The 40,753-nt window shown below is 47.4% G+C and carries 37 protein-coding genes and 2 pseudogenes; 20 read left to right on the top strand and 19 right to left on the bottom strand.

Going from position 1 to position 40,753, the window contains the following annotated elements; genetic code table 11:
* From FTE26_RS02310 to gadW, 3 genes are all read left to right on the top strand, one after another.
* Nucleotides 1-91 (top strand): hypothetical protein (locus FTE26_RS02310; protein WP_029697111.1); only part of this gene is annotated, 91 nt, incomplete at its 5' end.
* Between the two features lie 369 nt (nt 92-460).
* A complete protein-coding gene (gadX, locus tag FTE26_RS02305) occupies nt 461-1,285 on the top strand; it encodes an acid resistance transcriptional activator GadX (RefSeq protein ID WP_001191068.1) in 825 nt (274 codons plus the stop codon).
* Nucleotides 1,286-1,652: 367 nt separating this feature from the next.
* A complete protein-coding gene (gene gadW, locus FTE26_RS02300; protein WP_000149991.1) occupies nt 1,653-2,381 on the top strand; it encodes an acid resistance transcriptional activator GadW in 729 nt (242 codons plus the stop codon).
* A gap of 362 nt (nt 2,382-2,743) precedes the next feature.
* On the opposite strand, the gene mdtF is transcribed toward gadW, so the two are convergent.
* A complete protein-coding gene (gene mdtF, locus FTE26_RS02295) occupies nt 2,744-5,857 on the bottom strand; it encodes a multidrug efflux pump RND permease MdtF (protein ID WP_000024895.1) in 3,114 nt (1,037 codons plus the stop codon).
* Nucleotides 5,858-5,881: 24 nt separating this feature from the next.
* The gene (gene mdtE, locus FTE26_RS02290) at nt 5,882-6,991 is read right to left on the bottom strand and encodes a multidrug transporter subunit MdtE (protein WP_001340474.1); all 1,110 of its coding nucleotides are present in this window, start codon (nt 6,989-6,991) and stop codon (nt 5,882-5,884) included.
* A gap of 107 nt (nt 6,992-7,098) precedes the next feature.
* Here mdtE and FTE26_RS02285 point away from each other — a divergent pair, with 107 nt between their 5' ends.
* Nucleotides 7,099-7,377 (top strand): hypothetical protein, encoded by a 279-nt coding sequence (locus FTE26_RS02285; RefSeq protein ID WP_001205333.1) that lies wholly within the window; start codon nt 7,099-7,101, stop codon nt 7,375-7,377.
* Here the strand turns inward: FTE26_RS02285 and gadE are convergent, their stop codons facing one another.
* Both gadE and hdeD read right to left on the bottom strand, forming a co-directional pair.
* A complete protein-coding gene (gene gadE, locus FTE26_RS02280; RefSeq protein ID WP_000576690.1) occupies nt 7,378-7,905 on the bottom strand; it encodes an acid resistance transcriptional activator GadE in 528 nt (175 codons plus the stop codon).
* A 798-nt stretch (nt 7,906-8,703) separates the two neighbouring features.
* The gene (hdeD, locus tag FTE26_RS02275) at nt 8,704-9,276 is read right to left on the bottom strand and encodes an acid-resistance protein HdeD (RefSeq protein ID WP_000965672.1); all 573 of its coding nucleotides are present in this window, start codon (nt 9,274-9,276) and stop codon (nt 8,704-8,706) included.
* A 254-nt stretch (nt 9,277-9,530) separates the two neighbouring features.
* Here hdeD and hdeA point away from each other — a divergent pair, with 254 nt between their 5' ends.
* The 3 genes from hdeA (at nt 9,531) to FTE26_RS02260 (ending at nt 11,016) form a co-directional block, all read left to right on the top strand.
* Complete coding sequence (hdeA, locus tag FTE26_RS02270) at nt 9,531-9,863, top strand: acid-activated periplasmic chaperone HdeA (protein WP_000756550.1); 333 nt, start codon at nt 9,531-9,533, stop codon at nt 9,861-9,863.
* Between the two features lie 115 nt (nt 9,864-9,978).
* Entirely contained in the window at nt 9,979-10,305 is a 327-nt protein-coding gene (hdeB, locus tag FTE26_RS02265; RefSeq protein ID WP_001298717.1) for an acid-activated periplasmic chaperone HdeB, read from the top strand.
* Nucleotides 10,306-10,368: 63 nt separating this feature from the next.
* Nucleotides 10,369-11,016 carry an MgtC/SapB family protein gene (locus FTE26_RS02260; protein ID WP_001296814.1) on the top strand — a complete coding sequence of 216 codons (648 nt, stop codon included), beginning with the start codon at nt 10,369-10,371 and terminating at the stop codon, nt 11,014-11,016.
* Nucleotides 11,017-11,057: 41 nt separating this feature from the next.
* On the opposite strand, the gene FTE26_RS02255 is transcribed toward FTE26_RS02260, so the two are convergent.
* The 4 genes from FTE26_RS02255 to FTE26_RS02240 form a co-directional block, all read right to left on the bottom strand.
* Complete coding sequence (locus FTE26_RS02255) at nt 11,058-11,588, bottom strand: helix-turn-helix transcriptional regulator (RefSeq protein ID WP_000478621.1); 531 nt, start codon at nt 11,586-11,588, stop codon at nt 11,058-11,060.
* Between the two features lie 155 nt (nt 11,589-11,743).
* Nucleotides 11,744-12,310 (bottom strand): outer membrane lipoprotein Slp, encoded by a 567-nt coding sequence (gene slp / locus FTE26_RS02250; protein WP_001057453.1) that lies wholly within the window; start codon nt 12,308-12,310, stop codon nt 11,744-11,746.
* Between the two features lie 247 nt (nt 12,311-12,557).
* Nucleotides 12,558-13,781 carry a hypothetical protein gene (locus FTE26_RS02245; protein WP_000020622.1) on the bottom strand — a complete coding sequence of 408 codons (1,224 nt, stop codon included), beginning with the start codon at nt 13,779-13,781 and terminating at the stop codon, nt 12,558-12,560.
* 579 nt (nt 13,782-14,360) lie between these two features.
* Nucleotides 14,361-15,362: a permease gene (locus FTE26_RS02240; protein ID WP_000100270.1), complete on the bottom strand. Its 1,002-nt coding sequence runs from the start codon at nt 15,360-15,362 to the stop codon at nt 14,361-14,363.
* Between the two features lie 107 nt (nt 15,363-15,469).
* On the opposite strand from FTE26_RS02240, the gene FTE26_RS02235 reads away from it, so the two are divergent.
* Nucleotides 15,470-15,766, top strand: coding sequence for an ArsR/SmtB family transcription factor (locus FTE26_RS02235; protein WP_001175589.1), 297 nt, complete (start codon nt 15,470-15,472; stop codon nt 15,764-15,766).
* Between the two features lie 122 nt (nt 15,767-15,888).
* Here FTE26_RS02235 and arsC read toward each other — a convergent pair whose 3' ends face one another.
* From arsC to FTE26_RS02215, 4 genes are all read right to left on the bottom strand, one after another.
* A complete protein-coding gene (gene arsC, locus FTE26_RS02230) occupies nt 15,889-16,314 on the bottom strand; it encodes a glutaredoxin-dependent arsenate reductase (protein ID WP_000065756.1) in 426 nt (141 codons plus the stop codon).
* A gap of 12 nt (nt 16,315-16,326) precedes the next feature.
* Nucleotides 16,327-17,616 (bottom strand): arsenite/antimonite:H(+) antiporter ArsB, encoded by a 1,290-nt coding sequence (gene arsB, locus FTE26_RS02225; protein ID WP_000922639.1) that lies wholly within the window; start codon nt 17,614-17,616, stop codon nt 16,327-16,329.
* Nucleotides 17,617-17,669: 53 nt separating this feature from the next.
* Nucleotides 17,670-18,023, bottom strand: coding sequence for an As(III)-sensing metalloregulatory transcriptional repressor ArsR (arsR, locus tag FTE26_RS02220; protein ID WP_000008957.1), 354 nt, complete (start codon nt 18,021-18,023; stop codon nt 17,670-17,672).
* A gap of 307 nt (nt 18,024-18,330) precedes the next feature.
* Entirely contained in the window at nt 18,331-18,504 is a 174-nt protein-coding gene (locus FTE26_RS02215) for a hypothetical protein (RefSeq protein ID WP_001296816.1), read from the bottom strand.
* A gap of 27 nt (nt 18,505-18,531) precedes the next feature.
* Between FTE26_RS02215 and dinQ the strand changes: the two genes are divergently transcribed.
* Nucleotides 18,532-18,615 (top strand): damage-inducible type I toxin DinQ, encoded by an 84-nt coding sequence (gene dinQ / locus FTE26_RS02210; RefSeq protein ID WP_001295215.1) that lies wholly within the window; start codon nt 18,532-18,534, stop codon nt 18,613-18,615.
* 53 nt (nt 18,616-18,668) lie between these two features.
* On the opposite strand, the gene gorA is transcribed toward dinQ, so the two are convergent.
* Together gorA and rlmJ are read right to left on the bottom strand one after the other, a co-directional pair.
* Nucleotides 18,669-20,021, bottom strand: a complete 1,353-nt coding sequence (gene gorA / locus FTE26_RS02205) for a glutathione-disulfide reductase (RefSeq protein WP_000160808.1) — start codon at nt 20,019-20,021, stop codon at nt 18,669-18,671.
* 71 nt (nt 20,022-20,092) lie between these two features.
* The gene (gene rlmJ, locus FTE26_RS02200; protein ID WP_000954225.1) at nt 20,093-20,935 is read right to left on the bottom strand and encodes a 23S rRNA (adenine(2030)-N(6))-methyltransferase; all 843 of its coding nucleotides are present in this window, start codon (nt 20,933-20,935) and stop codon (nt 20,093-20,095) included.
* Between the two features lie 202 nt (nt 20,936-21,137).
* Here rlmJ and prlC point away from each other — a divergent pair, with 202 nt between their 5' ends.
* Nucleotides 21,138-23,180 (top strand): oligopeptidase A, encoded by a 2,043-nt coding sequence (prlC, locus tag FTE26_RS02195; protein ID WP_001295214.1) that lies wholly within the window; start codon nt 21,138-21,140, stop codon nt 23,178-23,180.
* 7 nt (nt 23,181-23,187) lie between these two features.
* Nucleotides 23,188-23,940, top strand: a complete 753-nt coding sequence (rsmJ, locus tag FTE26_RS02190) for a 16S rRNA (guanine(1516)-N(2))-methyltransferase RsmJ (RefSeq protein ID WP_000686627.1) — start codon at nt 23,188-23,190, stop codon at nt 23,938-23,940.
* 48 nt (nt 23,941-23,988) lie between these two features.
* Here rsmJ and dtpB read toward each other — a convergent pair whose 3' ends face one another.
* Nucleotides 23,989-25,458 carry a dipeptide/tripeptide permease DtpB gene (gene dtpB, locus FTE26_RS02185; protein WP_001098647.1) on the bottom strand — a complete coding sequence of 490 codons (1,470 nt, stop codon included), beginning with the start codon at nt 25,456-25,458 and terminating at the stop codon, nt 23,989-23,991.
* Nucleotides 25,459-25,623: 165 nt separating this feature from the next.
* Here dtpB and FTE26_RS02180 point away from each other — a divergent pair, with 165 nt between their 5' ends.
* Nucleotides 25,624-25,677: a hypothetical protein gene (locus tag FTE26_RS02180; protein WP_212591402.1), complete on the top strand. Its 54-nt coding sequence runs from the start codon at nt 25,624-25,626 to the stop codon at nt 25,675-25,677.
* Nucleotides 25,678-25,775: 98 nt separating this feature from the next.
* Here the strand turns inward: FTE26_RS02180 and uspA are convergent, their stop codons facing one another.
* Nucleotides 25,776-26,210, bottom strand: coding sequence for a universal stress protein UspA (gene uspA / locus FTE26_RS02175; protein ID WP_000323571.1), 435 nt, complete (start codon nt 26,208-26,210; stop codon nt 25,776-25,778).
* Nucleotides 26,211-26,600: 390 nt separating this feature from the next.
* Here uspA and uspB point away from each other — a divergent pair, with 390 nt between their 5' ends.
* Nucleotides 26,601-26,936, top strand: a complete 336-nt coding sequence (gene uspB, locus FTE26_RS02170; protein WP_000626187.1) for a universal stress protein UspB — start codon at nt 26,601-26,603, stop codon at nt 26,934-26,936.
* A 70-nt stretch (nt 26,937-27,006) separates the two neighbouring features.
* On the opposite strand, the gene pitA is transcribed toward uspB, so the two are convergent.
* A complete protein-coding gene (pitA, locus tag FTE26_RS02165; protein WP_000902780.1) occupies nt 27,007-28,506 on the bottom strand; it encodes an inorganic phosphate transporter PitA in 1,500 nt (499 codons plus the stop codon).
* A 231-nt stretch (nt 28,507-28,737) separates the two neighbouring features.
* On the opposite strand from pitA, the gene FTE26_RS02160 reads away from it, so the two are divergent.
* Nucleotides 28,738-29,940 carry an NAD(P)/FAD-dependent oxidoreductase gene (locus FTE26_RS02160; protein WP_000439142.1) on the top strand — a complete coding sequence of 401 codons (1,203 nt, stop codon included), beginning with the start codon at nt 28,738-28,740 and terminating at the stop codon, nt 29,938-29,940.
* A 315-nt stretch (nt 29,941-30,255) separates the two neighbouring features.
* Here the strand turns inward: FTE26_RS02160 and FTE26_RS02155 are convergent, their stop codons facing one another.
* Nucleotides 30,256-31,308, bottom strand: a complete 1,053-nt coding sequence (locus FTE26_RS02155) for a DUF2776 domain-containing protein (RefSeq protein ID WP_001028905.1) — start codon at nt 31,306-31,308, stop codon at nt 30,256-30,258.
* A 383-nt stretch (nt 31,309-31,691) separates the two neighbouring features.
* Between FTE26_RS02155 and FTE26_RS02150 the strand changes: the two are divergent.
* The 6 genes and pseudogenes from FTE26_RS02150 to FTE26_RS02125 all read left to right on the top strand — a co-directional run bounded on the left by FTE26_RS02150 (nt 31,692) and on the right by FTE26_RS02125 (nt 40,471).
* Nucleotides 31,692-33,298: pseudogene (locus FTE26_RS02150) on the top strand (DUF4049 domain-containing protein).
* 261 nt (nt 33,299-33,559) lie between these two features.
* On the top strand, nt 33,560-35,182 hold the full coding sequence (locus tag FTE26_RS02145) for a DUF4049 domain-containing protein (protein WP_001296801.1): 1,623 nt from the start codon (nt 33,560-33,562) through the stop codon (nt 35,180-35,182).
* Nucleotides 35,183-35,371: 189 nt separating this feature from the next.
* Nucleotides 35,372-35,485 (top strand): protein YhiY, encoded by a 114-nt coding sequence (yhiY, locus tag FTE26_RS02140; protein WP_001296785.1) that lies wholly within the window; start codon nt 35,372-35,374, stop codon nt 35,483-35,485.
* Nucleotides 35,486-35,547: 62 nt separating this feature from the next.
* The gene (locus tag FTE26_RS02135; protein WP_000361491.1) at nt 35,548-36,615 is read left to right on the top strand and encodes an HlyD family secretion protein; all 1,068 of its coding nucleotides are present in this window, start codon (nt 35,548-35,550) and stop codon (nt 36,613-36,615) included.
* On the top strand, nt 36,612-39,347 hold the full coding sequence (gene rbbA, locus FTE26_RS02130) for a ribosome-associated ATPase/putative transporter RbbA (RefSeq protein WP_046464147.1): 2,736 nt from the start codon (nt 36,612-36,614) through the stop codon (nt 39,345-39,347). Before FTE26_RS02135 ends, rbbA begins: the two co-directional genes overlap by 4 nt.
* A complete protein-coding gene (locus tag FTE26_RS02125) occupies nt 39,347-40,471 on the top strand; it encodes an ABC transporter permease (RefSeq protein WP_001216257.1) in 1,125 nt (374 codons plus the stop codon). Before rbbA ends, FTE26_RS02125 begins: the two co-directional genes overlap by 1 nt.
* A gap of 164 nt (nt 40,472-40,635) precedes the next feature.
* Here FTE26_RS02125 and FTE26_RS02120 read toward each other — a convergent pair.
* Nucleotides 40,636-40,753, bottom strand: a pseudogene (locus tag FTE26_RS02120) (ISAs1 family transposase); the annotation flags it as partial.

Here is a 40,753-nt window from a genome sequence, read left to right as displayed (position 1 = left end):
GCTGGAAGACTACAAAGCCTCCCTGAAATATCTCAGCGATCACCCGAAACTGCAGGGTATTGCCCAGCAGAACAGCTTTAAACACACCTGATAACATAACGTTGTAAAAACCGAATGCCCAGCCTTTAAAAAAACAGCTGGGCATTCGGTTGCTTATTAATCGCAATAATATATTGGCTGTCTATTCATCGTGTTGATAAGATATATGTTATATGAATGTTTATTAAATGTAGCGATTGCCTTTAATGTCACGAAAAGGGATTATTTGCTTGCTATTAATTTCACTGCGTTCTTAAACACGTTTTTGTATTATAAATCCAGTCATCCTGCCCGTAGAACATCACACATTATCATCCTGTTCTCCCGCTTCGTTTAAATTTATTTATCAATCAATTTGACTTAAGAGGGCGGCGTGCTACATTAATTAACAGTAATATGTTTATGTAATATTAAGTCAACTATGCAATCATTACATGGGAATTGTCTAATTGCGTACGCAAGACATAAATATATTCTCACCATGGTTAATGGTGAATATCGCTATTTTAATGGCGGTGACCTGGTTTTTGCGGATGCAAGCCAAATTCGAGTAGATAAGTGTGTTGAAAATTTTGTATTAGTATCAAGGGATACGCTTTCATTATTTCTGCCGATGCTCAAGGAGGAGGCATTAAATCTTCATGCACATAAAAAAATTTCTTCATTACTCGTTCATCACTGTAGCAGAGATATTCCTGTTTTTCAGGAAGTTGCGCAACTATCGCAGAATAAGAATCTTCGCTATGCAGAAATGCTACGTAAAAGAGCATTAATCTTTGCGTTGTTATCTGTTTTTCTTGAGGATGAGCACTTTATACCGCTGCTTTTGAACGTTTTGCAACCGAACATGCGAACACGAGTTTGTACGGTTATCAATAATAATATCGCCCATGAGTGGACACTAGCCCGAATCGCCAGCGAGCTGTTGATGAGTCCAAGCCTGTTAAAGAAAAAATTGCGCGAAGAAGAGACATCATATTCACAGTTGCTTACTGAGTGTAGAATGCAACGTGCTTTGCAACTTATTGTTATACATGGCTTTTCAATTAAGCGAGTCGCAGTGTCCTGTGGATATCACAGCGTGTCGTATTTCATTTACGTCTTTCGAAATTATTATGGGATGACGCCCACAGAGTATCAGGAGCGATCGGCGCAGGGATTGCCGAACCGTGACTCGGCGGCAAGTATTGTTGCGCAAGGAAATTTTTACGGCACTGACCGTTCTGCGGAAGGAATAAGATTATAGAATTTTACTCAGACATAAAAAAAACCCGGCATAGGGGACCGGGAAGAGGATAGTCTGCCGTCTCCAGACTAATAAACCGTTATAACACTCCCTGTTGGCACGGGAAACTTTGTGCTCTCAGTAAGTTAAATATAACTTTTACTGGAAATAAGATCAGCCATTTTTTTATAAACATAAGCTATACGCTGTGCGAAAATATATTCGTGCTGCATTTACTTATTATCAATTAACTGTTATGCAAAACTACTTTGTGGATAAATTTTGGTCCTACCAAATCTGGCAGTTTTTGCGCTAAGAAACAGTCTGGCAACATTTCATTAGTATACTGAAATTGAAATAATCGCAGTATGAAATATAAGGGATAATCATGACTCATGTCTGCTCGGTGATCCTCATTCGTCGTTCATTCGATATTTATCATGAACAGCATAAAATATCGCTGCATAACGAGAGTATCGTGCTGCTGGAGAAAAATTTGGCAGACGATTTTGCGTTTTGTTCACCGGATACGCGACGACTGGATATCGATGAGCTGACAGTTTGCCATTACTTACAAAATATTCGTCAGCTACCACGCAATTTAGGGTTACATAGCAAAGACCGTCTATTAATTAACCAGTCACCCCCCATGCCGCTGGTGACGGCGATTTTTGATAGCTTCAATGAATCCGGGGTAAATTCACCGATACTGAGCAATATGCTCTACCTTTCCTGTTTATCGATGTTTTCTCATAAGAAAGAACTGATCCCCTTACTTTTCAATAGCATCAGCACTGTTTCAGGAAAAGTTGAACGCCTTATTAGCTTTGATATCGCCAAACGTTGGTATCTGCGCGATATCGCGGAAAGAATGTATACCAGCGAGAGTCTCATCAAAAAAAAGTTGCAGGATGAAAATACCTGTTTCAGTAAAATATTACTCGCTTCCAGGATGTCGATGGCCAGACGATTACTCGAGTTACGTCAAATTCCTCTGCATACTATTGCAGAAAAATGTGGCTATAGCAGTACGTCGTACTTTATAAACACATTTCGACAATATTATGGTGTAACGCCACATCAGTTTGCGCAACATTCGCCAGGTACCTTTTCCTGACATATTTTGCATTTGAATATTGGTCAGGATCTCACACCTGCTTCATGTGAAACTCTTCCCTGATGATTTCTGCCGGGCTACCGGCTAGTTCTCTTTCGCAGTTTGCCAGGCGGTATAGGTATTTTCAGGAGGAAAAGACTCGGCATGTTTGGGATTATTAAGCTGACAATTCATACGATTACGGGAATGTGGGTCAGTATTGTGCTGTTCAAATTGATGACGAATGGCTGGAGTGGTTTCTACTTTCAGTGCTGTGTACTAAGCCTGGTATTCCTGACGGTTAGCTGGTTGTTGAGTGGTGAATGGTTAGCAGGAAAGAGTAAGGCTGAACCTTCACGTTCAACCTTACTCTCATTTACACGTTACGCTTTTTTAAAGCGGGCAAAGAGATGTTCCACTACAACGAAAAAGACCGGAACGAAGTAAATTGCCAGCACTGTTGCGGCAAACATCCCGCCCATCACGCCGGTACCTACCGCGTTTTGCGCGCCAGAACCGGCACCATGACTGATAACCAGCGGCAGCACGCCGAGAATAAAGGCCAGAGAGGTCATCAGGATTGGGCGTAAACGCATCCGCGCCGCTTCGATGATTGCCTCTATCGGCGTTTTCCCTTCTTTCTGCATCATCTTAACGGCAAATTCGACAATCAGGATGGCGTTCTTGGCGGAAAGCCCGATGGTGGTCAGCAAACCAACCTGGAAGTAGACGTCATTACTTAAGCCGCGCAGATCGGTGGCCAGTAATGCGCCAACGACGCCTAACGGAACAACCAACATCACCGAGAACGGAATTGACCAGCTCTCATAGAGTGCGGCGAGGGCGAGGAACACCACGACCAGTGAAATGGCATACAGTGCAGGAGCCTGGTTTGAGGATAACGCTTCCTGATACGACAGTCCGGTCCATGAGTAGCCGACGCCTGCCGGAAGTTTAGCGACCAGGTCTGCCATAAATTTCATAGCGTCACCGGTACTTTTCCCGGCCGCCGCTTCACCTAAAATCTCCATTGACGGGATGCCGTTGTAGCGTTCCAATCGCGGTGAACCATAGGTCCATTCGGTAGACGAGTAGGCAGAAAGCGGTGCCATCGTGCCAGAGGCGTTGCGTACATACCATTGGTTGATGTTATCCGGCAACATACGGAACGGCGTGCCTGCCTGGACATACACTTTTTTCACCCGCCCCTGGTTGAGGAAGTCGTTCACGTAGCTGCTGCCGAAGGCGGTGGAAATTGTCTGGTTGATATCAGACAGCGCCACACCCATTGCCTCAGCTTTCGCGGCGTTGACGTTCACTTTGAACATCGGCGTATCTTCCAGGCCGTTCGGGCGTACCCCGGTGACCTGGTCAGGCGATTGCGCTGCCAGTGATAACAGCTCGTTTCGTGCCTGGGTTAGTTTTTCGTGCCCCAGGTTACCGTTGTCCAGCAGTTCCATATCAAAACCTGACGCGGTACCCAGTTCAGCCACCGCGGGTAAGTTGAACGGGAAGACGACGGCTTTATTGATACTGCTTAACGCAATCATTGCCCGCTGAATGATCGCGGTAACCGAGTTTTCCTCACCGACACGTTCAGACCACGGCTTGAGACTGATAAACGCCAGGCCGTTGTTTTGCCCCTGGCCGCTGAAGCCAAAGCCGCCAACGGTAAACACCGACTGAACATTATCTTTCTCTTTTGTAAGATAATAATCCGTCACCTGTTGCAGCACTTTCGTGGTGTTAACCATGGTGGCACCGGAAGGTAACTGCGCGGTGGTCATAAATACCCCCTGATCCTCTTCTGGTAAGAAAGAGGTCGGTGTACGCAGGAACAGCACCGCCATCCCGGCGCAAATCAGCAGGTAGACCACCATGTAGCGACCGGTACAACGCAACAGCGAGCGGGTGCTATCGGTATAGTGCTGAGTTGATTTTTCAAACAGCGTGTTGAAGCGTGCGAACAGGGCGTTAGGTTTGTGACCGCCTTCCGGCGCGGCTTTCAGAATGGTGGCGCACAGGGCAGGGGTCAGGCTCATTGCCACAAATACTGAAAGCAGCATGGAGGAGATCAGCGTGATGGAGAACTGGCGGTAGATCTCCCCGGTTGCGCCGCTCATAAAGGCCATCGGCATAAACACTGCGGAAAGAACAACAGCAATACCGACCAGCGCACGTTGGATCTGCCCCATCGATTTATGCGTCGCTTCCTTCGGTGGTAGCTTATCTTCCGCAATGACACGCTCGACGTTCTCCACCACCACGATGGCGTCATCCACCAGTAACCCTATCGCCAGCACCATCCCGAACATAGTTAACGTGTTGATGGTGAAACCGACCGCCGACAAGATCGCAAACGTCCCGAGAATAACCACCGGTACGGCAATCGTCGGGATGATTGTGGCACGGAAATTCTGCAAAAACAGATACATGACCAGGAAGACGAGGATGATAGCCTCAACCAGTGTTTTAAAAACTTCCTGAATAGAAATTTCGATAAACGGCGTGGTGTCGTAAGGATAAACCGTCTTCAGACTTGCGGGGAAATAGGCTGATAAGCGGTTCAGCTCCTCTTTGACTGCCCGCGAGGTATCCAGGGCGTTTGCTCCGGTAGCCAGTTTGATGGCGATCCCGGCAGCAGGTTTGCCGTTATAGCGCGCCACGGTGGAATAATCTTCCGCTCCAAGTTCGACGCGGGCGACATCACGCAGCAGCACTTGCGAACCATCTTGCTGAACTTTCAACAGGATTTTGCCAAATTCTTCCGGCGTTTGCAGACGCGTCTGCACAATGATCGAGGCGTTTAGTTGCTGGTCTGCCGCCTGTGGCATGCCACCCAGTTGACCACCGGAAATCTGGTTGTTTTGCACCTTAATCTGGGAAATAACATCGGAAGGTACCAGATTGTATTTATTGAGTTTTTGCGGGTCCAGCCAGATACGCATGGCGTACTCGGAACCAAAGAGCTGTACGCTACCAACGCCCGCGGTACGGCTTAGCGGGTCTTTGATATTAGACGCTACATAGTCCGCGATATCGTACTGGTTGAGGCTGCCGTTATCAGAAATAAACGCCGCTACCATCAGAATATTACTGCTCGACTTATCAACGCTAATCCCCTGCTGCTGCACCGCTTCAGGTAATGAAGGCATAGCGAGTTGCAGTTTATTTTGCACCTGAACCTGTGCGATATCAGGAGATGTCCCAGTCTCGAAGGTCAGAGTGATAGAGGCATTACCCGCCGCATCACTGGTTGAAGACATGTACATCAGGCCATCAAGCCCATTCATATTTTGCTCAATCACCTGAGTGACCGAGTCTTCTACCGTTTGCGCATCGGCACCTGGATAGGTAGCGCTGACGGTAATGGTCGGTGGCGCAATCTGCGGATACTGCGCAACCGGTAAGTTCATGATCGCCAGACCACCTGCAAGCATCATAATAATGGCAAGTACCCAGGCAAAAACCGGGCGATCAATAAAATAGTTAGCCATGAAAGTCCCCTTAAGCCTGCAACGTTATTGTTTCGATTCGGTGCTGGCGTTTTCCTGGCTGGAGGAAATTGCTCGTGCTTTGATACCCGGACGAATGCGTTGCAAACCGGAAACGATCACCCGATCGCCAGCCTGCAAGCCAGAGGTGACAACCCACTGGTCGCCGATGGCTTTGCTGGCTTCAATTTCGCGTAGCTGCACAACATCGTCTTTATCCAGAATGAGCGCCGTTGCTTTACCCTGGGCGTTGTGGGTGACGCCTTCCTGCGGCACCAGTAATACATTCTGGCGGCTACCTTCATCCACTAATGCCGTGACGTACATGCCAGGCAGCAAGTCACCATTTGGGTTGGGGAAAATCGCCCGTAACGTCACGGAGCCCGTGGTTTCATCCACCGTCGGGTCGGAGAATTTCAGCGTGCCGGTCTGGCTGTAGCGTTTACCATTTTCCAGATTGAGCTGTACTGGCGTACTGCCCTGAACCTGTTTGATTTGCCCACTGGCGACCTCTTCTTTCATGCGTAAGAAATCTTGCACCGACTGCGTGAGATCGACATAAATCGGGTCCAGACGTTGTACGGTAACCAGCGAATCTGCCTGATTAGCGGTAACGAGTGCGCCGACGGTCACCGACGATTTCCCGCTGACGCCCGTAATCGGCGAGGTGACATTCGCGTATTGCAGATTGATCGTCGCCTGTTCAACAGCCGCTTTGGCGACGGTGACATTGGCTTCTGCTTCATTCAACTGGGTGCGCGCGGTGTCGTAATCCTGACGGCTAACGTAGTTGGTCTTCAGCAACGATGCCTGGCGGTTAAAGGTGATGCGGGCATTGCTGGCGGTAGAGAGCGCTTTCGCCAGCGAGCCTTTGGCGGAGTTTAGCTCGGCCTGTAAAGGTGCAGGATCAATCTGATACAGCGAATCGCCCTGGTTCACTTTATCGCCTTCGATAAAGTTGCGTTTAATGATAATACCGCCCACCTGGGGACGTATCTCGGCAACTTCATAAGGAACGGTTCTACCGGGCAATTCGCTCAACACATTGACCGAACCGGGGGAGAGTGTGACGACACCGACCTCAGGCGTCATGGCGGCGGCGTTTTCCGCCGATTTGTCATCGCAGGCGGTGAGCATCGCGCCGCAGAATAACAACGGTATTAACAGCTTTCTTCTTCTGTTCATTTTAGTCCCTGAAAATTCTTGAGAAATAACGGTTCTTTAAATTGCGCGCGAGGAGAGATATGAGGGATTTACAGACCAGCGGCATAGTGGGGTTGTCAGCCAGTAAGGTGGGATACAGGTATAGTGATCGACATGGTGAGGTCAACGACAAAAAAAATGTTGCCGTTCTGCCAACAGTTCCTGCCAGCATTCGGGCAACGAAGGGTTCTACTGGTGGATACACATACCAGGGGAATAAAGTCGTTTTAGCCTCTCCTTTAGTAATCACCGGGGGTAATGAAATCAGCATCTGCATCCCTCGTCATGCCAGCCATCAATTTCAGTTGCTTATGTCCTGACTAAAAATAAGATGTGATACCCAGGGTGACGATGTCGCTCATACGTCTTAGTTTCAGCTTGTACATAATGTTGAATTTCTGAATCTTTAATGTTTGTTGCGAAATATTGAGCGTCGACGTGATATTGCTTTCATTTTTATTTTTCAGAATCAGTTGCATAATTTTGAACTGATTATGTGAAAAACATAATTGTGAATTCTTATGGGGCAAGTGTTTACCATAAGTAATCTCAAGAAGATTTTTGATACTTTCTTTGCGGCTAACAAAATAAATAGGCGCTTTAGCTTTTAGTTTACTGATGTGATAAGGTGCCAAAACAATAATTCTCTCGGCATCTAATTTCTCCAGAAATTTAATCGCTTCTTCATCAAGGATATGATTGTGATAGGTATCAATGATAACCTTGAAGGGTTTATTGCCTACTTTTTTGATCTCTGACAGGGAATTGATTTTTATCATTTCGTGATTATCTTTCAACTGCCAAAAGCCCTGTAAAAGAAAAGAATCTTTCGTCATGAGAAAAATCATAACTTGCTCCTTAGCCGTTATCGTTTCGAACATGTCATCCTTTTCATTATTTACATCCTTGTCCGAATCGTTGTTCAATATAGTAAACGCCTATAAGAAATTTGCCCTTCGTGAACTAATACGTCTATTAACACTAATCAATACTTCAGATTTATCCATCACGCACTCCATATATTGATCCTAAGTAAGATTCCTGGTTGTTATCAGTTTGTAAACAGTAAACAAAAAGTTAACGTTTGCGGATTACTGCCCAAGAATAAGTTATCAATAACCAGTTTGTGATCTCTGAAGAATATTACTAAAGTTAAAATGTAATCCGATTTAAATATCGAGTCTCCTTGTTTCGACTTAAGCTGGCAATTGGATTGCCAGCTTTCTTTTAACGCATTGAAATTACCTGAGTAAATAACGCATTCATGTCTTCAGGTTTTTATATAGCGTCTGGAGACACGGATATTTATGCAATGTAATCAATGCCAGTTGCAAAAAAATGAACCCGGATTACTTATTTAACCGCCCATAGCATCAACGCTTACGGAACTCTTTGTTCACTTTCCCACTGCACTTTTAAAACATTAAACCTGACTACGGAAAATATCAGCCATGATAATGTTTGAAATGGCTAATTTGCCATGGAGTGAAAAAAATTAGATGAAATTCAGTAGGTTGAAATAATCACTAGCAGGTAATTATTTCAATGATAGTGCGCAATTGATCTACAACGCTGCGTAGCGGAGAGAGTATTAATCGGATCATAGTCACATCAAGTGACTATGATCCGGGTGACAACCGGGATAATTATTGCTGCTTAACGAACAAACTGGCGAAGCTGAACAGGCTGGCGGCGCTAAATATCAGTTCAATTCCCACCAGTGTGGAAACCAGCGTTACAGACACCATCGGCGTTGCACCAAGGAATATCCAGGCAATGACGATATCCAGCACACCAATAACGAGCTGTAGCCAGCTGCCTTTCATTGAACGCTGACGATACCAACTCATCAGGCGAATAACCCCTGCAACACAGAACAAACCGGCAATAAATGCCGCAATGGCAAAAATGCCCAGCTCCGGTGCGCGGATGAAGAAATAGCCGATCAATAAATAGGCGACTGCGACGAGGAAACCGGATAATACCGGCCAGAAATTATGACTGCGGTTGCTGAATAACCCGACAATAAGCGCAATGCCCGAGCAGATTAATAATGCACCCACTACTGTGCTTAAAATATCGCCAGAGACGAACGGGAAACTGATACACAGCAACCCGACGATAAACAACAGCACGGCAATAAACTGGATTGCTCTGCGATGTTTTTTAAGCATCTCCAGATCAAACTTCAAAATTGTTGCCTTATCTATATATAACATAGAACCACCCTATAAAATTAAGAAGAAAATCCCCTGCTATCAATCTATGCCAAAAACGCGTCTAAGAATGCAGTCGATTTAATAAAAATTTCCTAATTACAGTATCTGATGCATCTGTAACTCATTGTATTGAAATAAAAATATCTGATTTTGATATTTTCTATCAACATGACATATACAGAAAACCAGGTTATAACCTCAGTGTCGAAATTGATTCGTGACGGCTCTTTCACTTTATAGTTGAGGATATTACGATGAAAAAAGTATTAGGCGTTATTCTTGGTGGTCTGCTTCTTCTGCCAGTTGTAAGCAATGCAGCGGATGCGCAAAAAGCAGCTGATAACAAAAAACCGGTCAACTCCTGGACCTGTGAAGATTTCCTGGCTGTGGACGAATCCTTCCAGCCAACTGCAGTTGGTTTTGCTGAAGCGCTGAACAACAAAGATAAACCAGAAGATGCGGTTTTAGATGTTCAGGGTATTGCAACCGTAACCCCAGCTATCGTTCAGGCTTGTACTCAGGATAAACAAGCCAACTTTAAAGATAAAGTTAAAGGCGAATGGGACAAAATTAAGAAAGATATGTAATTCCGGGAATGCGTTACATCGTACTTCCTTGCATATTGAACAGGCCGGAATATCTTCTTTAAAAGCAGCTATTCCTCCTGTTCATATATAATCTCTATATTGAATGGGTTACAAAATGAATATTTCATCTCTCCGTAAAGCGTTTATTTTTATGGGCGCTGTAGCGGCTTTGTCACTGGTGAACGCACAATCTGCGCTGGCAGCCAATGAATCCGCTAAAGATATGACCTGCCAGGAATTTATTGATCTGAATCCAAAAGCAATGACCCCGGTTGCATGGTGGATGCTGCATGAAGAAACAGTATATAAAGGTGGCGATACCGTTACTTTAAATGAAACCGATCTCACTCAAATTCCTAAAGTGATCGAATACTGTAAGAAAAACCCGCAGAAAAATTTGTATACCTTCAAAAATCAAGCATCTAATGACTTGCCGAATTAATGAGGTACAAGTAAAAAGGAGTAGCAAGTTGAGCCATCTTGCTGCTCCTTTTTGCATTTTTATATGACAGCAGAATTTATTATACGTCTTATACTCGCGGCAATTGCCTGTGGCGCTATTGGCATGGAAAGGCAAATGCGCGGCAAAGGAGCAGGGTTACGCACACATGTATTAATTGGCATGGGAAGCGCCCTGTTTATGATTGTTTCGAAATATGGTTTTGCTGACGTGCTGTCTTTAGATCACGTCGGGCTCGACCCCAGCCGTATTGCTGCTCAGGTGGTGACGGGCGTCGGGTTTATCGGTGCAGGTAACATTCTCGTTCGTAACCAAAATATTGTAGGTCTGACGACGGCAGCGGATATCTGGGTGACCGCCGCCATAGGTATGGTTATTGGCAGCGGTATGTACGAACTGGGTATTTATGGTTCAGTGATGACCTTGTTGGTGCTGGAAGTCTTCCATCAATTAACCTTCCGCCTGATGAACAAAAATTACCATTTACAGCTGACATTAGTGAACGGTAATACGGTATCAATGCTCGACTGGTTTAAGCAGCAAAAAATAAAAACGGATTTAGTTTCGTTGCAGGAAAATGAAGATCATGAAGTGGTCGCCATTGATATCCAGCTTCATGCCACAACGTCGATAGAAGACCTGTTGCGATTATTAAAAGGTATGGCAGGGGTGAAAGGCGTTTCAATTAGCTAATCTGTGTGGCAGCGTAGCCAGACTCACCGTAAGCCTGAAATTCACACCAGATAATCAATATGCTGATGGCGTACCAGCTCATTGATCCGCTTAAGATTGAGGATCATCATGATATTGTGTTTATGGCAGTAGAACGTTTTTAGCGATATTTTCAGTTTCTCCAGAATATCTTCCGTTGTCATTTGATTCGCAATGCAGCTCAGAACCTGATGTTGCTTGCGCGAAAGTGACACATTCGCTTCAGGCACAGAGCAGTAACTGCCATTGATGAGTGCGACAAAATCAATGATAGTGATAGTCCGCGGAACAAAGGTCACCGGTACTTTCCCCAGACAGCGTTTAATATTAAAGGGGGAGAAAATAATCACATGGACAGGTTTTAATCGTTCAATTTGAGTGAGAAAATTAGAATGAAATACATTATTCATTAATGTATCAATAATGACGAAGGCATTCTGATGCAACATTACGTCGATCTCTTCTTCGTTCTGTATATGAACGACATTACCTTTACTCAGAATGTTTTTCATCGCGGTGAAGAACATCGTATCCCTGGTAATTATAAGAAACATAACCGACTCCTGGTGCGGACATTAACTTTATAATCAGTTTGCCAAAGGTAATTAACAGGACAGGGCTTATAATAATAATAGTTAGCTTACTGTATATTAATTTTATGTAATACATGATGCAGATGCTGAGAAAGCATCTGCATCTTTCGGTGGTGTTATTTGACCAGCTCAGGTGTTACCTGACTCACCGCATTGGTGTAGTAAGGCGCACCCCAGCCCGGTTCCGGCCAGAATGCACCATAGCCGTAATCCCACAGGTTATAGGTGGTATTAACCACTTCTCTCAAATGCCACACCTGGATGCCCTGCATATTCACTTCCAGGAAGTTATACGGGACTTTATTGATAAAGCCTGGTTGTTCACCCTGAATGGTACCGAGGATGGTAACAAAGTGATTACGATAGTTCACTGGATCAAGGAAGCCGCTTTGTCTGGCGAGCAGTCGGCCCTGATAGTTGGCTTCAATATCAGGCTTCGCATAGCTATCCAACGGTAATACAGCGATTTCTAACAACGTATCCGTTTTGCCATTGATAACGTTGATAACCTTCCCACCAAAGCGCGCTTGTTGACCAACATATAACCCCGGCTGGTTATGAACAGCAACAAAACTTTTTTGAATATCAGGTTGGTTATTGCCTTTGATATTTTGCGGAATTGAACTACATGCGGCAAGCAAAAATGAAAGGCTGAGGATGAGTGCACCTTTTGTCATGTTCATGTTACTATCCTTATCAACAAATATTAAAGCCATAATAGATATTTCTTTATAGTTTTCATCTGATTCTGAGGTGATATGCCTGATAGTAACGTAAACCTGTCTGATGTTTATATCCCTTTTGTTTAGTTCAATTCCATTGATTTTGGGGCGTGGCATGAGTATCCATCGCCCCATAATATAATCCTTTGTTTTAAAATTACATAAAATCTATTTTTATTCAATGATTATAAAGTGCTAATAATCAATATTATGGTATTATATTCTGATAATGATTTGATAAGCGAATTCTTTTGCCAGATGGTATTTCTATTTCCACCCCATAATTTATATCTTTTTCATTAGGCAGATCTCTCTTTAAATAAAAGGGGTATGAAATCTTTTCGGGTTGAAGTGTCTCGTAATGAAATGCTATGAATTCATTTTTAGACATTGTTGCCCATTTTTGAATTTTATTGTATAGAGAGGGTGTTGTAAACTCTTGAAGTTGTTTATAACATATTTTTTTGAACTCTTGCTTATATTTTAATATGTCATCAAATGAAAGATTCACTACCTTTGCCTCTAAGAAATCAATTATTCTCGAAGCAATTTCCGCTTTCGCGCGTAAAGAGTTGTCATTAATAGTTAACAATGTAGAAAACAAGCCATTGATTTGTTTGTCAAGATGTTGTTCATATTTATGTAGTTTGGGGATGGGATTTTCCTTGTGTGAAAAAATAGTGTTAAATAAATTTGCGTCAGTGAAATTTATATTAAGTAGATCTTCAAAATAAAAATTTGATAAGGTTAGGACTAGCCTAGACATATCTTGCCCTGTCATGTTGAAATCAATAAAGTCGCATCCAGCAAGGGCTTCCATCCTATTTTCATTTTCACTGTGCTCAATATACAGCTTCGCCATTTTTAAGTACAAGCTTTGAATGTCTCTTATATCAGTTGGTAAGTCAGCTCGTTGCCCAGCAAAATTTTTATTATCGGAAGAAACGGTTTGGACACTGAATATTTCGGGTATTCCTTCTTCTACGAGAATTTTAGTTATGATTGGATTGTTGGGTTCTGGATTAACGACAACAATGATTTGACATACAGAATCCTTATCCTTTTCGTATCTAATGTTATGAATCTGATTAAGTATTGATTGTGTCTGTTGCGTAAGTGGTGTCGAACTTATCGTTTCAATGTTATTAATAAGACTTACAAGTTGAACCACAACTTTTGAGTAGTCTGCATTTGTATATGTGGTGTTCGTGTGGCATGCATTAATTTGTTGGAGTTGTTGTTGCGCTAAATCAAATTGTTCAGGGTTGTATCCTTCTCCAGAGAATGTGGAATTAATGGGTTGTTGTTCTTCCCAATTATCACAAGGCCACTTCGATGTGTCTGGCGTTTTAACATTATCGGTATTTGTTGTGCAGTTATAAATATCGCCGTGATATGTATTTATTATACCTGGGGTAAAGTCAATTGACATAACATTCCTTATTCATCATCTGTTTTATGCTAAGGTTTTTAAATTGGATAATTAGAACAGGAATGGATTTTCTTCTACACACAATAAATATAATGCGTTATATCTTCCTGATATAATTACCTTTAAATTCCCTTTCATTTCCACCCGGTAATATTTGTGTATAAAAAAAGGCAGTGATAGTATCGTAAAGGAAAACGTTAACAACTATCAAAAAGCGCTCATTTTAAAAAGTTATTTTGTTCTCCGATAGTGTGTGAAGTAATATTTTTGTGATGTTTTAGATGTGTAATAATGAACCAGGTTAAAGTGTATTTAAAAATGTGTTGTATTAGCGACTGAAATCTGCCTTTTAAAAAGGAGGAGGGTACTGAGACAAAGAGTCATTGCTTCTCCGATAAAATGTCAGAGAAGCATGATTACGTGGTTATTGTCTGTTGATGACTTGTTGACCGAGCCGTCATCATTCTCAATGCATTAGTTAAATCATTTGTGATTTTTAAGGATTATCCTGTCTATGATTTTCTATTTAGAAGGATATGGCACTAACTATGCATCTTATAGTTTACTGCTGGCATCTATTTAAAATAGCAATTGAGTCAAATAGCCCATCAAGATAGCCATACCTAATATAACCGTCAGGAATGCAGCTATCATCGGCATTCTGAACATTGATTTAAGTAATATCACTTCCGTCAGGCTTGCGCCGGCACTGCCGATGATTAATGCCATTAATGCTCCCAGACCCATTCCTTTTGTCATCAGAACAGATGCCAGAGGGATAACTGCCTCAGCCCGGATATACAGCGGAATACCGACAACGGCGCTTAATGGGATGGCGAAGGGATTATCTGCTCCTGCATGAGCGGCAATCCACGCTGAGGGAATAAAGCCATAAATAAAAGATCCTATTAATACTCCTAACAAAAGATATGGCAGTACATCTTTAAACTGTTGCAACGCATCTTTGGTGGCTAGTTTTATGGGATTAATACTTACTACAGCTTTGGTACTGCAACAGGTAACTACGGGGTTCTCAATGGCTTTAGCCGCTGGACTACAACAACTCACTTTTATGGGCGTATATGTCGTTCCCGGCGAAGTTTTTGCTAGAGCACAACAATTTGCTGATGAGCTTTTACTGGCAATGATATGACGTTCAAACCCCAGAGAATCCAGGATAATACTGGCAAGAACGGAGACGCCGGCGGCGATAATCGCGTACAACAAGGTGACTTTCCAACCAAAGGTCATCCACATTAGTCCGACGATAATGGGATTAAGTAATGGTGAAACAAATAAAAAAGTGAGAGTCGGACCAAACCCGGCTTTCGCTGACAACAATCCACGTAACATGGGTATTGTCGAGCAACTACAGAACGGGGTAACGGCTCCCAACAGAGCAGCCAGGAGATAGCCTCTCCCTTTTCTGGCCCCCATCATCTGCTGGATTTTATGGTCTGGCACCTTTTGTCTTATCAGGCTGACACCGGCACTAATCACTATAAACAGCAACGAAAGCTCGACGGCGAGAAACACAAACATCTCTGCGGCATCTTGCAGCATCGCAAGCCAACTACTCATACGTAACCTCATTGGATAAATCTATATTTCCAGAATAATCGAAATGAAATTCAGATCAAGATATTTCTGGTATTATCGAAATATCAACCAGACAAAGGGGGTGTCATATGCAGTTGGAAGAAGTTGCTAAAGCGCTGAAAGAGCTAGGTCACCCGACCCGTTTGTTCATATTCAAACACCTGGTCAAAGCGGGGGAGCAAGGTTTGCCGGTCGGTGAGTTGCAAAAGCAGCTTGGGATACCCGGCTCTACACTCAGTCACCATATTTCAGCACTGGTATCGGTAGGGCTGGTTAAACAAAACCGTGAGAGTCGGACGCTGATGTGTGTTTCGCAATACGCAATGCTGGAAGCGATAATTGAATTCTTACGCGAGGAGTGCTGCGTAAATAGCAAAATTGCCTGATGCGCTACGCGCTACAGATTTCATGCCATGCACGGTTTTGTAGGTCGGATAAGACGCGTTAGCGTCGCATCCGACATAAACAAAGCGCACTTTACCAACTATGGGCAGTGGATATCGCCGCTTTATTTCAACCGCTTACCCGCTTCATCAACCACTTTCTCGCCATCTTCCTTGGAGAATGCGCCTTTTTGCGCATCTGGCAGAATTTCCAGCACCACTTCTGAAGGGCGGCACAGGCGAGTTCCCAGCGGCGTCACCACAATCGGGCGATTAATCAGAATCGGGTGCTGAAGCATAAAGTCGATTAACCGATCGTCAGTAAATTTATCTTCTGCAAGGCCCAGTTCCTCATACGGCTCGACGTTTTTACGCAACAGCGCGCGTACGGAAATCCCCATATCGGCAATGAGTTTGACCAGCTCATCGCGCGTTGGCGGTGTTTCCAGATAATAGATAATGGTCGGTTCTGTACCGCTGTTGAGGATCATCTCCAGCGTATTACGCGACGTACCGCAGGCCGGGTTGTGATAAATGGTAATGTTGCTCATATCAATATCTCATTACAAAGTGAAAGAGAGACGTAGCGCCAGCGCAGCCAGCGTCACAAAAAGCACCGGCAGGGTCATGATAATCCCTGTACGGAAGTAATATCCCCAGCTGATAGTCATATTCTTCTGCGAAAGTACGTGCAGCCAGAGTAGCGTAGCCAGGCTACCAATTGGGGTAATTTTCGGTCCCAAATCGCAGCCAATCACATTGGCATAAACCATCGCTTCTTTGATAACGCCAGATGCCGTGCTGCCATCAATGGACAACGCGCCAACCAGTACCGTCGGCATATTGTTCATAATAGAAGAGAGGAAGGCGGTGAGGAATCCGGTGCCGAGCGTCGCGGCCCACAGGCCGTTATCCGCCAGCACGTTGAGTACGCCAGAAAGATATTCCGTTAATCCGGCATTGCGCAGGCCATAAACCACCAGATACATGCCGAGCGAGAAGATGACAATCTGCCAGGGGGCACCGCGCAGGACTTTACCCGTATTAATCGCATGACCGCGTTTAGCGACGACAAATAATATCAGCGCGCCCACAGCTGCAATGGCGCTCACCGGAATGCCGAGCGGTTCCAGGACGAAAAATCCCACCAGCAGAAGCAGTAAAACAACCCAGCCAGTTTTGAACGTAGCAGGATCTTTGATCGCTTCTGCGGGAGATTTCAGCAGCGCCATATCGTAGTTCTGCGGAATATCTTTGCGAAAATAGAGATGTAACATCACCAGCGTGGCAACAATCGCGGCGATATCCACCGGCACCATCACCGAGGCGTATTCGCGAAAGCCGAGGCCAAAGAAATCAGCGGAAACGATATTCACCAGGTTGGAGACAATAAGCGGCAGGCTGGCGGTATCGGCAATGAATCCGGCCGCCATCACGAACGCCAGCGTAGTGCCTTTACTGAACCCTAAAGCCAGCAGCATGGCGATGACAATCGGTGTCAAAATAAGCGCCGCGCCATCATTGGCAAACAGGGCGGCAACGGCAGCACCGAGCAGGACAATCCAGGTAAACAGCAAGCGACCACGACCATTACCCCAGCGTGAGACGTGCAGCGCCGCCCATTCAAAAAAGCCGGACTCATCCAGCAGCAGGCTGATGATAATGACGGCGATAAACGCAGCCGTCGCGTTCCAGACGATATTCCACACCACCGGAATATCACCCGGATGGACCACGCCCGTAACTAACGCCAGTACTGCGCCGAGCGTTGCACTCCAGCCGATGCCTAAACCTTTCGGCTGCCAGATAACCAATACGATGGTCAGGACAAAGATAGCGCCTGCCAGTAACATAATGCCTCCCGGATAAAACACATCTGAAAATTCATATGTGTTTAGCTAAATTTTTAACTGCAAATGTTCTTACTGTCCCCGGAACAGTTTTGTCGAGCCAGGTTGCGGACAATCGCCTGAACCTTTTCCTGTTCACATCGCCAGGCCTCATCAATAATTTTCGCCGCCCATGCTGGAATATGCGGTGATAAGCGGTAATGAACCCACTTACCTTGCTTGCGGTCCAGCAATAGCCCGCTTTCACGCAGCAATGCCAGGTGGCGGGAGATCTTGGGCTGCGACTGGTCGAGAGCAGTGCAGAGATCGCAGACGCATAACTCTCCCAGTTCGCTGAGCAGTAAAACGATGCCCAGACGGGTTTCATCAGCAAGAATTTTGAACAATTGGATGGGTAAAAGAAATGACATATTGCGCTCCTGATTGTTGCAGGTAGTGTCTCTCTTCGAAGCGGATAAGTCAAAAACATATATGACTTAACGAATGTGTAAGTGCAGAGGAAGGTAATAGGTGTGAATTTTGAGTTGGCTATTCATTTGAAAGGAGGTCTGAATCAGGACGTAAAAAAACCGACTTTGCGTCGGTTTTTTACTTTCCAGCCCTGAGTTGGTGGCACTGGCTGGAGTGAGAATGCCATTATCTAACGCATCAATGCTAATACCATACTGAAACTATTGCAAGGACATGCTGGTTTTATAACCTGAATGTACTGTATGATTATCCAGTTAGCTCTGAGGCATTTTCACTCTGGTAATGCGCATAAACGCTTTCAAAGTCCTGGTCAGAAGTACGGGTGGTGCCGTTAACTGATGCTCTGGCCGGAGTGAGAATGCCATTATCTAACAATAGGGCATGCGCCGTGACAGGCAGTGGATGAGTAAGCGGATGCATTCTCACTCCATCGCATGGAGAAAACGGGTGATTGATAAAGCAATCATCGTTCTTGGGGCGTTAATTGCGCTGCTGGAACTGATCCGCTTTCTGCTTCAGCTTCTGAACTGATAGCGGAAACGTAATTAAGGGCTAAGAGCACACTACTCTTAGCCCTTTAACATTTAACGCATTGTCACGAACTCTTCTGCCGCCGTTGGGTGAATGGCGACGGTATTGTCGAAGTCTTTTTTGGTTGCACCCATCTTCAGCGCCACCGCGAAGCCCTGCAACATTTCGTCCATACCAAAGCCAATGCCGTGAATACCGACAATCTTCTCTTCCGATCCAACGCACACCAGCTTCATGCGGCACGGCTGGCGGTGAGTGGTGACGGCGGTATACATCGCGGTGAAAGAGGATTTATACACTTTCACCTGATCGTCGCCATACTGCTCGCGCGCCTGCGGTTCCGTTAAACCAACAGTACCAATCGGCGGATGGCTGAAGACCACGGTCGGAATGTTGCTGTAATCCAGATGCTCATCCGGCTTGTTATTAAACAGGCGTTCAGAGAGACGGCGACCCGCTGCAACTGCCACCGGTGTCAGCTCCACTGCACCCGTGTTATCGCCCACCGCGTAAATACCTTCAATATTGGTGTTTTGATATTTATCGACGACGATATAGCCTTTTTCGTTAGTTTTAACGCCAGCGGCTTCCAGGTTGATGTTGTCATTGGCAGGCTCGCGACCAATCGCCCAAATCAGGCAATCCACCGTTTCACTGCGACCATCTTCCAGCTCCAGCGTCAGGCTACCATCGGCATTTTTCACTACCGCTTTCGGGATGGCGTTGGTGTGCAGCTGCGGGCCTTCGGCGTTCATCACTTCGACCAGCGTTTCGGAAATCATCGGGTCGAAGCTGCGCAGCGGCGCATGTTTACGCACAAACAGATGCGTTTTCGCGCCGAGGCCGTTAATCACGCCCGCCAGCTCAACGGCGATGTAACCCGCGCCAACAACCGCCACGCGCTCTGGCAAAGCAGGAAGGGCGAAGAAGCCATCAGAATCAATACCGTATTCCACGCCCGGAATATCCGGGTGGCTCGGACGACCGCCTGTGGCGATCAGAATATGATCGGCCGTGATGGTTTCGCCGTTTACCTCCAGCGTTTTGGCATCAACGAAGCGGGCAAAGCCTTTGATTACATCAACGTTATTTTTACCGAGCACGTTTTCATAGGAAGTATGAATACGGTCGATATAGGCGGTACGGCTGGCGATCAACGTTTCCCAGTTGAATTTATTGATAGTGGTATCAAAACCATAATCCGGGCCGTACATATGGATCGCTTCACGGATTTGCGCCGCGTGCCACATCACTTTTTTCGGCACACAGCCAACATTTACGCAGGTGCCGCCCAGCTCTTTGGCTTCAATCAGCGCACATTTCTGGCCGTACATAGCCGCGCGGTTGATGGAGGCGATACCGCCGCTGCCGCCGCCGATGGCGATGTAATCATAGTGTTTAGTCATGACAAAGTGTCCTTATCGTTGATTACCGCGATTGTAGCGCGAGACGTAATAGGTGCCAGCAATGGCTGCAATTACTCCGGCACGATCCAGCTTACGGTGGCGTGCCCGGTGCCTGCCGGAACCAGTTTGCTGTGCAGCCACGGCAGCACGTTATTCATCTGCTGTTCCAGTTTCCACGGCGGGTTAATCACAATCATGCCGGAAGCGGTCATGCCACGGCGATCGCTGTCTGGCAGTACCGCCAGTTCAATTTGCAGAATTTTGCGAATACCGGTCGCTTCCAGATCGTGGATCATGCGCTTAATTTGCTGACGCAGCACCACCGGATACCACAGTGCGTAAGTACCAGTGGCGAAACGTTTGTAACCTTCTGCTATCCCGCTGACCACCGCCTGATAGTCGGTTTTCATTTCATACGGCGGGTCGATAAGGATTAAACCACGGCGGGAAACCGGCGGCAGTTTGGCCTTAAGCTGCTGGAAACCATCGGCTTTTTCGACGCGCGCACGGCTGTCTTTCTGAAATTCAGAACGCAGCAACGGGTAATCGCTCGGGTGCAGTTCGGTCAGTTGCAGGCTGTCTTGTTCGCGCAGTAGCTGGCGAGCAATCAATGGCGAACCGGGGTAGTAACGCAACTGACCGCTACGGTTGAAGTGTTTTACCACATTGATGTACGCCTCCAGTTCTGCGGGCAAATCGTCCTGCTGCCAGATACGGGCGATGCCTTCGAGATATTCGCCGGTACGCTCGGCATGTTCGCTGCCTAACTGATAACGCCCGGCCCCTGCGTGGGTGTCGAGATAGAGAAACGGTTTATCTTTCTCTTTCAGCGACTCGATGATCAGGCTCTGAACGGTATGTTTAAGGACGTCGGCGTGGTTGCCAGCGTGAAAGCTGTGGCGATAACTGAGCATGGGTAAAGGTGTTCCGGTAAGTAAAAATCGGCCCGTATTCGGGGCGCACAAAAGCGTATCAGGACAGTATACCGAAAAGAGGCCGCCGCCGCGAAAGCGTAACGTTTCTCATTGAAATTCACTACACTTAACCCCATGCTACACACATTATGTAAAGCGCCTGTTGAGCGCTTCCTTAACCTCTTTAACCAGGACTGCGCGAATGACGAATCCGTTACTGACTCCCTTTGAATTGCCTCCGTTTTCTAAAATTCTCCCGGAACATGTCGTTCCAGCCGTGACTAAGGCGCTGAACGACTGCCGCGAAAATGTGGAGCGCGTAGTAGCGCAAGGAGCACCGTACACCTGGGAAAATCTCTGCCAGCCGTTGGCGGAAGTGGACGATGTGCTGGGGCGTATCTTCTCCCCGGTCAGCCACCTGAACTCGGTGAAAAATAGCCCGGAACTGCGTGAAGCGTACGAACAAACCCTGCCGCTGCTGTCGGAATACAGCACCTGGGTAGGGCAACATGAAGGGCTGTATAAAGCGTATCGCGACCTGCGCGATGGCGATCATTACGCCACGCTGAACACGGCTCAGAAAAAAGCGGTTGATAACGCACTGCGCGACTTCGAACTCTCTGGCATCGGTCTGCCAATAGAGAAACAACAACGCTACGGTGAGATTGCCACTCGTCTTTCCGAGCTGGGCAACCAGTACAGCAACAACGTCCTCGATGCGACGATGGGCTGGACCAAACTCGTTACCGACGAAGCGGAGCTGGCGGGGATGCCTGAAAGCGCGCTGGCTGCGGCAAAAGCCCAGGCCGAAGCGAAAGAGCTGGAAGGCTACCTGCTGACGCTGGATATCCCAAGCTACCTGCCGGTAATGACCTACTGCGACAACCAGGCCTTGCGTGAAGAGATGTATCGCGCTTACAGCACCCGCGCCTCCGATCAAGGCCCGAACGCCGGTAAATGGGATAACAGCAAGGTGATGGAAGAGATCCTCGCTCTGCGTCACGAACTGGCGCAACTGCTGGGCTTTGAAAACTACGCCTTTAAATCCCTTGCCACTAAAATGGCAGAAAACCCGCAGCAGGTGCTGGATTTCTTAACCGATCTGGCAAAACGCGCGCGTCCGCAAGGCGAAAAAGAGCTGGCACAACTGCGCGCCTTCGCCAAAGCGGAATTTGGCGTCGATGAGTTGCAGCCGTGGGATATCGCGTACTACAGCGAAAAACAAAAACAGCACCTCTACAGCATCAGCGACGAGCAGCTGCGTCCGTACTTCCCAGAAAACAAAGCGGTTAACGGCCTGTTTGAAGTGGTGAAACGTATTTACGGCATCACCGCTAAAGAGCGTAAAGATGTTGATGTCTGGCATCCGGATGTACGTTTCTTCGAACTGTATGACGAAAATAACGAACTGCGCGGCAGCTTCTACCTCGATCTGTATGCCCGTGAAAACAAGCGCGGCGGGGCGTGGATGGATGACTGCGTAGGCCAGATGCGTAAAGCTGATGGTTCTCTGCAAAAACCGGTCGCGTATTTGACTTGTAACTTCAACCGCCCGGTAAATGGTAAACCGGCGCTGTTCACTCACGACGAAGTGATCACCCTGTTCCACGAGTTCGGTCACGGCCTGCACCATATGCTGACCCGCATCGAAACCGCTGGTGTTTCCGGTATCAGCGGTGTGCCGTGGGATGCGGTCGAACTGCCGAGTCAGTTTATGGAAAACTGGTGCTGGGAGCCGGAGGCGCTGGCGTTTATCTCCGGTCACTACGAAACCGGCGAACCGCTGCCGAAAGAGTTGCTGGATAAAATGCTGGCGGCGAAGAACTACCAGGCGGCGCTGTTTATTCTGCGCCAGCTGGAGTTCGGCCTGTTCGATTTCCGCCTCCATGCCGAGTTCCGCCCGGATCAGGGAGCGAAAATCCTCGAAACTCTGGCAGAAATCAAGAAACTGGTTGCCGTAGTACCGTCTCCATCCTGGGGCCGTTTCCCGCACGCTTTCAGCCATATTTTCGCCGGTGGTTATGCCGCAGGTTACTACAGCTACCTGTGGGCTGACGTACTGGCGGCAGATGCTTTCTCGCGCTTTGAGGAAGAGGGCATTTTCAACCGTGAAACCGGGCAGTCGTTCCTCGACAACATTCTGAGCCGTGGCGGTTCAGAAGAGCCGATGGATCTGTTCAAACGCTTCCGTGGTCGTGAACCGCAGCTGGATGCGATGCTGGAGCATTACGGCATTAAGGGCTGATCATTCAGTGAAAATCTGCTTAATTGATGAAACAGGCACCGGAGACGGTGCCTTATCTGTTCTGGCGGTCCGCTGGGGGCTGGAGCACGATGAAGACAACCTGATGGCGCTGGTGTTAACGCCGGAACATCTGGAATTGCGCAAGCGTGATGAGCCAAAACTTGGCGGCATCTTTGTTGATTTTGTTGGCGGAGCGATGGCGCACCGACGCAAATTCGGCGGTGGTCGCGGTGAGGCGGTGGCGAAAGCGGTGGGCATTAAAGGCGATTATTTGCCGGATGTGGTGGATGCCACCGCAGGGCTGGGGCGCGATGCCTTTGTGCTGGCTTCAGTCGGCTGCCGCGTGCGGATGCTGGAGCGTAATCCAGTCGTTGCCGCATTGCTCGACGACGGCCTGGCGCGTGGTTATGCGGATGCGGAAATCGGCGGCTGGTTGCAGGAGCGGTTGCAGTTAATTCACGCCTCCAGCCTGACGGCGCTGACTGATATTACCCCGCGCCCGCAGGTGGTTTATCTCGACCCGATGTTCCCGCATAAGCAGAAAAGCGCGCTAGTGAAAAAAGAGATGCGTGTCTTTCAGTCGCTGGTGGGACCGGATCTTGATGCCGATGGATTACTGGAGCCTGCACGCTTGCTGGCGACCAAACGCGTGGTGGTAAAGCGCCCGGACTACGCGCCACCGCTGGCGAATGTCGCCACGCCAAACGCGGTAGTCACTAAAGGGCATAGGTTTGATATTTATGCAGGTACGCCAGTGTAAAAGTAAACCAGGGTAGCGATAACGCTACCCTGCTTTCTGCAAGAATAATTAATGGCTTTCCGGCGTCGCAATCATGCGTTTCAGCCACGGCACCATCAACAGCATCACTACTGCAACGCCCAGTGTGACCAGACCAATCTTACCAAACACGTTGGTATAGACGGGCAACGTCTCAAGCGGATCGGTAATGTTGTCCGGCACCGCGGTAAATGTTGCCACATAGCCGCCCAGCAAGAACGCGGCAGCCTGCGTCAGGAACCACATCCCGAGAATAAAGCCCATCAAATGCTGCGGCACCAGGGCAGCAATCATCGCCAGGCCAAGGGCGCTAATAAACAGTTCACCTAAGCTCTGGAATAAGTACACCAGCACGATAAACCATGGCGATGTCAGCCCCTGGGCATCCGCAAACCACATTCCCGCAGCTGCAGCCGTCAAAAAGCCCAGAGAGCACATAAACATGCCGAGAGTAAATTTCATCGGCATCGAGAGGTCTTTGCCTTTGTTACCCAGATGCGTGTAAATGCCTGCCAGTATTGGGCTGGCGAGTACCACCCAGAACGGGTTAAGCGCCTGGAAGCTGACCGGGTTGATGGAAAAACCGAGAATTTCATGATGCACGTTGTTGATGGCAAAGAAGTTCAGCGATGTTGGCATCTGGGCGTAGAGAATGTAAAACACCACCGCTTCGAGCATCAGGACAAAGGCGACAAACATTTTATTGCGCCCGGTTTTATCCAGCTTGAATGCCTGACGAAAGAAGATGATGGTGACGACGATGGAGAGAACAATCAGCACCAGATTGGCGACTTCTACGTTGTGCATCAGCCATGCACAGACGAAGATCATCACCACGCTGCCAAGTAATACGTACAACAGTTTGCTGAAGCTCATCGGCTTGAAGTCGGGTTCAGAACCAATGTCTTTCACCATTCCACGACAGGCGATGTAAACCAGTAATGCGATAATTAACCCCGCCCCGCACAGGTTGTAGGTGACTGAATAACCGAATCTATCAGCGATCACAGGGGCCAGCGATAACGCTATCAACGAGCCGATATTGATCGACATATAGAACAGGGTGAATGCGCCATCAAGCCGCGGATCTTTCGGCGGATAGCACTTCGAAAGCAAGCTGGCTGGGTTAGCTTTAAACAGGCCGTTACCGACAGCGATAGTCCCCAGGGCGATGAAAATCAGGTCAGGCTTAAGTAGCGACATGCCGGTCATGAAGTAGCCAATCGCCAGCACAAGTGCTCCGAGAACAATGGTGCGTTTGGTCCCCAGCAGGTGGTCGCCGACATAGCCGCCAATGGAAATGAGGCCATAGACCAGCGCAGCAAAAGCACCAAAAGTGACAAAAGCCTGCTCTTGCGAGAATCCAAGCTGTTTAACGAAGAAAACCGCCAGTACGCCCTGCACGCCGTAGTAGCCGAATCGCTCCCATAACTCGACAAAAAAGATCATGAAAAATGGGCGAGGTTGCTGCAGCATCCCCATGGGTGTTGTTGTATTCATATTTATTAACCTTCCAATACCATCCTGAAAAGTATGAACGCGTAAGGGATAACGCGCGAAAAAGTTTACATGTGTCAGAGATTCTTAATATTGATGCGGTGAATAGATTAATACACTATTACAACAGAAAATAACCAGCTGATCACACTAATGATGGAAAATATGATGGTGTTAAATGTTGTATTGGCAGGAGATTTTGATTGCGTACGCAGATCGTAGGCCAGATAAGGGGTTTACGCTGCATCAGGTAACAAGGCGCGCCAAAAAGCAAAACGCCCGCATATGCGGGCGTTCAGGAACACGTCGTGGGGGGATGATTATTCTTCTTCGTCGCGCAGCGGAACAATCAGCATATCAACGTGAACGGTGTTGATCAGCTGACGTGCGGAAGACATTAGTTTGCTCCAGAAGTCCTGGTGGTGACCACAAACCACCAGATCCATATCGTATTTCTTGATTGCATCGACCAGAACCTGGCCCAGGTCGCCGCTGCCGCTCAGGGTTTCAGTGATTGGGTAGCCTGCATTAGTGGAAAGCTCGGTCAGCGCATGATGTGTCTCTTCAGAGATGCGTTTCTGCATATCACCCAGATTCACATCAATAAGCCCGGTGTATAGGTCAGAGTAGTTTACATCTACGTGGATCAGAGAAACTTTCGCATTGTAGGGGCGAGCCATAGAGACTGCTTTCTCTACCAGAACTTTGCTTTCCGGGGAGAGGTCGACCGCGATGAGAATGTGTTTATAAGCCATAGTGTTACTCCTTCCATAAAGTTGTCGATGACTGGCCAGCTAGCGTTTCTTGTGCCGTTACGTCACCCGCGTCCTGCGAACTACGTGCGCGGGGCTAACCCAGCCGTAAAGATTCAGTGTTAAGACCATCCTTACCTTATAGCGACCCGGATGATCCGTCAATCCGCCTTGCTTACTCGTTAGATAAACAAATTTTCGACATGAATATATTGATAGTGGTTAACCTTCTGGAAAAAAAACAACCTGATCTCCTACACTATCTATAGAGCCGCTCGGATGTTGGTCACCACAAAAGCGGTTTCTCCAGGACCTGGTGTTAACTGATTGGCAGCGTATCGGGAGCGGTAGCCCCGGGGTGGAACTCCGCGGGCAGGTCGCCGGGGAGGAGGTATGATAAGCACCGTCGCATTATTTTGGGCTTTATGTGTCGTTTGCATTGTTAACATGGCGCGCTATTTCTCATCACTACGCGCGTTGTTAGTGGTACTGCGTAACTGCGATCCATTGCTCTATCAATATGTTGATGGAGGGGGCTTTTTTACCTCACATGGCCAACCCAACAAACAGGTGCGTCTCGTTTGGTATATCTATGCCCAACGTTATCGCGATCATCACGATGATGAGTTTATTCGCCGCTGTGAGCGGGTGCGTCGGCAGTTTATTCTGACTAGCGCATTGTGTGGTCTGGTGGTGGTCAGCCTGATTGCATTGATGATTTGGCATTAAGCACTTCAGCAATAATAACGCATAAAAAAAGCGGGCCAGTAAACTGACCCGCTCGTTTTGGTGCGTACGATTACAGGAACTGCAAGGAGAGCCAGTACAGCCCGCCGGAAAGCAGTACCGCAGCCGGAAGGGTAAACACCCAGGCCATCAGAATACTGGTTACGGTTTTACGCTGTAAGCCGCCGCCATCTACCACCATCGTCCCCGCGACAGAAGAGGAGAGTACGTGAGTAGTGGAAACCGGCATCCCGGTATAACTCGCCAGGCCGATAGACACTGCCGCCGTCATCTGGGCAGACATCCCCTGAGCGTAGGTCATGCCTTTCTTACCGATTTTCTCACCGATAGTCGTTGCCACACGGCGCCAGCCAATCATCGTACCGATACCTAACGCCAGCGCGACCGCCATGATGATCCACACCGGTGCATACTCGATGGTGCTAAGCATGTCAGACTTCAGTTTCTTCAACAGGCGCTGATCGTCAGCACTCACGCCAGGCATCTTCACCACTTTGTCGATAGTGTCAGAAACGCACAGCATAATGCGGCGCATCTGGCTACGTTGATCAAGCGACAGCTTGTCGTAGCTTTCCACATCGGTGGTCAACATACCTTTCAGGCGGTTGAGCGCGTTAATGGTATTCGACGGATGGCAGTGGAACTCCGCAGGTTGCGTTGCGCCAGCTTCCGGAGCCGGTACTAACTGATCAGCACCGGTAGCCTGTTTGAGCAGCGCAGGATGCTGCTCAAAGTAAGCTTCGACGTTGTTGATGGCATCACGGGTACGGGTGATTTCGTAGCCAGTGGCATTCATGTTCACCACGAAGCCTGCTGGCGCGACGCCAATCAATACCAACATAACCAGACCAATGCCTTTCTGACCATCGTTCGCGCCGTGCGAAAACGCCACGCCGATAGCGGAAAGGATCAGCGCGATACGCGTCCAGAACGGCGGCTTTTTCTTGCCGTCTTTCTTTTCACGCTCCGCTGGGGTCAGGTGGATACGGGCGCGTTTCTTGGTGCCGCTCCAGTAGCGACGCAGCAAGAAAATCAGACCGCCAGCAAACACCAGGCCGACAATAGGGGAAACGATCAGAGAACCGAAAATACTTAATACTTTCGGGATATTGAGTGCATCCACCACTGACGTCCCGGTCATCAACGCATTGGTTAAACCAATCCCGATGATCGCGCCAATCAGCGTATGAGAGCTGGATGCAGGTAAACCAAAGTACCAGGTACCCAGGTTCCAGATAATCGCCGCCAGCAACATAGAGAACACCATGGCAAGGCCATGAGACGATCCCATATTAAGCAGCAGATCCGTCGGCAGCATATGCACAATGGCATAGGCAACACTCAGACCACCCAGCAAAACACCCAAAAAGTTGAACACCGCCGCCATAACCACGGCGAGCTGAGAACGCATCGCGCGGGTATAGATAACGGTTGCCACGGCGTTGGCTGTGTCATGGAAACCATTGATGGCTTCGTAGAACAGCACAAAAGCCAGTGCAAGCAATAATAACAGCCCGGTATGCAAATCCAGGCCAGCAAACAAATGTAGCATAGGACGTTACGCCATTTTGAGGACATGAACGCGGCGCATTATCAGTGACTTTCGCGGCGCGGGCAAAGTGAAATATAGACTTTTTTTGATTTGCCTCCTGTATGGATTTCACTCAAAAAATAATTATCTTATATAATTCAGGCAAATACTTCCTTTTAGTAATATTGATGCTGGTGCGACCACTGAGGAATCTTTACAATTCACGCCCGTTTTTTCTAAGAGGAGCGCAACGTGGAAAGGTTTGATGCCATTATTATAGGCGCTGGTGCGGCGGGTATATTCTGTTCTGCGCTGGCAGGTCAGGCAGGACGCCGGGTTCTGCTGATCGATAATGGTAAAAAACCAGGGCGCAAAATCCTTATGTCTGGCGGTGGGCGCTGCAACTTTACCAACCTTTATGTCGAACCAGGCGCTTATCTGAGCCAGAATCCGCATTTTTGTAAGTCTGCACTCGCGCGTTTTACCCAGTGGGATTTCATTGATCTGGTCAATAAACACGGCATCGCCTGGCACGAGAAAACGTTAGGACAACTCTTCTGCGATGACTCCGCGCAGCAGATTGTCGACATGCTGGTGGATGAGTGCGAGAAGGGCAATGTAACCTTCAGATTGCGTAGCGAAGTGCTGAGTGTGGCGAAGGATGAAACAGGCTTCACGCTTGAACTGAACGGCATGACTGTCGGTTGCGAAAAGCTGGTCATCGCGACCGGTGGGCTGTCAATGCCGGGGCTGGGCGCGTCGCCGTTTGGTTATAAGATTGCCGAACAATTTGGCCTCAACGTGCTGCCGACCCGCGCGGGTCTGGTGCCATTCACTCTGCATAAACCGTTGCTCGAAGAGTTACAGGTGCTGGCGGGCGTGGCGGTGCCTTCCGTGATTACCGCTGAAAACGGCATCGTTTTCCGTGAGAACTTACTCTTCACCCATCGCGGCTTGTCTGGACCGGCGGTGTTGCAGATTTCCAGCTACTGGCAACCGGGTGAATTTGTCAGTATCAATCTGCTACCGGATGTGGATCTCGAAACCTTCCTGAATGAGCAGCGTAACGCACATCCGAATCAGAGCCTGAAAAACACACTGGCGGTTCATCTACCGAAGCGGTTGGTTGAACGCTTACAGCAACTCGGGCAAATCCCGGATGTTTCGCTAAAACAGCTCAACGTGCGTGACCAACAGGCACTGATTAGCACATTGACCGACTGGCGCGTACAACCCAACGGCACTGAAGGCTATCGCACTGCCGAAGTGACGCTCGGCGGCGTGGACACCAACGAACTCTCTTCACGGACGATGGAAGCGCGCAAAGTGCCTGGGCTGTACTTCATCGGCGAAGTGATGGACGTTACCGGCTGGCTGGGGGGCTATAACTTCCAGTGGGCGTGGTCGAGTGCGTGGGCTTGTGCGCAGGATTTGATTGCAGCGAAGTCGTCCTGACCTGTTACCTAAAGATGAAAATTATTAGAGCCGCATTAAAAATGAGCTAATTTTGATAGTGGCTATCTTGTGATTATTTTCTAATGAGCCCGTGAACTGAAACCCTCCAGGCTTAATATAAGGTGGAAGGAAAGGTGATTGAAAACTCACCCAGTGGCCAGATCTTTATAAAATATGAACAGGTTGAAAAAAACAGTAACTTTGTTGTTTTTTTATCCTTAACCACTATGCATTAATGCTGCGTTATTTCATGATGCCTAAGAAAAACCAGCGTTACGCAAATGGTCAACGCTGGTTTTATCCGGTACGTTGCAATTATTTTTTAGCAGAACCTGCTTCTAATATTGAAACGATTGAGAACAACGTAAAGCATACCGCTCCTAAACCGACCAAAACCCGCGAAGGAATAAAATATCCCATGTCGGTCTGCGCCATTTCCGCAAGAAACGATGCCAGGAAAAGGCAAAACAGGCAGGTGAAGACGGGAATCATCGGTATTCTGTTGGCTAACGAACAGGTACGTCTCCATACCAGTGCCAGTAGCCAGACTTTTGAGAATATGCTGTAACAGATCATTCCGAGGCAAATAAGAATAATGCCGGGAGCCAGTCGGGCGCTTGCATCGGAACTGACTAAGACGTATATCCCCTGCAGTACCGTGATTGAGCCGAGAAAAATAACCCAATAACACCACAGCCAGTGTTCTTTAGTTGAAAACGTATTACGTGTTTGATGGACAATTGTGGCAACAAGGCCAATTAGACAGGCACAGATTGCGGTTAACCCAAGCAATACGTGACCCGCGACATAATGCGGAGTTATGTCAGCACTACGTAACAGCGTAATAGACCAAATGAAACCGAGCAGGGTGAGTAAAACGGGAACGGCAATGAGGCAATTACCGATTAATGAAGAATAAGCCTGTACCGGCGTTCCATCGCTCTTGCTCCCCGCTGCATTTTTGGGAATGAGCAGAAAGTGACCGGATGACGCTGCCACCGTCGATACACAGGCGGCAATCATACCAACGCCGAAAATAACATGGCCGGCGACAAACTCGTCTGCCATCACATCATTGCCTGCTAACAGTGCCCAACCCCATATCATGGTGATAATTGACCCCGCATAGCCAATAATGGGGAACAATGTATTGTAAAACGTATTAACGCCGCGCGTGAGCTGCGAAATGATAATAAATGCGGTAGTGAATAATGCCAGGCATATGGCCGCCAGAGAAATCAGCACATGACCCGCGACGAAATACTCGCTTTGCCCTGAACTTTCCAGCACAAAGCCACCTAACGCGATGCAAATTAATCCCATAATCAAAGGGATTAATTTGAAAAGCCACCCGATATATATGTTCACTTTAAACTCCTCAGGTATCCCTGCTAATAATGAAATGTGCATTAATGATAATTTCAGCCTGTTAATATAACGACGAGATATCATTAAAGACAAATGCATAGCATAACTATAGCGGGGTTTACTGTGCCGAGTGCCATTTTTTACCGGTTAAAAGGCCATGATAAATAAATATTTATCCTAAGATTAATTCTTATTCTGTTGTTTTTTTTACAATTATCTTCCAGGGATGGATTGTTTTCCATTATTTAGTAAAAGACCGGATAGTCTCGGTGCTTAAAATCATCGAACATATAAGTATTATTGCTTTGTATCATCGTAAATATGTCTTTCAGACATGTATTGTTTATTTTGTTACTAACAAGTAAAAATATTACAGGTTATTTATGAAAGTATTTCACAATATATTTAAGCACTTCTCTTCAAACCATCAAGATAAGCATTCAGATAAAGTTAACAGTCATCAACACCATGGCAAGGTTGATAAAAAATATCGATCAAACACAGTTTAAGTTAATATGCTGAATGACTTTTCGCAAATAGATAACGATTTAGGCCTGAATATCATCTATTTCCTGCAACATGGTCACTGGAGGGTAAATGAACATAGTCTTCAGATGGAGAAAATATGGTTTTACAATAGTGAGCCATCTATAGATATTCAAGAATATAATAGTTTCGCCAAGAATACTACTAACACGTTTATCTTTACAATTATACCAGACAATAACTATGTGATAAAATTATCGTCTCCCATTACCGTTACGATTGAGTGTAAGGATGGTTATTATTTTATTAATTTCTCCGGAGATAAATCAGACATAATTTATAAAGTTAATGGCCTTTCTATCATACCTGAAAATTTCTTTACTCTTCTTAGCGGTAATTTTAAAGCTGACTGGCGTTGGGATGTCTCTAAAGAGACGTTTCCTAAGGATAAGTTTGATAGCTATGTTAAATCTGTGTTTTCTAAAATAGACTTTTATAAACACTGTGGTGTGATTAACCCACAAAATGCCAACACGGCTTATTTTGGCGATACAGATGGAAGAGTAGGCGCTGTACTTTATGCATTGCTCGTTTCAAGGCATATAGGCATCAGGGAAAAGGGTTGGAGTTTATTATGTGAATTATTAAAACACGAAAACATGGCTTCATCTGCATACATACATAAAAATAATAAATTGCTCTACAATTTATTAAATACGAGAGACATGATATTGAATGAGTTGCATCAACATGTTTTTTTAAAGGACGATGCGATAACCCCTTGTATCTTCCTTGGGGATCATACAGGCGATAGATTTAGTACTATTTTTGGTGATAAATATATCCTTACTTTGCTAAATTCTATGCGAAATATGGAGGGTAATAAAGATAGCCGTATTAATAAAAATGTCATCGTTCTGGCTAGAAATCATGAAATCAATTTTAATGGTAACTATACTGCATGACTAGAAAATTATAAACTCTCTGCCGGTGATACGTATAACTTAATTAAAACGCTCGATGTTTGTCATTATGACTCAGAAAGGAAAGTTTTAACCAGTCATCACGGAATAATAAGAGATGAAGAAAAAAATGTTATTGTCTCGGTGCTTTGCAGGTTCCATTTAATCAGATGAAAAATCCTACTGATCCTGAGGAATTAGCCAATATTTTTAATAAAAAACATAAAGAACACATGGATGATCCTCTATTCCATCTAATCCGAAGCAATACTTTGAAACCCACACCTGTATATGCTAATTATTTTGATAACACTACTGATTTCAGACCAGCACGTAAACGTATCTTCATATATGGGGAGACACTCAAAGGTGAAGACCCCAGCAAATACATTAGACAAAAATATGGGCATCATGGGGTCGGGGTAGATCAGAATCAACAATTTGATAATGGTATTATGGGGCTAAATTCCCTGAAGGAAGCACGTGATAAAAATAATAAAATAATTTATTCCTCAGGGCTTAGTTGTTTTCAATCTCATTAAAACTCCATGAATACGGTGGTATGTCTTTTTAATCCTGCCAGTATTTCATAGGTTTTCTTAATCGATTGTAGAGGCATGTTCTGATGACGCCTCTACAATCTTTAGGGACTTTCTCTGCTATGAGATAAGAAATTTCATATTATGCTTTAAGGCTGAATGATTTGTGCAAAATATAATTATTTTTCCATCGAACATGAGGTGTATGTCATAAGATTAAATGTTAACTATGCATTCCTCGCGGTGAATTATATGAGGTAAAAGATGAAAATTGGAACTGTGGCAGGCACTAACGACAGTACAACGACAATCGCAACAAATGATATGGTGCAAGAGCATGTTACTAACTTCACTAAAGAACTGTTTGGGTATATTGCAAATGGTATAGGTGATGATATATCAAGTATTGCCAGGACAATGCTCGGTGAAGTTGTGGAAAAAATTGATGATTGGCAAATAGAACGTTTCCAACAATCTATTCGAGATGACAAAATATCATTTACCATACAAACGAATCATTCAGAAAAATATAGTATGCTATCGGACATGCGCGCTCATATTCTACGTAGGGATAATAATTATCAGTTTATTGTGACAATTAATAGTAAAAATTACGGCTGCTATCTTGATAATACCGATATTAATTGGTGCAGCATTGTTTATTTACTTAATAATATGACAGTAAATGATGATGCTAATGATGTTGCAGTTACTGAGTCGTACAAACCCGTCTGGGACTGGAAAATATCGCAATTCAATGTATCTGATATTAAATTCGAAACAATGATAAACCCCCAGTTCGCTGACAGAACCTATTTCTCCAATTGTTCACCTGTTGATCCCACAAGTACCAGACCAACCTATTTTGGCGATACCGATGGCTCAGTCGGTGCAGTTTTGTACGCGCTTTTTGCAACGGGACATTTGAGAATCATGGCTGAAGGAGAAAATTTCCTTAGCCAGTTGCTTAATATAGAAGATGAAGTTCTCAACGTATTGCTAAGGGAGAACTTTAATGAGCAACTTGACACTAATGTTAATACAATAATCAGTATTCTGAACAGAAGAGATATAGTTTTAGAAAGTCTTCAGCCTTATTTAGTTATTAATAAAGACGCTGTGACGCCATGTACGTTTCTTGGCGACCAAACCGGCGATCGATTTAGTAATATCTGTGGCGATCAATTTATCATCGATTTGTTAAAACGCATAATGAGTATCAATGAAAATGTTCATGTATTAGCTGGAAATCATGAAACGAATTGCAATGGTAACTATATGCAGAACTTCACGCGTATGAAACCACTTGATGAGGATACCTACGCTGGGATAAAAGATTATCCTGTATGTTTCTATGACCCCAAATACAAAATAATGGCAAATCATCATGGGATAACTTTTGATGAGCAGCGAAAACGTTACATTATAGGACCGATAACAGTCTCTATTGATGAAATGACCAATGCTCTCGATCCGGTCGAATTAGCGGCAATTATCAATAAAAAGCATCATGCTATAATTAATGGCAAAAAGTTTAAAACTAGCCGGGCTATCTCTTGTCGATCCTTTAATCGTTATTTTTCTGTTTCGACAGATTACAGACCTAAACTTGAAGCACTATTAGCATGTTCACAAATGTTAGGTATAAATCAAGTTGTTGCACATAACGGAAATGGTGGAAGAGAATGTATAGGTGAAACGGGGACAGTTTTAGGTCTTAACGCCCGTGACAGTAAACATGCTGGAAGAATGTTCAGCATGCATAATTGCCAAATTAACCCTGGTGCAGGGCCTGAGATAACCACTCCCTGGAAGTCTTACCAGCATGAAAAAAACAGAAATGGACTTATGCCTTTGATTAGAAGGCGCACAATGTTACAGCTCTGAACCATAGACAACATGAATATTAATGTTACTATCTGGTTGAGACTGTTGATAAAACGTAAAAAGGAATGCTCTGTTCCTGCAACTGAACAGGCGTGAAACGCTATCCAACAGGATGGATACCGTTTTGTCAGCCAGTTTTATAGATCACACTTATGAGTATGCGTGTTTCATTTACGGCCAGGAATGCTGATGATGACAACATTACTACCCGTTTTCACTAAGCCTTCCCCGTTGGCGCTCAATGCTCTGCGCGCTGGTCGTATTTGCCGTTTCCTTCTTATCCCGGATGGAAGAATCCGCTGAACGTCGTTCGGCGGCAGTTGTAACACGCGTCGTTTGCTTACAGGGATTATGGCGGGTCGATTATGGATAAGAGTAAGCGCCATCTGGCGTGGTGGGTTGTCGGGTTACTGGCGGTGGCGGCTATCGTGGCGTGGTGGCTGTTGCGCCCGGCAGGTGTGCCGGAAGGCTTTGCTGTCAGTAATGGGCGCATTGAAGCGACGGAAGTGGATATTGCCAGCAAAATTGCCGGGCGTATCGACACCATTCTGGTGAAAGAAGGCCAGTTTGTTCGCGAAGGTGAAGTGCTGGCGAAGATGGATACTCGCGTGTTGCAGGAACAGCGACTGGAAGCCATCGCGCAAATCAAAGAGGCACAAAGCGCCGTTGCTGCCGCGCAGGCTTTGCTGGAGCAACGACAAAGCGAAACTCGTGCCGCACAGTCGCTGGTTAATCAACGCCAGGCAGAACTGGACTCCGTAGCAAAACGTCATACGCGTTCCCGTTCACTGGCCCAACGAGGGGCTATTTCTGCGCAACAGCTGGATGACGATCGCGCCGCCGCTGAGAGCGCCCGAGCTGCGCTGGAATCGGCGAAAGCTCAGGTATCGGCTTCTAAAGCGGCTATAGAAGCGGCACGCACCAATATCATTCAGGCGCAAACCCGCGTCGAAGCGGCACAAGCCACTGAACGGCGCATTGCCGCAGATATCGATGACAGCGAACTGAAAGCCCCGCGTGACGGACGCGTGCAGTATCGGGTTGCCGAGCCAGGCGAAGTGCTGGCGGCAGGCGGTCGGGTGCTGAATATGGTCGATCTCAGCGACGTCTATATGACTTTCTTCCTGCCAACCGAACAGGCGGGCACGCTGAAACTGGGCGGTGAAGCCCGGCTGATCCTCGATGCCGCGCCAGATCTGCGTATTCCTGCAACCATCAGTTTTGTCGCCAGTGTCGCCCAGTTCACGCCAAAAACCGTCGAAACCAGCGATGAACGGCTGAAACTGATGTTCCGCGTCAAAGCGCGTATCCCACCGGAATTACTCCAGCAGCATCTGGAATATGTCAAAACCGGTTTGCCGGGCGTAGCGTGGGTGCGGGTGAATGAAGAACTTCCGTGGCCTGACGACCTCGTGGTGAGGTTGCCGCAATGACGCATCTGGAACTGGTTCCCGTCCCGCCTGTCGCGCAACTGGCGGGCGTGAGCCAGCATTATGGAAAAACCGTTGCGCTGAACAATATCACTCTCGATATTCCGGCCCGCTGTATGGTCGGGCTGATTGGCCCGGACGGCGTCGGGAAGTCGAGCTTGTTGTCGTTGATTTCCGGTGCCCGCGTCATTGAACAGGGCAATGTGATGGTGCTGGGCGGCGATATGCGCGACCCGAAGCATCGCCGCGACGTCTGCCCGCGCATCGCCTGGATGCCGCAGGGGCTGGGCAAAAACCTCTACCACACCTTGTCGGTGTATGAAAACGTCGATTTTTTCGCTCGCCTGTTCGGTCACGACAAAGCGGAGCGGGAAGTGCGAATCAATGAGCTGCTGACCAGCACCGGGTTAGCACCGTTTCGCGATCGTCCGGCAGGGAAACTCTCCGGCGGGATGAAGCAAAAACTTGGGCTGTGCTGCGCGTTAATCCACGACCCGGAACTGTTGATCCTTGATGAGCCAACAACGGGGGTTGACCCGCTCTCCCGCTCCCAGTTCTGGGATCTGATCGACAGTATTCGCCAGCGGCAGAGCAATATGAGCGTGCTGGTCGCCACCGCCTATATGGAAGAGGCCGAACGCTTCGACTGGCTGGTAGCGATGAATGCCGGAGAAGTGCTGGCAACTGGCAGCGCCGAAGAGCTACGGCAGCAAACGCAAAGCGCTACGCTGGAAGAAGCATTTATAAATCTGTTACCGCAAGCGCAACGCCAGGCGCATCAGGCGGTAGTGATCCCACCGTATCAACCTGAAAACGCAGAGATTGCCATCGAAGCGCGCGATCTGACCATGCGTTTTGGTTCCTTCGTTGCCGTTGATCACGTTAATTTCCGCATTCCACGCGGGGAGATTTTTGGTTTTCTTGGTTCGAACGGCTGCGGTAAATCCACCACCATGAAAATGCTCACCGGACTGCTGCCCGCCAGCGAAGGTGAGGCGTGGCTGTTCGGGCAACCGGTTGATCCAAAAGATATCGATACCCGCCGTCGGGTGGGCTATATGTCGCAGTCGTTTTCGCTCTATAACGAACTCACCGTGCGGCAAAACCTTGAGTTACATGCCCGTTTGTTTCACATCCCGGAAGCGGAAATTCCCGCAAGAGTGGCTGAAATGAGCGAGCGTTTTAAGCTCAACGACGTTGAAGATATTCTGCCGGAGTCATTGCCGCTCGGCATTCGCCAGCGGCTTTCGCTGGCGGTGGCGGTGATTCATCGCCCGGAGATGTTAATCCTCGATGAGCCTACTTCTGGTGTCGATCCGGTGGCGAGGGATATGTTCTGGCAGTTGATGGTCGATCTCTCGCGCCAGGACAAAGTGACTATCTTCATCTCCACCCACTTTATGAACGAAGCGGAACGTTGCGACCGCATCTCACTGATGCACGCCGGAAAAGTGCTCGCCAGCGGTACACCGCAGGAACTGGTTGAGAAACGCGGAGCCGCCAGTCTGGAAGAGGCATTTATCGCCTATTTGCAGGAAGCGGCAGGACAGAGCAACGAAGCCGAAGCGCCGCCCGTGATACACGACACCACCCACGCGCCGCGTCAGGGATTTAGCCTGCGCCGTCTGTTTAGCTACAGCCGCCGCGAAGCACTGGAACTGCGACGCGATCCGGTACGTTCGACGCTGGCGCTGATGGGAACAGTGATCCTGATGCTGATAATGGGTTACGGCATCAGTATGGATGTGGAAAACCTGCGCTTTGCGGTGCTCGACCGCGACCAGACCGTCAGTAGCCAGGCGTGGACGCTCAATCTCTCCGGTTCCCGTTACTTTATCGAACAGCCGCCGCTCACCAGTTATGACGAGCTTGATCGTCGGATGCGTGCGGGCGATATAACGGTGGCAATTGAGATCCCTCCCAATTTCGGGCGCGATATCGCGCGTGGTACGCCTGTGGAACTCGGCGTCTGGATCGACGGAGCGATGCCGAGCCGTGCCGAAACGGTAAAAGGTTACGTGCAGGCAATGCACCAGAGCTGGCTACAGGATGTGGCGAGCCGACAATCCACACCCGCCAGCCAAAGCGGGCTGATGAATATTGAGACGCGCTATCGCTATAACCCGGACGTAAAAAGCCTGCCAGCGATTGTTCCGGCGGTGATCCCGCTTCTGCTGATGATGATCCCGTCAATGCTAAGCGCCCTTAGCGTGGTGCGGGAAAAAGAGCTTGGGTCGATTATCAACCTTTACGTGACCCCCACCACGCGTAGTGAATTTTTGCTTGGTAAACAGTTGCCATACATCGCGCTGGGGATGCTGAACTTTTTCCTGCTCTGCGGCCTGTCGGTGTTTGTGTTTGGCGTACCGCATAAAGGCAGTTTCCTGACGCTCACCCTGGCGGCGCTGCTGTATATCATCATTGCCACCGGAATGGGGCTGCTGATCTCCACCTTTATGAAAAGCCAGATTGCCGCCATTTTCGGAACGGCGATTATCACGTTGATCCCGGCGACACAGTTTTCCGGGATGATCGATCCGGTAGCTTCGCTGGAAGGGCCTGGACGTTGGATCGGCGAGGTTTACCCGACCAGTCATTTTCTGACTATTGCCCGCGGGACGTTCTCGAAAGCGCTGGATCTGACTGATTTGTGGCAACTTTTTATCCCGTTGCTGATAGCCATCCCGCTGGTGATGGGCTTAAGTATCCTGCTGCTGAAAAAACAGGAGGGATGATGCGCCATTTACGCAATATTTTTAATCTGGGTATCAAAGAGTTGCGCAGTCTGCTCGGTGATAAAGCGATGCTGACGCTGATTGTCTTCTCGTTTACGGTGTCGGTGTATTCGTCAGCGACCGTTACGCCAGGATCGTTGAACCTCGCGCCGATCGCCATTGCCGATATGGATCAATCGCAGTTATCGAACCGGATCGTTAACAGCTTCTATCGTCCGTGGTTTTTGCCACCGGAGATGATCACCGCCGATGAGATGGATGCCGGACTGGACGCCGGACGCTATACCTTCGCGATAAATATTCCGCCTAATTTTCAGCGTGATGTCCTCGCCGGACGCCAGCCGGATATTCAGGTGAACGTCGATGCCACGCGCATGAGCCAGGCATTTACCGGCAATGGGTATATCCAGAATATTATCAACGGTGAAGTGAACAGCTTTGTCGCGCGCTACCGTGATAACAGCGAACCGTTGGTATCGCTGGAAACCCGGATGCGCTTTAACCCGAACCTCGATCCCGCGTGGTTTGGCGGGGTGATGGCGATCATCAACAACATTACCATGCTGGCGATTGTATTGACCGGATCGGCGCTGATCCGCGAGCGTGAACACGGCACGGTGGAACACTTACTGGTGATGCCGATAACGCCGTTTGAGATCATGATGGCGAAGATCTGGTCGATGGGGCTGGTGGTGCTGGTGGTATCGGGATTATCGCTGGTGCTGATGGTGAAAGGTGTACTGGGCGTACCGATTGAAGGCTCGATCCCGCTGTTTATGCTGGGCGTGGCGCTCAGTCTGTTTGCCACCACGTCAATCGGCATTTTTATGGGGACGATAGCGCGTTCAATGCCGCAACTGGGGCTGCTGGTGATTCTGGTGCTGCTGCCGCTGCAAATGCTTTCCGGTGGTTCCACGCCGCGCGAAAGTATGCCGCAGATGGTGCAGGACATTATGCTGACCATGCCGACGACACACTTTGTTAGCCTCGCGCAGGCCATCCTCTACCGGGGTGCCGGATTCGAAATCGTCTGGCCGCAGTTTCTGACGCTGATGGCAATTGGCGGCGCATTTTTCACCATTGCGCTGCTGCGATTCAGGAAGACGATTGGGACAATGGCGTAAATACAATTGCCCGATGCGTAAGCTTATAGGGACTACGCATCGGTGCAATTTATTGAATTTTAGTTGTTTTTAGGCCGGATAAGGCGTTTATGAACTGACCCCCAAAACCTGGACAGTTTCAGTTAACCGGCTTTTTGATACTCAGTCCTGTATTCAGGGCAAGATTACGAAAGCCCGCTCCCCGCAAGGACTGACGCCAGATAGTTTCTGTCCATGGCTGCTTTTCGCATCTTACGTCTTAACCCTGCCTTGAATACCTTATCATTCGTCAAAATATTAATA

The sequence above is a fragment of the Escherichia sp. S10b genome (assembly GCF_028421345.1).
GTDB lineage: Bacteria > Pseudomonadota > Gammaproteobacteria > Enterobacterales > Enterobacteriaceae > ECMA0423.
The sequence above is the reverse complement of the archived record's forward strand: the minus strand, read 5'-3'. Positions and strand labels throughout refer to the sequence as shown.

Bases quoted from the DNA above. Each gene is read 5' to 3' on its own strand.
- gadX (WP_001191068.1), top strand. From the start codon at position 461: ATGCAATCATTACATGGGAATTGTCTAATTGCGTACGCAAGACATAAA.
- gadW (WP_000149991.1), top strand. From the start codon at position 1,653: ATGACTCATGTCTGCTCGGTGATCCTCATTCGTCGTTCATTCGATATT.
- mdtF (WP_000024895.1), bottom strand. From the start codon at position 5,857: ATGGCTAACTATTTTATTGATCGCCCGGTTTTTGCCTGGGTACTTGCC.
- mdtE (WP_001340474.1), bottom strand. From the start codon at position 6,991: ATGCTCACCGCCTGCGATGACAAATCGGCGGAAAACGCCGCCGCCATG.
- FTE26_RS02285 (WP_001205333.1), top strand. From the start codon at position 7,099: ATGAGGGATTTACAGACCAGCGGCATAGTGGGGTTGTCAGCCAGTAAG.
- gadE (WP_000576690.1), bottom strand. From the start codon at position 7,905: ATGATTTTTCTCATGACGAAAGATTCTTTTCTTTTACAGGGCTTTTGG.
- hdeD (WP_000965672.1), bottom strand. From the start codon at position 9,276: ATGTTATATATAGATAAGGCAACAATTTTGAAGTTTGATCTGGAGATG.
- hdeA (WP_000756550.1), top strand. From the start codon at position 9,531: ATGAAAAAAGTATTAGGCGTTATTCTTGGTGGTCTGCTTCTTCTGCCA.
- hdeB (WP_001298717.1), top strand. From the start codon at position 9,979: ATGAATATTTCATCTCTCCGTAAAGCGTTTATTTTTATGGGCGCTGTA.
- FTE26_RS02260 (WP_001296814.1), top strand. From the start codon at position 10,369: ATGACAGCAGAATTTATTATACGTCTTATACTCGCGGCAATTGCCTGT.
- FTE26_RS02255 (WP_000478621.1), bottom strand. From the start codon at position 11,588: ATGTTTCTTATAATTACCAGGGATACGATGTTCTTCACCGCGATGAAA.
- slp (WP_001057453.1), bottom strand. From the start codon at position 12,310: ATGAACATGACAAAAGGTGCACTCATCCTCAGCCTTTCATTTTTGCTT.
- FTE26_RS02245 (WP_000020622.1), bottom strand. From the start codon at position 13,781: ATGTCAATTGACTTTACCCCAGGTATAATAAATACATATCACGGCGAT.
- FTE26_RS02240 (WP_000100270.1), bottom strand. From the start codon at position 15,362: ATGAGTAGTTGGCTTGCGATGCTGCAAGATGCCGCAGAGATGTTTGTG.
- FTE26_RS02235 (WP_001175589.1), top strand. From the start codon at position 15,470: ATGCAGTTGGAAGAAGTTGCTAAAGCGCTGAAAGAGCTAGGTCACCCG.
- arsC (WP_000065756.1), bottom strand. From the start codon at position 16,314: ATGAGCAACATTACCATTTATCACAACCCGGCCTGCGGTACGTCGCGT.
- arsB (WP_000922639.1), bottom strand. From the start codon at position 17,616: ATGTTACTGGCAGGCGCTATCTTTGTCCTGACCATCGTATTGGTTATC.
- arsR (WP_000008957.1), bottom strand. From the start codon at position 18,023: ATGTCATTTCTTTTACCCATCCAATTGTTCAAAATTCTTGCTGATGAA.
- FTE26_RS02215 (WP_001296816.1), bottom strand. From the start codon at position 18,504: ATGCATCCGCTTACTCATCCACTGCCTGTCACGGCGCATGCCCTATTG.
- gorA (WP_000160808.1), bottom strand. From the start codon at position 20,021: ATGACTAAACACTATGATTACATCGCCATCGGCGGCGGCAGCGGCGGT.
- rlmJ (WP_000954225.1), bottom strand. From the start codon at position 20,935: ATGCTCAGTTATCGCCACAGCTTTCACGCTGGCAACCACGCCGACGTC.
- prlC (WP_001295214.1), top strand. From the start codon at position 21,138: ATGACGAATCCGTTACTGACTCCCTTTGAATTGCCTCCGTTTTCTAAA.
- dtpB (WP_001098647.1), bottom strand. From the start codon at position 25,458: ATGAATACAACAACACCCATGGGGATGCTGCAGCAACCTCGCCCATTT.
- uspA (WP_000323571.1), bottom strand. From the start codon at position 26,210: ATGGCTTATAAACACATTCTCATCGCGGTCGACCTCTCCCCGGAAAGC.
- uspB (WP_000626187.1), top strand. From the start codon at position 26,601: ATGATAAGCACCGTCGCATTATTTTGGGCTTTATGTGTCGTTTGCATT.
- pitA (WP_000902780.1), bottom strand. From the start codon at position 28,506: ATGCTACATTTGTTTGCTGGCCTGGATTTGCATACCGGGCTGTTATTA.
- FTE26_RS02145 (WP_001296801.1), top strand. From the start codon at position 33,560: ATGAAAATTGGAACTGTGGCAGGCACTAACGACAGTACAACGACAATC.
- yhiY (WP_001296785.1), top strand. From the start codon at position 35,372: ATGATGACAACATTACTACCCGTTTTCACTAAGCCTTCCCCGTTGGCG.
- FTE26_RS02135 (WP_000361491.1), top strand. From the start codon at position 35,548: ATGGATAAGAGTAAGCGCCATCTGGCGTGGTGGGTTGTCGGGTTACTG.
- rbbA (WP_046464147.1), top strand. From the start codon at position 36,612: ATGACGCATCTGGAACTGGTTCCCGTCCCGCCTGTCGCGCAACTGGCG.
- FTE26_RS02125 (WP_001216257.1), top strand. From the start codon at position 39,347: ATGCGCCATTTACGCAATATTTTTAATCTGGGTATCAAAGAGTTGCGC.